A 56,600-nucleotide genomic window follows, 5' to 3' on the forward strand; every position below is an offset into this window, starting at 1 on the left:
ACGGTTCGAGACAGCTTGCTCACCGCATTGACCGTGGTGTAGTCCATCGGCTTTTTCATTTTCAGGGGCGAGGCGAGAATCTGCTCCCCCTGCTTGATTAGCCGAAGCAGCGTCCACACCAGCAAAAAGACAAAGCCAATCTGCAAGATGGTCTTATTGACCGAGAAGATTTCAGCTTCCGAGTAGTGGTGGGCGACCTCTGCGGCCCAGAACACACCCTGCAGCCAGACAAACGCCACCACCGGCTTCCTCGCGGCGTGAAGCAAGGCATCATCCCAGAGGTTGTCGGTTTTCTGGAAACGCCGTTCGACAGCGCCCACGATGAAACTCGCAATGTAGGCAACCACGGCGGTGCCGGCCACCAGGGCGAAAACCACGAGCCCTACTCGCCAGTTTTCTGACAGCAGATTCCAGTCCTGAATCCAGGTATTGAGTATGGAAGGTGCTTCTTCGATCATCGTTTCCCTCGGTTTATTGACAACCGCCGGCGCTATCGTATTGTGACCGGCATGCCCGGCCAGGCACGGTCGTACAGGTCAGCAACGTCGGTATTCCTCATGCGTATGCAGCCATGGGAGCGCGGAACGCCCATGGGTTCAGTATCCGGTGTGCCGTGAATGTATATGAACCGGCGAAAACTATCGACCCCGGAGCCACGATTTTTCCCTGACTCAAGTCCGCATAACCAGATGATTCTGGACAGTATCCAGTCACGCTCGGGAGACTGAAGCGCCAACCTTTCGGAATAAACCTCGCCAGTGGGGCGGCGCGCGATAAATACGGTATTCAAGGGAAGACCACCCCCAACCATCGCGCGCACGTAATGCCGCCCTCTGGGTGTGCATCCAGTGCTCTGACGCTCACCGGGACCATTCAGGGCTGTCGAAACGGGATAGGATAGAGGCGTTGATGAGCCGTCGGGAAATAGCGTCAGCGTTTGCGCACTGAGACTGATCTCGATTCCGGGAACAGGCGTGGATACAGGATGTCTTGGCATTCGGTGTCAGGCTCCCGGCGAACAAACCAACCGGAAGCCTAACCGAGAGCGAGCAACTCAGGCAACCGAGGTTTTATGGGCGGGCGGTACCAGCATGGCATCATCGGCCAGCATTCCCGCCGCCAGGAAGGGTACAAGTCGAGCTGCAATTTCCTGAACCGTGGTTTCCACACCAAGCTTGTTCTGCAGAATATCCCGCAGGGCATCACTACTGGACATGGTAAACGCTGTGGCACCAAGCATGAACTGTATGCGCCAGTAGCGGTCCACCGCCGACAATTGTGGTGTCGCTTCCTTGAGCAGCCGCATAAAGCGACTGAACGGCTGACTGTATTCCTGCTCAAGGAATTTCCGAAGATGGCCCTGGGACTGCGTATAGGCCAGCCCAAGCAAGCGCATGAATATGGAAATACCTTTTTCATTGCGCTGGGGCATGCGTACCGCGCTTTCAGTTAGCGCCCACAGAGTCTGGTTCAGTGTTGGCGGTTCGCCGTCGCATTTCGCCTCCAGATCATCGAACGCATCTTCCAGCGTGGCGGAGAATGGCGTCAAGAAGCGAGCGAACACCGCATGGATGAGGGCGTTTTTAGAACCAAAGTGGTAGTTGACAGCAGCGAGATTTACCTTAGCCTTACTGGTAATCATGCGAAGGGAGGTTTCGGAGAACCCCCGCTCGGCGAAGAGCTCTTCCGCTGCATCAAGAATTCGGTCAACCGTATCAGACTGAGCCATTTTATTATCAGTGCCTCTAAGCAAACGTCTGTTTGAAACATACGTTTGAGCAGCAACTATGTCAAGCTCTGTTCTCCGGCTCTGCAGCTACCGATGACCAGCCCCGGTCAATGGCCTGCTGATGACCCTCGAAGAAATCCTGTTGCGCCCGGGCGTAGGCTTTCTCAGCTTCCAGAAGGTAGATCAGATAAAGGCGGATATGCTCCCGCCGGGTCAGATTTCGAGCCAGTACCCGCCGCTCAGACAATGCCAGCAGTTCACTGAATCGGGTCGCTTTCAGAGCCGAGTTAAACTCGGCCATACGAGCGCACTGCCACACCAACCCCTCTTTCCCTTCCAGATGTTCGATGTGCTTACGCGCATCGCGAAGCAGCCTCTGACGGCGGATGACCAGATCCAGATAGGAGGGCCGCGACGTGTAAAGGCGACGAATACCTGGCACTCCCAATAGCAGAATGATGACAAAGGCACCAAAACCACCGCCAGCAATCCACGCGGGCACAAAGCCGGTCATACCGCTTAGAAAAACCACCGCTGCCAACAACGCACCAAACAGCCAGATGTCACGATTGCGCCGGGCTGCAGCAAGTGTGTAGTTATCCGGCCAATCCGGCAGAGCCAACAAGTCGAAATCCAGCAGCAACACACGGTCACACTGGCGCAGCATCAAACGGAGCTTGCGTTGACGCGATTCAGCCAGGGTTTTTTCGATATTCTGGGGATTGTCACCTGTCGACGACTCCTCGCCAGCCTTATCGCTCGCTGGAATTTCGTCAGTCTCAAGCCGATCTGCTGAGGCCGACGCTCCCCGCTCGGGTCGATTGGCAGGAAATTCAGCACCAGTAGCAGCGGCGTCCGACCGCCCCCCATCACCCGGTTCCGGGCGCGGGTCCGCAGGCCGACCTCTACGCAGCAGGGGCTCTCCCCCGCGCGCGGTATCGCTGGTGCTCTGGCGTACGCTTTCGTTCTCTGCCATGGTTGATTGTCCGTCATAAGTCACTGGGCCAATAGCTGCCGTCTGCATCTGCCCATACAGTGTATCGGCAAACCGCTCGAATCCTTGAGTCACAGCGATATACCCGAGACGGTCATGATGGCTTGGCACCGGCCCGCAGGATCGCTATCCTTGCCCCCATCAAGTGTGGCCCTAGACGGCTACAGCCACTAGTAGTCGAGGTTGAGACATGTTTACAGGCATTGTTCAGGGTATTGCTATCGTTGACGAGATTTCCGCCGTGCCCGGTCTGAGCAGCTTCAGCATCCGCTTTCCGGAGGATCAGGCTCACAACGTGACCATTGGTGCCTCAGTGTCCATCGACGGCACGTGCCTGACGGTGACCCGACAGGAAGGCCAGAACCTCTATTTCGATGCCATGCAGGAAACGCTACGCTTGACCACTCTGGGAAAACTGAAGCCGGGGGATCATGTCAATTTCGAACGTGCGGCCCGGATAGGCGACGAAATCGGCGGGCACCTTCTCTCCGGCCATGTGCACACCACGGCTGATATCGTGGCGATCGACCGGCCCGAGAACAACTGCACCATCGAATTCGAGGTTCCGCAGGCATGGGCCCGCTATATTTTTCCCAAGGGCTACATCGCCATCAACGGGGCCAGCCTGACCATTGGCGACGTCACGGAAAATCGCTTCAACGCTCACCTGATCCCCGAGACCCTGCGTGCAACCACCTTTGCCGACATGACAGTCGGTGGCCGCGTTAACATTGAGATTGATAGTCAGACTCAGACCATCGTCGACACCCTGGCACGAATGGGTTATGACCGAGCGCCCTCCTGAACAGAGGCTTCGAACACCACAAATTTCGGATTTGCTTCAAGTTGTCGTACCTGCCCGAAGTATCGCCGAAGACTGCGGTGATAGCCCAGGTGTCGATTCCCCACCAACAACATGCAGCCGCCAGGGGACAGCTGCCGGGCCACCTGGCTGAAGAGTCGAAGGGCGATATGGTCACCAACCACACCGCCTTCGTGAAACGGCGGATTTAACAGCACCAGATCAAAACAGCCAATCGCCTCCGGAATACCATCACTGTGGTAAAAACTCGCGACAGCCTCCGGAAAAGCCGCCAGGACGTTGCGACGCGCGCTGGCAACCGCCTGACTGGAAACGTCCGCAAACACAACCTCAAGTGCAGGACTACGGGCCAGAGCCGTCAGCCCAAGTACACCGTTCCCGCAAGCCAGATCCATTACCCGTGCTCCAGGAGGGAGGTCCGCAATCTTCCGTTCAATGGCTGGCAGCAGCAGCCGCGAACCGATATCCAGTTTTCCTCTGGCGAACACCGTGGGCATACCCAACAGCTCATGTTGAGACGACAACCGGTATCCTCGCCAGAAATCCGGCCACCCCTGCAACGTATGCACACCCCGAGCGGCAACAACCACCCTCGCCTTTTTGCGAGCCGGACAGACTTCCCGGGTGTTGACCAGCTCTCCGAATACGTCAGAGCTGTGCGACGGCAGATGCTTGATCATGCCACCGGCAATCAGCACGCCTTCGGGGGCCAGAACGCCGTTGACCCATCGCAACAAGCACGCCAGGTAGTCCAGTTGCCGGGAAATCCTCATAACCACTAGGTCGAAGGGCCCCTCCGGCGGCTCCAGCCAGTTCTTTGGAACAGGAATAGGCAGATCGGACGGGGCATTAATAACCAGGGACTCGGAAAGGAGACAACTATCCGAAAAGGAAACAGGGGAAAAAGGCGCCAGGCCGAGGGTCAGGGCGCCGAATTGGTCATCAATGATCAACACCCGTGGATGGCTCTGCGGAGTGCAACGCTCAAGAACCTGCTCCAGCAGCTGCTCATCAGCGGCATCCCAGGCCCGAAGGGTATGGCCTCCGCCGGGGCGTCTCAGCAGCAAGCGCCCGCCACTGAATGTTAGAACCTCACTTGTCATTTTAGGCATCCGCATCGTCTTTCAGAAAACTGCGGACATTCTAGGCTGATTACTCTAGAAATTAACCCTACTCTGACAGAACGATTTCAGGTTGCACCGTTTGTTGTGGTAGCAAACCTTCTTGCCCCTCACCCCAGGGGCTTTTTTTTGCCCTGATAAAACAGCTATTTTGGCGTCGCATTGATGCTTTCGATAAACGCTGGCGACAGCACGTCAATGACAGGGCGCTGGCCGCCGCTAAATTCAGGGGCGGGTTGCGCTGGCTCCGAAGCAAGGATGACCGGCTGTTCGGACCAGTGCAGAATATCCAGCTTACCGTCGTGTCGCTCCACCAGTGCCGTGCAGTGCTCTACCCAGTCGCCGTCGTTGCAGTACAGGCCTTCCTGACTGCGAAGGAAGCCAGCGGAATGGATGTGACCACAGATAAAACCGTCATAGTGCCCGCGCTCCGCCGCCGTCAGAGCAGCCAGCTCGAAGCGTCGAATGAATGACCGCGCCTTGCCGATACGGCTTTTAACCCAAGCCGCCAGGGACCAGTATGGCTTTCTGCGTATGCGCCGCCAGGCATTGAACCAGCGGTTCAGCCGCAGCAGAAGGCCGTGAGCCCTATCCCCTACCAGCAGCATCAGCGGGCTGCATCGCACCACCTGATCAAACTGGTCGCCATGGCAGACCACGAATCGGCGACCGTCCGCCGTGGTGTGGATGGCTTTTTGCCTCAGCTCAATGCCTGCCAGCGTCTGGCCACAGAAGTGCCGCAGAAACTCATCGTGATTGCCGGGCACATAAACCACCCGCGTTCCGGAAGCGGCAATGGCTATAAACCGCCTCACGACCGCCTGATGGCTTTCCGGGAAGTGCACCCGCCGCTGCATGGCAATCAGATCGACGATATCCCCGACCAGATACAGGGTCTCGCAGCTGATGTTGTCGAGAAAATCCAGAAGATAGTCCGCCTGGCAATCGGCGGATCCCAGGTGAACATCGGAAATGAAAACGCTCCGGTATTGATGCATCGGTTTCCCCCACCGGCCTGCTCAAGGATTATTCGTACCTTGTCCGATGGCAATGACGGCCGTATGACAATCAGGCGACAATTCAGTGACGGCGGGCGCACCAGACCGTGAAACGCCGATCGCTGGTGATCGCCCTGACCGGCCCGACATGACGACGGATCAGTGTTTCATAGGGAAGAAACGTATTCGCCACCAGGCGTAACTCACCACCAGGCTCCAGATGCTTTGCCACGCCCTGCAGGAACTGCTCAGTCATGGATGTATCGGTGCGAATACCGGTATGGAATGGTGGATTGGTAACAACACTGGCATAGCGGCCTTCAACTCCAGACAAACCGTTGGAAGCATGGATCAAGCCATCCACGCCGGCCTCCCGATAAGTCGCGCGGGCACAGGCAACGGCCTGAGACTGCACGTCCACGCCTTCAACCGGAAAAGTGCCCTGCCCTCTGGCTCGTTGATGCAACTGCAACCAGGTGCCAATAACACCTGCTCCGCAGGCAAAATCCAGCACTGGTCCTTTCTCCAACGGTGAATCGGCGAGGGTTTGCAACAGCATGGCGGTACCGTCATCAAGCTCACCGTCACTGAATATACCGGGCAGACCGGCCACCCTGAATCCAATTCCCGCGCATTCAACCTGATGCCACTGAAGCCAATGTGAAAGATCGAACGCTGGTCGCCTGGGCAGACTATCGGCTTGCCAGACCTGACAGTGACGGGCACTGTCTGCCTTTGACGCTTGAGGTGCAAGCCCCTTCAACTGTTTCACAGCGCCCGAAATACCTTCTTTTTTTTCGCCCACCAGGACCAGTCGAGCGCCCTCGGCCGCCAGCCAAAGCGCCAACTCCAGTCTTACTGACAACTCAGATCGGGCCTTGGGGAGGAACACCACCATGGTGTCGGCGGTTCCCGGTGACAACTCCGAAGCGTCGTAGCCAAAGGCGGCCGTCCAGCCACTGGCAGCCCGCAGTTGTTGGTAATTGCCAAAATGTTCGGAAATCGTCAGTCCCTGGCCCGACAACAGGGGAAGCAACGCTGGGTCAACCACGCCAATAATGGCCAGGCGACCACGCAACAGATTCTGATTCTTGAGCAGGGCTTCGTGGGAGTTAGGCAGTGCAGGCATTGATCAGCGTATCCCGGCGTTCATAACAGGCGGGATACTCTAACCGGAATTGAACTCAGAGTCTTGGCCCTGACGGTCAGAAACCGGCGAATTCCAGCTCCGGCCACTTACTTGTAGCGGGCAACAGTGTTAGCTCGCAAAGCGTCTTCTGGCGACATACTCCAATCTTCCGCCGATTCGGGCTGCGGCGTAGTCTCACCTGTGCGGCGGCGAGCCTGGGTGGATTGCGTCGTTTTACGCTGACTCATGGCACTGAGCGCTTTCTGAACGATCTCTCGCATAGTTAACCTCCTGAGATGTTACGAATTAAGTGTAACAACCCATCAGGAGGTTAACTGTGATGACGCGCCGGGTCAGAAAGTGACGCCTGTCACGAAAAATTGACACAATTTTACATTTTTTGTGTCAGTTTTTATGGCGCCCCGCACGGACCGGGCGTAACACCAGTTCATCAATACTATTTTGCTTGACTGCCTCGTGGTCGGCCTCCGAGCTGATGGACAGCCCCATATCCCGAAGGATGCCGTCGGCCACGTCGTAGACAAATCCGTGCACCGTTAACGCCTGTCCACGACGCCAAGCCTCCTGCACAATGTTGTTTTGACAGACATGACCAACCTGCTCCACCACATTCAACTCACACAGGCGGTCCACGCGGTCTTCATCGGACGGCAAACCATCGAGGATGTCCTGATGTTTATCGCGAACGTCCTGAACGTGCCGAAGCCAATTCGAAATCACGCCAAAGCCCTCGTTGTGCAGGGCCGCTTTAACCCCCCCGCAGCCATAATGACCGACGACGAGGATGTGCTTGACCTTGAGCACGTCGATGGCGAACTGGAGCACCGACAGACAGTTAAAGTCCGTATGCACCACCACGTTGGCCACGTTTCGGTGCACAAACAGCTCACCCGGCATCAAATCAACAATCTGGTTGGCCGGAACCCGACTATCCGCGCAGCCAATCCAGAGGTATTCCGGCGCCTGCTGGTTGGACAGGCGGTTAAAAAACTGAGGATCCTGGTTCTTGATGCCATCGGCCCAGGCCTTGTTTTTGTCCAGCAAATGATCGAGCTGCCCCATCAAACCTCCTCCCACTGATCAACGTTGCCCGAATTGAACGGCAATCGGCGACATAAATCAATCATCAACTGGTCTGAGTCAGGGAGTTATCGTGATGTTCATGCATGGTGGTCTGGGCCAGGTCCAGCAGCTCTCGCAACGCAACGGAGAACATGGCGTACTCCGGTTCACGTACCCCTTTGAGTTCCGTCAGCATGGATTTCCAGCGGCTGATCATGGTGCTGTGCCGCGCCATCCAGCGGTCTACAGCGCTGCTGACATCTCCAGGCTTGTCAGCCAGTTTGAGCACACCGGTGGTCAAGGCCCTCTGTTGCCAGTCCAGGTCCTCACGGAAACTCTCCCTCGCCAGGGCCTGCCAGTGAGACGCTGGCACCAGGGCGGCAATGGCGTTAGCAAACCAGTTCAGATCCAGCTTATCTCCGAGATCATAGTAGAGGTTGGCAACCGTCTTCAGCGGCATACCCGTTGCCTCGCGGGCCTCAATGATACCGAGTGAGGAATACAGGTAGTTGGTGCCTGCCGCCACAGAGGCCAGATCTTCCGGCAAACCTGATCCAACCAGTTCGTCATGGCGTTTTTTCCAATCAGCACAGGCCTGCTCCCCGAGGTAATCCGGCAGGTCGGCCGTGATCTTCCAGACGCTGTCGGCGAAACGCTCCATATGGCTCTGAATACCGAGTTCTGCCCGGCGGTTGCGTAGCAGCCAGCGGACGGCGCGGCGGATCAACCGCATCAGGTCACCCATCAGATCCATCTGAACCTTGGCCGGGATAAAGTAATCCAGGTATTCCACCTTGTCCCACCAGGTGTCCAGCCGAAAGACATCACGAGCGATGATCCAGGCCAGCGCAATCGAAGCCGCATCCGAGCCGGTTGACTGCTTTAGCCTCTCCACAAAGGTGATCCCCATGTGATTGACCATGTCATTGGCGATCTGGGTAGCAATGATTTCACGGCGCAATTGGTGCTCACCCAGCTCTTTGGAGAACTTGCGGGTAAGATCCATGGGGAACACCTTATACATTTCGCCGGCCAGCAAAGGCTCATCCGGCAGACTGCTGTCAATCAGGGTCTGCTTGAGGTCGCCCTTGACGTAGGAAATCAACACGGACAGTTCCGGACGCGTCAATCCCTTCTTGTCCAATTTGCGCTCGGACAGGGTCTCGTCATCGGGAAGGAATTCCAGGCTACGGTTCAGTTTGTCCTCGCCTTCCATGGTGTTCATCAGCCGGCGATATTCTTCGAGCCGGGTAATGGCCCCCACACTGGCAATACTGATGGCCTGGGTCTGCCGATAGTTGTTCTTGAGGACCAGAGCGGCGACATCGTCCGTCATCTCCTCCAGCATGATGTTGCGCTGCTTGTCCGTCAGGTCACCCATGGCAACCGCCTGGTTCAGCAGGATTTTCATGTTGACCTCGTGGTCAGAGCAATCCACACCGCCAGAGTTGTCGATGAAATCGGTATTAAGCCGGCCGCCGCGCAAGGCAAACTCGATACGGCCGAACTGCGTCAGGCCCAGGTTCCCACCTTCGCCCACAATCTTGCAACGAAGCTCGGAGCCATTGATACGAACCGCATCGTTGGCCTTGTCCCCCACGTCACCGTGAGACTCGCCCTGACCCTTGACGTAGGTGCCAATACCACCCACCCAGAGCAGATCCGCCTGGGCTTTCAGGATATGGGTAATCAGCATGTTGGGCGGCACACGGTCGGATTTGATGCCCAGTAGTTTCTTCATCTCCGGGCTGAGTGGAATGGACTTGGCGCTGCGATTGAAGACGCCGCCGCCCTTGGAAATCAGGCTGGTGTCGTAATCGGTCCAGGATGAGCGAGGCAATTCGAACAAGCGCTTACGCTCTATGTAGCTTTTGGCCGCGTCCGGCGCCGGGTCGATAAAAATATGCACATGGTTAAAAGCGGCAACCAACTTAGTCTTTTCCGAGGAAAGCAGGCCGTTACCAAATACGTCTCCCGCCATATCACCGATACCGATGGCGGTGAACTCATCCAGCGCCGGGTTGATGCCCAGCTCACGGAAATGGCGCTCCACGGACACCCAGGCTCCGCGGGCGGTTATGCCCATTTTCTTGTGGTCATAGCCGTTGCTGCCGCCGGAGGCAAAGGCATCCCCCATCCAGAAGCCGTACTCCGCCGCCAGACCATTGGCGATGTCTGAGAAGGTTGCAGTCCCCTTATCCGCAGCCACGACAAGGTAATGGTCATCCTCATCGTGACGGATCACCGAGGCTGGTGGCTGAATACCTGCATCCCCCAGATTGTCGGTAATGTCCAGAAGGCCACGGATGAAGGTCTTATAGGCTTCGATACCCTCGGCCTGGAAGGCCTCGCGATCCGACATGTCCGGAAGGCGTTTGGCCACGAAACCGCCCTTGGCACCGACCGGCACGATGACCGCGTTCTTGACCTGCTGGGCTTTGACCAGCCCGAGGATTTCAGTGCGATAGTCCTCGAACCGGTCGGACCAGCGCAAGCCGCCGCGGGCCACCTTGCCGCCGCGTAGATGCACACCCTCAACCCGTGGTGAGTAGACGAAAATCTCGAACATGGGCATGGGCAGCGGCATATCCGGAATGCATGAAGGGTCGAATTTCACGCTGATATACGGTTTTGTATTGCCATCACCATCAGGCTGGTAATAGTTGGTACGCAGGGTAGCCTGCATCAACTCCAGGAACAGGCGTAGCACCCGGTCTTCACTCAGATTCTCCACTTCGTCAAGGCCAGCATTGAACTCGATCTCAAGCTTCTGCTGCGCAGCTGCGCTTTTGCCCTCGCTCTGATAACGCTCCGGATTGAAGCGCACCTCAAAGAATTCCAGCAATGACCGCGTCAAGTCCACATGATTGACCAAGGTGTTGGAGATAAAGGTCTGACTGTTGGAAAAGCGGATCTGACGCATATAACGGGCATAGGTCCGCAGCAAGGCGATCTCCCGCCAGCTCATGTAGGAGGACAGTAGCAACCGGTTAAAGGCGTCATTCTCGGCATCGCCGTACCACACGCGGCGGAACAGATCCTCGAAAATGGGCCGGATACGGTGAATATCCACGACTTTCCCACTATGTGCCTGCAGAGTGAAGTCATGTATCCATACCGTCTTGCCTTTCCGGTCGCTGACTTCAAAGGGGTGCTCTCCGATCACCCGGAACCCCAGATTGTCGAAAATGGGCATGACATCTGACAGCGGCAACGGCTCATCCGGGTAGAAAAGCTTAAAGTGGAGCGTACTTTCATCCTCTTCCAGAGCCCGATAGAAGCTCATGGTGAGATGCGCTTCCTCTGCCGCGCCGGATATATGCTCAAGATCGATGGCGGCACGCCTGGGCGAAAACATGTCTTTATAACTAGCAGGGAAACCGCCGGAGTATACGCGGAACATCTCGTTACCCTGCTCTTCGCCATAGGCTTCTGTCAGCGCTTCCAACAGGCCATCACGCCAGGATTGCGCCAGCCCGATGACCTTGTCGCGAATCTCGGAAATCGGCAGCTGCCGGTTTTCCACCTGGGGCACCCGTATCGTGAACTGCACCCGCGCCAGAACCGACTCGGAAAAATGCGTCACGAATTCGATATCCTCGGCACCCAGGGTCTCCAACAACACCTGCTCTACCTTCAGGCGCAACTCCGTGTTGTAGATATCCCTGGGGAAGAACGCCAGGCAGGTCACGAACTGGCCATACACGTCTTCCCGCATGAACAGTTCGATACGGCGACGTTCCTGGATGTAGAGAATGCTCTTGGCGATGGACAGCAGTTCTCCGGGCTCTATCTGGAACAGTTCGTCCCGGGGGTACACCGTGAGAATCTGATCCAGCTCCTTACCCGCGTAGTCATCACGCAGGAAGCCCGAACGCCGCATGACCGTCTGGAATTTGCGGCGCAACAGAGGAATCTCATCCGGGCGCTCGTTGTAGACCCGTGAGGTATACAACCCCAGGAAACGGCGCTCGCCGACCACTTCGCCCTTGCTGTTGAACTTCTTGACGGCGATGTAGTCCGGATACGCCGGACGGTGAACCCGCGAACGTTGGGCCGATTTCGCGAAAATGAAGATATCGTCGGTGCGGGTCATTTCATGCCGGGTGCGCTGTGGCAGTTCATTGAGCCGAACGCGATCCGGGCGCTCGTTGTTCACCCGCAGGATACCAAGTTCGGAATTCTCCACACGGCGGACCACCAGTCCGCTCTTGTCCTTGGCGAAATCGTATTCGTCGTAGCCGAGGAAGGTGAAATGGTCCTTGACCAGCCACTCTAGGAACGCCTTCGCCTCTTCCTTTCCCTCCTCGTCAATACCAGCCGTGGTATTATCCAACTCCCGGCTGATTTCATTGACTTTTTCAGTCACAATCGGAAAATCGCTGACCGCTATGCGGACTTCGTGAAGAATGGTCTGCAGCACCTCTTCAAGCGATCTCAGGTCTTCCGGGCTGCTGTGTCGGTCAATCTCCAGCACAATGAACGCCTCGTAGCTGGCATTGGCGGACTTCTTTTTCGGAGGATGCAGTTTTTTCAGTTTGCCGTGAGTGTCCCGCTCCACCTGAAGGATAGAGTGCTGAATGGAGTGGGTACCGATTTCCCGCTGGTTAATGGCAATTCGCAGGGAATCGATCAAGAACGGCATGTTCGGATGGAGAATGAAAATGACAGTGTGGGTTGACTGCCAGCCGTCACTTTCCAGGTCCGGGTTGAACACGGACACAGGGGTTTCCTCGGCGGACCGTTTCTGGAGAAACTGCCAGGCTGCGAGGATAGCCCCATAGGTATCGGAAAATCGTCGACTTATAAGTTCTTCAAGAGGAATGTGAGCATAATGCTGCTTCGCGAATTCACTGATCTTTTTCGCTTCGGTTTTCGCTATTTTTTCAGCGAAAGCTTCGTCCAGCTGTTGGAAAAACTGTTCCTTGCTGGCGATCGTCAGCGCATTCATAGTCGACCTCTGTGAGTGTGAAATAAACGTAATCGGTGTACCGTCACATAAGCATAGTCAAAGCCTTGATTTTTGCCCCACAGATGCGAAAACTGCGGCATCTACTTACGCGAACCGTCTCTGCAGTAGGAGTGGACACCCCCCATGGCATTACAGCATACGTTTGGAGAGCTCAGGTCTCAGTTAGCAAAAAGGATCATTGGCCAGGAAAAACTGGTGGACCGTTTGCTGATTGCCCTGTTGGCCGATGGCCACCTTCTGGTAGAGGGCGCTCCCGGCCTGGCAAAAACCACTGCCATCAAGGCCCTCGCCGACCACCTCGAAGGCGACTTCCACCGCATCCAGTTCACTCCGGACCTGCTGCCATCCGACGTGACCGGCAGTGAGATCTACCGAGCCGAAACCGGACAATTCGAGTTCCAGCACGGCCCGATCTTCCATAACCTGGTGCTGGCAGACGAAATCAACCGCGCACCGGCCAAGGTACAGTCAGCGTTGCTCGAGGCCATGGGCGAACGCCAGGTCAGTGTCGGCATGCGTACGTTCCCTCTGGATCGCCTGTTCATGGTAATGGCCACACAGAACCCCATCGAACAGGAAGGCACTTACCCCTTGCCTGAAGCCCAGCTCGACCGATTCCTGATGCATGTGGTGATTGACTACCCCTCAGCCGTGGCCGAGAAAGAGATCCTCCATCTGGCGCGTAACGACTACCGCCGCGGACAGATTGCCGCCGAAGTCCGCCTGACGGCCGAACAGGTTTTCGAGGCCCGGCATGCGATTTCCGACATCTACATGTCAGAGCCCGTCGAGCAATACCTGCTTGCCCTGGTACTCGCCACCCGTGACCCAGCGTCACTCGATCCGGAACTGGCTCGCTGGACGGCCTTTGGTGCCAGCCCACGAGGCACCATTGCGCTGGATCGCTGCGCCAGGGCTATGGCTTGGCTGGAAGGACGGGACTACGTCAGCCCGGACGATGTTCGGAACATTGCCTTCGATGTCCTTCGCCATCGTATTCTGCTGACGTTCGAAGCCGAAGCCGAAGGCCTGACTGCAGATGCCATTATCCAGCGCCTGATAGACCGTGTTCCGGTAACAGCCTGACACCGTGACCATGACACCCGAAGAGCCAGCAACCCATATTCCCCTTTCCGGCCTCATTCGCCTGCAAGCAGACGCGCGCGCATTGAAGCTGCCTGCTGCCCGTCCGGTCAGGTCGCGGCAAGCCGGCTTGCAACGCTCTCCCCGTCGCGGGAGAGGCATGGCCTTTGCTGAAGTACGCCAGTATCAGCCTGGGGATGATATCCGCAGCATCGATTGGCGGGTGACCGCCCGACGGCAGTCGCCACACACAAAGCTCTATGAGGAGGAGCGCGAGCGCCCCGTGCTCCTGCTTTGCGACCTCGGGCCTTCACTGTTTTTCGCCAGCACCGGCGCTTACAAACAGGTCCGCGGCGCCCAGATTGCTGGCATCCTGGCCTGGCTTGCCCTCTGGTCTGGCGACCAGGTGGGGGGCATCGTTTTCAATGGCAACGAGCTCACTGTACAGCGCCCGGCGCGGCGCAAGAAATCGGTACTGCGGTTCCTCGACACCGTGGCAAGACAGCAAAGAAGCACGCGCAACTCGAATGCCGACGCAGCCGCCAGCGCGGAAAACGCCACCCTGGATACTGCACTGCGAGAAGCACGCCGGGTGGCTCATACCGGTAGCCGCATATTCGTCATCAGCGACTTCCTGTCCATTACCACTGAAACGTCGCGGCTACTCGGTTCACTGGCACGTCACAACACGGTCAGTGCACTGAGAATTGTTGACCCATTGGAACTGAAGCTGCCTGAAAGCGGTCGCTTCGCCATTGCCGGCGAGGACGGACCGGTATGGTTCGACAGCAGCAACCCTCGCTTTCAGAAGGCCTATGCGGACAAGGTTCGCCAGCATACTGAGGCCCTTGATGAGTGCTTTCGAACGGCGGGAGTACAACCCGCCAGCGTCATGACCGGCGACCAGCCCGCGTTGGCGTTGCAAGCACTGCTTGGCCCCCGAGGTCACATCGGATGACAGGAACCGAAAAGAACCCATGATGGAACAGGACCCACTGAGCCGGCTCAGAGACATTCATCTGCCACAACCCGGAGGTTTCTGGCCACCTGCGCCTGGCTGGTGGCTGCTAATGGCTGTCGCCATTGCCCTGGGCATTCTGGCTTTCGTGCTGATCCGAAGGAAATGGCGCAAAAACCGCTGGCTGAAAACCGCCAACACAGAATTGAACAGACTGGAGCAGGCAGCAACACCCAACAGCCAATGGTTCGGTACTCTGAACGCTTTACTGAAACAAGCCGCGCGTATCCGCTACCCCGAACGGCTCCCGGAATCCCTGTCCGGCGAACCCTGGGTTCGCTTTCTTCTGGAAACCAGCCCGAAGGATCGCATAGCCTCACGCCCGGTGGTGGAAGCCATGGTGAACAGCAGCTGGCAACCGACCCCCGAGTGCCATACCAGTGATGCTGTCGCGTTCGCCCGTGTTTGGCTGGGAGGCCAGAAATGCTGAGCCTTGCATTTCCATGGGCCCTGTTGCTGGTTCTGGTACCCCTGATTATCCGTTTACGCAAACGCAGTGCTCAGGCTGTGGAGGCACCTGTATTCCCGGTCGGCCACTGGCTGTCAGACCTGCCGGGCGTCAGCCGTAGCGGCAGTCACGCCCCCCTTTGGCAGCAACTGGCGCTGTTGTTGATCTGGCTGTTGCTGGTCGTGGCCCTGGCGCGCCCGCAACACGTCGGCGAACAGGTACAGTTGCCGGTCAGCGGCCGTGACCTGCTTCTGGCAGTGGATATTTCCCCGTCAATGGACGAACAGGACATGGTCATCCAGGGCCGCAGCATAAACCGGCTACAAGCGGTGAAGCGCGTACTGGATGACTTTATCCAGCGCCGTGAGGGTGACCGCCTGGGGCTGCTGTTGTTCGGTACGGAACCCTATATCCAGGCGCCACTGACCTTTGATCTGGCCACCGTTCGCACGCTGCTGCATGAGGCAGGTATCGGCATGGCCGGACGGGCCACGGCCATCGGCGACGCCCTTGGTCTGGCGGTCAAGCGCCTTCGTGATCGTCCTCAGGAGCAACGTGTGGTGATCCTGCTGACCGATGGCGCCAACACCGCTGGTGAGATAGCGCCAGACAAGGCGGCGGAGATTGCAAAAGCCGCTGGCGTACGCATCTACACCATTGGGATTGGTGCTGAAACCATGGTCCAACGTGGGCTGCTCGGCTCCCGCCGCGTCAACCCATCCCGTGACCTTGATGAAGGTCTGCTGACGCGAATTGCCCAGCAGACTGGCGGTGAGTACTTCCGGGCCCGCAGCCTACCCGAACTGGAGCTGATCTATGAAAGCATCAACCAGCTTGAACCCATCGAACTGGAAGGCAAGCACTATCGACCGGTGACGGAACTGTACGCCTGGCCTGCCGGGATTGCGGTCCTGATCTGGCTGCTACTCCAGGGCGCCAGAATTGCCAGCAACCGGCTTGCGACCGGAAATGACGCACCGGGAGGAAGTCATGGCTGATTTTCACTTCTTGCGCCCACTATGGTTGCTGTTACTCCTTGTCGCCCTTGTTCTGCCGATGGTGTTTAAACGTGTCCGCCAGAGCGACAGCGGCTGGAGCCGCGTGATACCGCCGCAACTGCTGCGTCCACTGATTAGCCAGTCTGGTGCTGCCGGCAGTCAAAAACGCTCGCCCGTATTGCCGGTCGTAGCGGCCATCGTAGTGCTTGCCGTTGCCCTTGCCGGCCCGGCGTGGCGTAAGGCGCCCACGCCACTTCAACAACAAAACGACAGTCTCGTCATCGTGCTGGATCTTTCGTTATCGATGCTTGCCACCGATGTAACACCCGACCGCCTGACCGTGGCCAAGCGCAAGATTCGCGATGTCCTGAAGGCACGGGAGGGCAGCCTAACGGCTCTGGTGGTCTATGCGGCTGACGCTCACGCAGTCACCCCACTGACGGACGACAGCAATACCATCGAGGGCATGTTGGAGGTACTCGAACCGGTGATCATGCCGGCTGCAGGAAACCGGACCGATCTCGGCATACAACGTGGTCTTGACCTTCTGGAACAGGGCGCCCCCGGAACCGGGCGACTGTTACTGATTGCGGACAATGTGGACAAGCGTTACCTCGCACGCATTAACGATACCCTGACGGGCAGCCGGTTCGCGCTCAGCACACTGACCGTTGGCACCTCAGAGGGGGGACCCATACCGCTGGCACGCCAGGGATTCATACGTGACGGTGGCGATATCGTGATTACTCGTGCGGACCCCGCAGGCATGGAGGAACTGGCAGAAAGCAATGGTGGAGACAGTCACAGCCTGACCATTACGGACGAGGACATCCGCACCCTGGAGCTACGCCCCATCGACTCGGACAACTGGGAAGACAGCGAGCGCGATCTGACGGTCAACCGTTGGCAGGACGATGGCTACTGGCTACTGTGGCTGGCAGCGCCACTGGCCCTGCTCGGCTGGCGTCGCGGTGCCATGGTGGTGGTACTGGTAACACTTTTGCCCCTCACCCCACGTCCCGCAATGGCCATGGACTGGGACGCCCTTTGGTCCCGGGAGGACCAGCGTGCGCCGGCGTTGATCGAAGAGGACCCGGAACAGGCCGCCAGAATTCTCGACGATCCGCAATGGCGCGGTAGCGCACTCTATCGCTCGGGCGACTATGAATCCGCAGCGGGCGCGTTCGCCAGCGAAGACACGCCAATGGCAAGCTATAACCGCGGCAATGCCCTGGCCCGTGCTGGCAAGTTGGAAGAAGCCCTCAAAGCTTACGAGAATGCACTGGCGAAACAACCTGAGCATGAAGACGCCTTGTTCAACCGAGACCTGGTCAAACAAATGCTGGAGCAGCAACAGAACCAATCCAGCGGAGACGGCAGTGAATCTTCAGACCAGGAAGGCGATCAAAAGCAACAGGGCAACCAGCAGAACTCACAAAATGGGTCAGATACCCAGAACCAGGACGGCGACCCGTCAGATCAGGCGGGGCAGAACCAGCCTGACAATCAACAGAATGAACAGCAGAACAACGAGCCACAGGATAGCCAGCAAAACGGGCAAGACGAGACTCAGGAAAAGCAGGCGGAGCGTGATCAACAGCGCCAGCGTGATGCCGATTCTTCGGAAGGCGACGGCCAGGCATCCAGGGCGCCGGCGGAACTGGACACCTCTCCACTAACCCAGGGCCAGGAACAATGGCTCCGGCGCGTGCCCGATAATCCGGGCGGCCTGCTAAGACGCAAATTCCTGCAACAATACCAGGAACGAGAAACACCATCTGACGAGGGCGACACACCATGGTAAGCCGGCTGACCGGTCCATTTGTTCTGATACTGCTGCTTGTCTCCATGGCGGGGCCGGCCATGGCAGCGAACGATCTCACCGCTGAACCCGACAGAACCCGCCTTTACGAGGGAGAGGTGCTTACCCTGAGCGTCAAAGGCAGCACCAAAATCGATATCAATCTGGGAAACCTGTTCGATTTTGACTTGTCGAGTCTGCCAAAGCCGGACATCGAAAAGGTAGAAGGCGATTTCGAAATTCTCGCCCGCAATCAGCAATACTCCATCCGCACTGTCAACAATGAGATGGTGGGCGAGATCACATGGACTTATCAGCTCGCGCCCAAAAAGACCGGCAAGTTGACCATTCCGTCCCTGAGCTTCCGCGAGTCCCGTTCAACCCCCGTCACCATTGAGGTTATCAGCGGCACCCCACCCGATCAGGAGACCGAGGCCCAAAGAGACAGCTTTATCGAGCTGGCCGCGGACAAGGACGAAGTGTACGTTCAGGAACAGCTGGTGCTCACCATCAAGCTGTTTTTCACCGGCAACCTCATTCGCGGCGAGCTCTCCGAACCGGAGCACCCAGATGCCATTGTCGAATCACTGGGCAAGCAGAACGAGTACACCCGCTACCGGGACGGTGTTCGGTATCGCGTGGTTGAACGCCGCTACGCACTGTTTCCCCAACGTGAGGGACAACTCAGCCTGCAACCTATCCGTTTTGAAGGTCAGGCCCGGAATGAGCAGGGCCAATTGAAGTTTCTGCGCGACAGCGCCAACCTGTTTGATATCACCGTCAAGGGTGTACCGGCAGGATTCAGCGGCGACACCTGGTTGCCCACCCGCAAGCTGGAGCTGGATGAGTCCGGACTGCCACCAAACCAGAACCTGACAGCAGGCCAGAACCTCACCAGAAGCCTAACCATGAGGGCGGAGGGCCTGCCGGCCGAATCCCTACCGCCGTTTCCTGAACGGATGCCCGATAGCATAAGGGCCTACCCTGAAAAGCCCGAGCGCACGACCACACCTGACACCGAAGGGCTGACCTCGACACTGGCCCAAACCACGGCACTGGTACCGGTTCAACCGGGAAAATTGACATTGCCCGAAATCCGGGTCCCCTGGTGGGATACTGAAAGCGATAGCGAAAAAGTGGCGGTTATTCCGCCACGTACGCTGACGGTGGAGGGCATACCCGGCCAGATTAACACCACGCCCGACACCTCTGCCGGCTTCGAAGAAGATGCCACCGAGGGCGACACTGAACCGACTTCCAGCCAGCCTGACGGGGAATCAGGTGCCGGATTCTGGCCCTTGGCCACCCTGGCCGTTCTGGTGGGCTGGCTGATCACACTGGCGGCCTGGTGGTACAGCAGGCGCCGCACCAATTCTGACAAAGTCATGGCAAGCCAGGGAGATAACAGGGAAAAGGTGCTATTCCGGGATCTGTGTGAGGCAGCACAGGCGGGATCGCCCAAGACGACCGACCTGCTTGTGCGCTGGATGTCTCAAAGACATCCGGAGCGCACTTTCCAAAGCGTAACAGACGTGAACCGGTTTCTGAACGACACCGAGCTGGCCGCCGAGATCGAACAGCTTCAACAGCGATTATTCGGGACACCCGGTGAATCGGCCACGTCGGAGCCCTGGCAGGGAGAACGGCTCGTGGCAGCGTTGATCCGCGTGCGTGGAACCGCCGGTGAATCAGCTCCCGGGGATCAGTTGCCGCCGCTCTACCCGCAGGGCCTGAGCACCAGCCAGTGACAGATTACTGCACCAGTTGGGTGTCAATCACCAGGGTGACAGGCTCGTTTTCGCCTTCACCCACTGGCACCGGCTGATCCACCGCGCCCTGCCAGTCACCCGCCTGGGGCCTGGCGTTGCCAGAGCGCGACAGGCGCGCTTGCAGGCGCACTTCACCCGCCTCCGACAGCTTTGCATTCGCGGACATGTTGAAGCGGTCGTCCAACCGGATCTCCATCGGTAACTGGCCCGCACTAAGCCGTGCCACAGCCAGAGGTGGCCCGCCCTCAACGTTCGCCCGACGCGCCAGAACAAACAGGGTGGTGTCGTCAGGAATCTCGCCCTGGAATACGTCGTCTATTTCCACCCGGACGGTCACGCCGGCCCCGGATACCTCTGACGGCTGCTCCTGTGGCATCTCCCGACCCAGGCGCTGGTAGGCTTGCTCAATGCCCTGGCGGATGGACGCAATCTGGGGATGATTGGGCGCCACCGACACGATGCGCTCCCAATACCGGATCGCCTCCTCAAAGTTCTGCTGGCTGAAGGCATGGATACCGAGCAGGCCGAGGGAATTGACCTCGTCCGGATTCAGCGATCTGGCCTTTTCAATGGCGTTCGACACCTCTGGGTTGAGATCACCCTGACTCAGGAAGAATGCTGCCTGGGCTGACAACCCCCAAGCGACGGCTTTGCCGCTCTCATCATTCTCAATACTCTCTGCCAGCCGTTCGAAAGCCCACGCCGCATCCTCATACTGCTCAATGCGCATATAGCTACGCCCCAGCATGGCCCAGCCATCGGTGTTCTCCGGATTGTCCTCCAACCGCTCGCGGAGCTTGGCAGTCAGTTCCTGCATCTGGCCCAGACGATCACTGTCGGCTGCCATCATTTCCTGCATGGTGCGGAACTGCTCGACGTCGTCCATGGCCCCCCACTGTCCGTAAAGGTATACCGCAGCGGCGGGAATAACCGCGAGGCTGGCAATCGCAATGACGATGGCGCTTTTCCCGCCCCTGGCCCGATCCGGTGAATCAATAACGCCACGCTCAGCATCCGGGACATCATCAAGCATGCTGCCGGCCAGCTCTTCCCGGAGCTGTTGATAGCTTTCCTCGTCCAGCGCGCCGGCTTCAAACTCGCGATCCAGTTCCGCCATTCGGCTGCGATATGCCAGCAGGTTCTGGTTGCGCAGGTCCATCTCGGCGCGCCGGCCGGACCGGTGCAGGAACAACGGCGCTACCACAAACGCCAGGGCAAGTACGATTAATACAGCGGCCGTCAGCCAAAAGGTCTGTGTCATAGAACGGTCATTAATCCGGTTGAAAAGGAGTGTAGTTTGAAGTCAGGTACGACTGGAATCATCGCCATCGAGCATCCTGGACGCCCTCGCACGCTCTTCATCGGTCAGGGCCGGTTTGTCCTGACCAGGTCTGCGGGAACGAATCACAATCCCGGCTATCACCATCAGGCCACCCAGGACCACAATGGCTGGCGTTGCCCACAGCAGGATGGTGCGGCTGTCCACTTCGGGTTTGTATCGCACGAATTCACCAAAGCGGTCGACCAGCGCTCCAACAATTTCCTCATTGCTGGCGCCGTCGGACATCATCCGATACACCTCGTCGCGCATGTCCTTGGAAATCGGCGCATTGGAATCGGCGATGTTCTGGTTCTGGCATTTCGGGCAACGCAATTCCGAAATCAGGGTCTGGAACCTCTGCTCCTGCGCCTGCGTATCAAAACCGTATACGTCGCGAGTGACCGCCGCGGACATCGGTACAATTGCAATCAGCACCAGTAGTGAAATTACCGGGCGCCACATCAGATTTTCTCCCTGAACCGGTCGACGATGGGCTTGATGTCCCGCTCCCACACCTTCTCGTTGACCACGCCAACGTGGCGGTAACGCACGATACCTTCGGCATCAATTACATAGGTTTCCGGCGCGCCATAGACCCCCAGATCGAACCCGAGGCTGCCACGGGGATCATAGATCGACACTTGATACGGGTCGCCCAACCGATCCAGCCAGACCAGGGCGTCGTCACGGTTGTCCTTATAGTTAAGGCCAACGATGCGCACACCTTTCTCTTCCGCCAGCCACACCAGGTCGCCATGCTCATCCCGGCAGGCCGGGCACCAGGTACCCCAAACGTTCAGCAAAGACACCTGACCCTCAAAAACCTCACGGGTCAGCTCGCGGTTCTTATCGTGGAGATCCGTCAACAGAAATTCGGGCACCGGCTTGCCGATCAGAGCCGACTCCAGTTTGTTGGGGTCCTTACCAATACCGGCGAACAGGACCACTCCGAGTACCACGGCGAGGATCAGCGGTGTGAACAGCAGCAGCCGCTTCATGATATCGCTCCTGCCGGGTCTGCGCCGCGCTCACCGCCTGCATTCGACGCTTTGGCCTTGCCGTTTGCCGCAACCTTGTCGCGAATGCGATAGCGGCGATCCGAAATCGCCAGGAAACCGCCAGCGGCCATAAACAGCGCTCCCAGCCACAACCAGCGGACCAGCGGCTTGTATTGAAGCCGGATCGCCCAGGCATCATCAGACACCCGCTCACCAATGGCGACAAAAATATCCCGGAACAGACCGCCGTCAATACCGGCTTCGGTCATGGTGTTGCGCTGAACCATGTATCGGCGCTTCTCGGGGTAAAGCGTTGATATCAGACCGCCATCCGAATCGTAAACCTCAAAACGACCGTATTCCGCGGTGAAGTTCTGTCCTCTTCGATTACCAATCTCAGCAAACGCAACGCGATAATCCCCCACCATCGCGGTGTCGCCAGGCGACATGCGCACATCCCGCTCAATGCCATAGTTGGAGGCGACCGTCGCGCCCGCCATGGTGATGGCCAACCCCAGATGCCCGAACACCATGCCGTAGTAACTGCGGGATTGGCGCTTCAGGCCGTGTAGACGGCCCTTCCGTGACCCGGACTTTTCCCAGAGATCCCAAAAGGTCGCCACCGTAATCCACATTGCTGAGAACAGGCCCCCAAACGCCCAGGGCTCGAATGTGCCATACCCGACCAGCACAGCCGTAGTGCCAACGATACTGACTGCCAACGGCCACAACAGTTTGCGGCCCAGCCAGCCGCCGTCGGTTTTCTTCCAGCGGGAGAATATACCTGCACCCAAAATCAAGCCGGCGGCAATCCCCAGTGGACTGAAGGTCAGGTTGAAGAAGGGTTCACCGATCGACAGCCGCCCCATATCCAGATAGTCCAGAACCAATGGATAAAGGGTACCCACCAGCACCAACAGGGTTGCCGCAACCAGCAACACATTGTTCATCAGCAGGAAGATTTCACGAGACAGGCTGCCGTAACGGGAGCGCACATGCACCACCGGCGCCCTGAACGCATACAGAGTCAGGCTTGAAACAATGGTGATCGCCAGTAACACCAGCAGGAAAGTACCCCGGTCCGGGTCGGAGGCAAACGCGTGCACCGACGTCAGCACCCCGGAACGCACCAGGAAGGTGCCCAGCAAACTCAGGGCGAACGTCACAATGGCCAACAGTACGGTCCAGCTCTTGAAGACGCCGCGTTTCTCAGTCACCGCCAGGCTGTGCATCAGCGCGGTTCCCGACAACCAGGGAAGCAGCGAGGCGTTCTCAACCGGGTCCCAGAACCACCAGCCGCCCCAACCCAACTCGTAATAGGCCCACCAGCTACCCAGGGCAATGCCCAGGGAAAGGAAAGCCCACGCCACCGTCGTCCAGGGGCGGGACCAACGTGCCCAGGCCGCGTCCAGTTTGCCATTGATCAGCGCGGCGATGGCAAAGGCAAAGGCCACTGAGAAACCCACATACCCCATGTACAGCATGGGTGGATGCACGATCAGCCCGAAATCCTGCAACAGCGGGTTCAGGTCGGCGCCATCGGCCGGCACATTGGGGAGCGTACGATCGAAGGGGTTGGAGGTCATGATGGTGAACAGCAGGAAACCCACTACGACCATTCCAAGCACCGACAACACCTGGGACACCATTACCGACGGCAGGCGCCGACTGAACACGGCTACCGCCAGTGTCCAGCCAACGAGCATCAGTACCCAGAGCAACAGGGAGCCTTCATGGCCGCCCCAGACCGCGCTGAACTTGTAGTACCAGGGCAGCATGCTATTGCTGTTGTTGGCGACATAGGCAACGGAAAAGTCATCCGTCACAAACGCATGGGTCAGAAGACCAAAGGCCAAGGCCACAAACACGAACAGGCCCGCAGAAAGCGGCCGGGCAAAAGCCAGCAACTGGTCACGCCCCGTCACCGAGCCCGCCAGGGGGACCACGGAAAGGAGCACTGCCAGCAACAGTGCGAGTATCAGTGTGATCTGTCCGAGTTCCGGATACATCAGGGTTCTCCAACTCTCTTAAACGTGGGCCAGCAACGCTAGTAACCGGCGCTGGATTCACTGGCTGCCCCGGGCATGGCAGCCCGCTTGCCGGCCGCCTTTTCGAGGGCGTCGTTCACTTCCGGTGGCATATAGTTCTCATCGTGCTTTGCCAGCACCTGATCCGCGACAAAACGACCATTACCGTCCATGCGCCCCATGGCGACAACGCCCTGCCCTTCGGCAAACAGGTCCGGCAGGATGCCGGTGTACTCCACCAGTACCGACGACGTAAAGTCCGTTACCTTGAACTCTACTTTCAGGCTCTCCGGATCACGTTGCACCGACCCCTCTTGCACCATGCCACCGGCACGGATGCGAACGTCCACCGGCGCTTCGCCGGCGGCAATCTGGCTCGGGTCGTAAAACAGGTTGATGTTCTGTCGCAGCGCGTAGGTAGTCAGGGCCACGGCCACCGACACCCCGACAAGGAGAAAAAGGACAATGATAAGCCGTTTTTTTCGGATCGGGTGCATGTTTGATATACCAGTCAGTCTTGTGAAGATTCAATTCGGGTAAAGCTGGCCGCCGCTGGGCGCTCGTCTGCCGACGTGACAGGTGCCATGCGGCGTCGATGTTGCGCAATAACGACCCGCCGCTGACGCAGCGACCACCACGTGGTGGCACCCATCAGCAGGAAAAACACCCCATAGCAGGCCCAGACGTACGGGCCATGGCCTCCCATCGCCAGGAAAGCGCCTAAAGAGTCGAATGCCATCGGGTCAGTTCTCCTGTGCCTGAACCAGTTCTTTTACCCAGCGCGTGCGGCCTTCACGCGCCAATATGTCGGTCTGCATTCTCAGGCAGGCGAGCCAGCCAAATATCAGATAAAGCCCCAATACCGAGAGCAACAGAGGCACCCACATTTCTGCGGGCATACTCGGTTTTTCCGTGAGCTTGAACGTCGCTGGCTGGTGCAGGGTATTCCACCACTCCACGGAATATTTGATGATCGGTATATTGACCACCCCTACCAGAACCAGCACAGCCACGGCGCGGGCGGAGGATTTCTCATCGGAGATGGCCGCTCCCAGCGCCATCACCCCGAAATAAAGAAATAGCAGGATCAGCATCGAGGTAAGCCGGGCATCCCATATCCACCATGTGCCCCAGGTAGGCTTACCCCAAACCGCGCCGGTAAACAGGGCCAGGAAGGTCAACACCGCACCAACCGGCGCCACAGCTTTGACGAAGACATCGGCCAGTTTCATACGCCAAACCAATGTCACCAGCGCAGCGACTGCCATCATGATGTACACGGACTGAGCCAGAAACGCGGACGGTACATGAATAAAAATGATGCGGTAACTGTTGCCCTGCAGGTAATCCTGTGGCGCAAACACCACCCCCCAGACTAGGCCGGTCAACAACAGGGCAGCCCCTGTCACAAGCAACCAGGGCATCAGTGTTGAGGCAATGCCGAAGAACCATTTTGGTGACCCCAGCTTGTGAAAAATTTGCCACATCAGGTTATTACCTTTTTACCTTTAACTGTTGGACAGACTGATTCTCAGCGCCGCAGCCGACGCAAATGGTGCCAGTGTCAACGCCAGCACCAGACACGCCCCCATTAGCGCAAGCTGTCCGCCCACCGGTCCGTTTTCAGAAGCTGCCATCACAGTACCGGTGCCAAAAATCAGCACCGGAATGTACAGCGGAATGATCAGCAGGGACAAGAGCACACCTGCCGACCGCAACCCGAGGGTCAATGCCGCACCGATAGAGCCGATAAGACTGAGGACCGGAGTTCCAATGAGCAGCGTTAGACACAGAACGGCAACAGAGTTCCCCTCAAGATGCACCATCACACCCAAAACAGGCGCCAGCATCACCAGCGGCAGGCCAGTCAGCACCCAATGGGCCAGTGATTTCGCCAGTACCAGTAAAAACAGCGGCTGGGGCTGCAGTACCAGTTGTTCAAGTGTGCCATCGTCGAAATCATGACGATAAAGATGATCCAGCGACAATAACACGGACAGCAACGCCGCAACCCACAGGATACCGCTACCCGCCTCTCTCAGGAATGATACTTCGGGGCTAACGCCAAGGGGAAAAAGCGTTACAACCATGACGAAAAACAGCAACGGATTGAGCAGATCCTGAGGCTGGCGAAAGGCCGTTTTCAGATCTCTCAGGAATACGGCTTTCATGGCCGATAACGCACCCACCGACTCCTCGGGTGTACGAACAGGCAACCCAGTTTCAGAGACCATGGTCAGGGCTTCCCCCCAGGGTAATTCGGTGCATCGAGGGTGCATCAAGATCGTGGTGCGTGGTCACCACGATAGCGCCGCCACTTGCTACCCGGTCCACCAGAAGTCGCTCCAGGGCAGCCACACCGTGAACATCAATGGCGGTAAATATCTCATCCAGAATCCACAGCGGCTCATCTGCAACCAGCAGCCTGGCAAGCGCCACCCGCCGTTGCTGTCCGGCGGACAGATTACGGCTGGGTACGTTCTGGAAACCACCCAGGCCAGTGCCTTCCAATGCCTGCCAAAGCACCTTATCAGTGACATGCCGGCGCCCGGCCATTAAGGCGCGGAGATTTTCCATGGGGGTGAGCAACGGTTTGATACCCGGACGATGGCCAAGGTAGAGCATATTGCGGAGGAATTCCTCCCGGTAGGTATGACGGGGGCTACCCCGCCAGAGCAGGTCACCACTGTAACTGTCGTTCAATCCCGCGAGAATTCTCAGCAACGTGGTCTTGCCAGAGCCGTTAGGCCCCTCGACACGGGTCAGAGTACCGGGCAGTATGGAGACAGAAAGATCCCGGAACAGCATCCGGTCATCACGCTCACACTGCAGATTGACAGCCTGTAGTAACGGCTCAGACATCGGGGCCCCAGAGCTGGTGTACACATTACTGACCCGGCGGGTTCAGACGTTCGGAAAGGCAATACTTACCGGCGGGGCGTATTATAGCGAAAGCGCCTCAGGAATACTCTTGTCTGACATCAAATCAGTGGCAATGAAATTACCAAACGGTAACCCCACACCACCACCCAAAACCGAGTCACCGGCGCCGATCGTTCAGCGGCCTGCCGGGGGGCAACCTTCAGCGGCGCTGGACGCGGCCTCCGCCCGTGTTCAGCTTGACCAGCTCAAGCTTGCCAATCAAGAGGCAACACTCGCACGGGTGGCAGAAGTGATCAACCGCCAGTCATCCGCCGGTGCGAAATTGTTGCTGGAGATTCGTGGGCAGTCGCTGACCGTTCAGGCGGCCATTGGAGACACATCCCTGGAAACCGGTGACTGGGTCAAGGTCATGCGTGCGGGCAATGAACTGCAACTGATGGGCAAGTTGGCCCAGACGCCGGAAACCACGATCTCCCGGGCGCTGGCGCAGCGCCTGCCCTGGCAACAGTCCATTGATGCCGGCCTTGCCAGAATTCTGACAACGCTGACTGGCGGTGCGAGACCCGACAGCGTTGCGCCCACTGGAACACCCATCAACAATCCACCACAGCCACTTCCGCAACCGGTAAGACAGGCCATTGAACAACTGGTATCACGGCTGCCCTCCAGCCAGTCACTGACCCCGGGCGCCGGAACTCAACCCAGCGCGGCCAGCCAGCTACGGCAGTGGGTCGAGGAAAGCGGGCTGTTCGCCGAGTCGCGGCTGGCGAGGACGCCCGAGGGCGCCCTGCCCGATCTTAAGCTTGCCATCGGCCGGGTCATCACCACCTTGCTTGCACAACAGGGGAACGGCCCCGACGCCTTCAACCGCTTTACACCACTGGCAAGTCCGGAACTGGTACAGGCACCGCTTCAGTTTCCCAATACGTTTCCACCTCCGCCGCCACAGGCGTCTGCAGAGCCAACGGTTGGACAGATGCTGAGGCTGCTGGCTGGCATGCTCAATCGCATTACCGTGAATCAGTTGCACAGCCAGATACTCTCGACCCGGACCACCGCCGAGGCGCCAACGCCGGTATCAACCATGCTGCTGGAGCTCCCCTGGCTGAACCCCAACAACGAACCCCGGATTGCCCAGTTACGAATCGAGCAGGACCCGGCAGACGGTGGCCAAACAACCTCTGGCACCCCCCGGGCAACGGAGTGGCGCCTTTCACTGGCCATGGATCTGGACGAAGCCGGGCCTTTGCATTTTGATTTATCACTGCGGCAGGATCAGGTGTCTGCACAAGTGTGGGCGGAGAAGCAGTCCACGCTGCGCCAGGTTCGGGAAGACCTGCCACAATTACGCAAGGGCCTTTCGGATATCGGTCTGGATGTGGTGGACCTGGAGTGCCGGCGGGGGACACCAAGGGGTGCAAGCACCCGTCTCGAACACCGGCTGGTGGACACGCGAGTATGAGTACAGATCAACGGAAAACAGATTCACCGGCGGCAGTGGCACTGAAATACGACGGCGAAAGAGCCCCGGTCATTGCGGCAAGCGGTACCCACGAGCTGGCGGAGGAAATCATCCGCATTGCCCGTGAACACAATGTGCCGCTGTACGAAAACCCGGAGCTGGCCAGCATACTGGCGCGACTGGAATTGAACGACGAAATCCCGGAGACACTCTACCGGGTGGTGGCTGAGATTCTCGCCTTTGCCTTCAACCTTCAGGGCCGTACGCCAGAGGACGCCGGACGACCCCGTGAAGATTAGGCAGATAAGCTCATAGGTCAGGCTGCCTGGCGTTTACGAAGCGCTGATACCAGTTCGGCTTCCGGCCGCGAAATGCCGCAGGTGTTCATCAGGTCGTCGATATCCGCCCCCAGGTCCACTAACCTTGAGGCCTCATCGTAGGAAATTCTCAACGGATCATTCTGACGCATTTCGTCAAGCATACCGCGCAATTCATGAAGCTGGCGCTCGCACGTGACCACTCGCTGCCCAACCCCCATACTGCCACTGGCCGTCGCGTGGAGCTCGCGGCCAAGGGTTTCGCAGCGCTCTTTCATTTGCTCTCGAAGTTTTCGGTTTTCACGGCGTAGCATCAGGCCCTGGGCAAACAGTAAGCACAGGGCAGCGGCTGTAGGGAGCCACGGAGCCAGGGAAGAGATTTCTGCAAACATAATGGACGTCCTCGGTTCGTTGAAACCACCGGGCGTCCATCCAGCCTGCTGTCCGGCCAAAGCCGGCGTTACAGCGAGGAGATTTCAGCCCATTCGTGGTCTGACAACATTTTGTCGAACTCGACCAATATGATCAGTTCGCCGTTCTTGTTACACACACCCTGGATGAACTTGGCACTTTCCTCGTTCCCCACGTTGGGCGCGGTCTCGATTTCACTGGCTTTCAGGTACACCACCTCGGCAACCGAATCCACCAGGATGCCCATCACCTGGTTGGAGGACTCCATTACCACAATGCGTGTCGCGTCTGTTACTTCCGCATCCGCCAGGCCAAAGCGACGGCGGGTGTCAATAACGGTGACCACATTGCCCCGCAGGTTGATGATGCCCAAAACGTAATCCGGGGCACCTGGAACCGGCGCAATCTCGGTGTATCGCAACACTTCCTGGATCTGCATGACGTCGATGCCATAGGTTTCATCATCCAGCCTGAAGGTCACGTACTGCAGTACCTGATCATCCTGGGCCTGATTTTGCTGTCCGCTCGGGGATGCCATAGCCTTGTATCTCCTGTTCGGCTGCCCGGCGGGCAGCCTGATCGTCAAAAATTCATCATCAGTGCCCAATACTATAGTTCAGGGCACAAACCGTGCCAGCAGAGCACGGTTTCATTCGGTAACCGGAGATTGCTAGCTCAGGTCGAGGTGGTGTTCCCGCTCAGCCCGGACCAGCAAGTCCGCCATGGTTTTAACATCAATCAGTGCGCACATGTGGTCAATGACCGTGCCAGCCAGCCAAGGCCGCTTGCTGCGGGCCGTCCGCCAGCGTACTTCATCCGGTTTCAGGGTAAACGACTGCGCAACATCGTCACAGGCCAACCCCCATTCACTACTGTCCAGCCGGATCACGAAGCGATAGTTGTCCCGTGCGCCCGCCGGTGCCCGACCCGCCATGATCCATTCCGCTGTATCCACCACTCTGAGATTGCGGTCCCGGTCCGGGCGCATGCCCATGTACCAGCGGGGGCTGCCGGGAATCGGCTTCACCGGATCTTCTATTCGGTGAATGGCGCCGAGCAGTATCAACGGCACCGCCAGTTGCAGCCCTGCAACCGTAAAGATCAGGCATTCAAAAGGTTTGTCTGACCATTCCGGCCGACCCGGGGGCTCCACCTCAGGAGGCGACGGAATATCGGCAGCCTGTTTGTGCTCAACCGGGGGTGGCTCCACCTCCGGCGCCTTCTCGACCACCGGGGCCGGTGCTGCCGGCTTTCGCAACTCAGCCTTCGCCTTCTCGGCCGGCCGGGCCACAATGGGCGCGGGCTTTGGCGCGATGCGAGTGCGTTCTCGGGAGACCGGTTCTGGCGGTTCCGGCTCTTCACGCAGGGCGGTATCCGTCGCCGTATGCAGCAGTTCGTCCAGATAGCTGGCAATGGCGGAGCTGGGGTCCGCCACCTGTGTCATTTTTTTGTCAGCCATGCCGACGCTCCGCCACCGAGCGTGTTGTTTCCTGTAGATCACTCAGCAGACGGGCATATCCCCGAACGCCATGAGTTTCAGCATCCATGGATGACGGGGTAACTCCGGCCTGACTGGCGTCGCGGAATTTGGTGTCCACTGGAATGGCGAAACGCCAGAGCGTATCGCTGTGAGTCTTTCGCAACTGGTTAAGACTTTTCACCGATGCTTGGGTACGGCGATCAAACAGCGTCGGTACAATGGTGTAGGAAAGCTGGTTTTTCTGGGAACGCATGATCATGGTGAGCGTGTGCAGCATCCGCTCGAGTCCCTTGATGGCGAGAAACTCGGTCTGAACCGGAATGATCAGGTGTTGTGCGGCGGCAAGCGCGTTTACCATCAGCACGCCCAGCGACGGCGTGTTGTCCAGCAGGACGTAGTCGAAGTCATCCCACAACTGGGCCAGGGCTCTGGATACAATCAACCCCATGCCCTCAACACCGACCATCCTCCGCTCAAGGGTTGCCAGCGCTGTGCTGGCCGGCAACAGGGACAGCCCCGGACAGCTGGTTTCGGTAATCAACTGGGCCGGCAGACCATCCGGCACTTTGCCCTGATGCTGGAACAGATCGAACACACTGTGGGCGATGGTGTCCGGGTCATACCCAAACCAGCTGGTCAATGAGCCATGGGGGTCCAGATCGACCACCAACACACGCTTACCACTCTCCGCCAGTAGGCCACCCAAGGCTACAACCGACGTGGTTTTGCCCACACCGCCCTTTTGATTGGCTACTGCCCAGATGCGCACGCTGTGCACTCCATATCTGTCACCAAATCCATCGCCAAGCTCGTCACCACACTGATTCCCCAGAAATACCCGTTCCGGAAGCGCCGCACGCATACCGTGTTATCGGCCACGATCCGTTCAACTTGAAAACAATCCGGCAAGAGGTTGCCGGGACCTAAAGATGTACAGACGTTAATACAGATATTGTGCCAACTCGCCTATAGGCACCTTCCGCCATGACTCTGCAACGTGATGATCGAAAAGGTGTTATCGCATCGCGCCACGAATACTGGCATCGCGGGAGATCAGCAGAACCACGCGTCGGTTGCGACGGCGACCTTCCTCGGTGTCGTTGCGGGCCACCGGTTGGTGCTCACCGTAACCAACAGCGGCCAGCCGTTCGGCCTCAACGCCCTCCATTGACAACATGCGTACAACCGCCGCTGACCGAGCAGCGGAAAGCTCCCAGTTGGAGGGAAAGGCACTGGTGTTTATCGGGCGGTTATCTGTGAAGCCCTCAACCCGAATGGCATTATCCCGGTTGCGGAGTACAGCGGCGATTTTCGCCACCACTTCGAAGGCATCGTAATGGGGCTCGGCATCGCCACTGCCGAAAAGCAGGCTGTTGCGCAGACTCAGCTCTAACCACTCGTCGCTGGTTTCCAGGGTAACCACGCCCTGGTTGATCAGTTCGTCAAACTCCAAAGCCAACCGGTCCGCCATAGCGCGCAGCGCCTCGGTGCGCCCTTCAGCGCTCATGGCAGGATTCTGAGGTGCTTCGGTTACGGCAGGCTCAATCACGTCTTCAGCGGCCTGAGGAGTCGAACGCCGGGGCTGGTCGCCTACTTCTATAGGTTGGAAGGAGCGCTGAGGGGCATTGAAGACGCCTGTCAATGTTTCAGACAGCACCTTGTACTTGCCCTCGTTCACCGACGACACGGAATACATCACAACAAAGAACGCAAACAACAAGGTGATGAAGTCGGCGTAGGAAATCAGCCAGCGTTCCTTGTTGTGAAGATCGTCATCCTGCCGCCTGCGTCGTCTCATCAGCTTACCCTTGGCCCGATGCCGGCACTACAGGAAGCCCCGTAAGCGCAGCTCGATGGATTTAGGGTTCTCGCCTTCTGCAATGGCGATGATGCCGTCGATCATCATGTCTTCATAACGGGTGCGTTCCCGCAGAATGCCACGCAGCTTGTTGGCAACCGGGAAGAACAGCAGGTTGGCCAGCGCCACACCGTAGATGGTGGCCACAAACGCGGTGGCGATACCGCTGCCCAGTGACTGGGGGTCTTCGAGGTTGGTCATCACCTGAATCAGCCCCATCACCGCGCCGATGATGCCAATGGTGGGCGAATAGCCACCCATGGCCTCAAACACCCGAGCGGACTCCAGATCCCTCTGTTCACGGGACTCCAGGTCCACCTCCATGATGCTGCGAATGGTTTCTGTCTCAGCACCGTCCACCAGCAGTTGCAGCCCCTTACGGGCAAAGCGTTCAGATTCTTTCTCAGCCAACCCTTCCAGCCCCAGCAGACCCTGCTTACGGGCCTTGACGCTCCAGTCAATAACCTTGCCAATACCATCTTCCAGGCTGATATAAGGCGGAAAGAACACCCAGCGCACCTGGGAAAAGGCCCGCTTTAACAGCGGCCAGGAGGTCTGGAGGATAGTGGCTGCGAGCGTACCACCAATGACGATCAGCGCGGCCGGGCCATTGAACAGCGAGCTGACGGCACCGCCTTCCAACAGGTTTCCACCGAGAATCGCCACAAAGGCCAGAATGACGCCCAGCAGGCTGAGAATATCCATCAGCTAACCCCATCTGTCAGGCGGGGACCAATGTCATCAAGCGCGAGGATTTCGTCAGACAACCCGGCCTTGGCCACGGCCATGGGCATACCGTAAATCACCGACGTTTTTTCGTCCTGGGACCAGATATCGGAGCCGGACTGTTTCATAAGGCGACAGCCTTCCTTTCCATCCGACCCCATACCCGTGAGGATCAGCCCCAGGGTCTTTCCGGGAAAACTCCTGGCCAGGGAGCCGAAAGTCACATCCACGCAGGGCTTGTAGTTAAGCCGGTCATCTCCGGGAAGAATCCTGACTCTGCCCTGGCCACCCCGGTTTTCAATCATCATCTGCTTGCCCCCGGGGGCAAGCAGCGCGACGCCCGGCTTCAGCATTTCTCCGTCTTCCGCCTGGCGCACCTCAATCTGGCATAGTTTGTTCAGCCGTTCGGCAAACGCCGGGGTAAAACTGGCTGGCATATGCTGAACGAGAACCACAGGCGCGGGAAACCCGGCCGGTAATGCCATCAGTACACGTTGCAAGGCCACCGGGCCGCCGGTTGACGTGCCGATGGCAACCACACTGTAGTGTTTCGCAGGCCCACGGCGAATCGAACGACGAACCGGTGCTTCAGGCTCAGGGGAGCTGCTGCGAGAAGGTCTATCTGGTGTCGCCGGCCGTTCCGGCACGCTGCGTCTTGCCGGTGCCGGGCTACGGGACGAAGGCGCCGGGGGTGTCGCAGGAGGCGGCGCAGACGGTTTTGCACCTGGGCGACTGCCAGCAACATCCAGCACACGCTCAATGAGTATTTTCTGAAGCTGGCTGGAATCCCGGGCGATTTCCTCAAAATTCTTGGGCAGGAAATCAACGGCACCTGCCTCAAGGGCATCCAGGGTCACCCGGGCACCCTCGTAAGTCAGGGATGAGAACATCAATACCGGCGCTGGGTGTCGCTTCATGATCTCACGGACGGCGCTGATACCGTCCATGACGGGCATCTCGTAGTCCATGGTAATGACATCAGGCCTCAGCTTTTCAGCCAGCTCGACACCTTCACGCCCGTTGGTAGCCACCCCAATCACCTTGATCTGACCGGAAGCGGTCAGGATTTCCGTCAGTCGCTTGCGGAAAAAACCTGAATCATCAACGACCAGGACAGAAACCGTCATCCATTTCTCCTAAACCTGGGCCTGCCGCAACGTTATTTTCCGTAGTTCTGAAGCAGGCTCGGAACATCAATTATGAGTGCAATACGACCATCGCCAGTGATGGTTGCACCCGCCATACCCGGCGTTCCCTGCAGGGCCCGGCCCAGGGGCTTGATCACCACCTCTTCCTGCCCGATCAACTGGTCCACCACAAAACCGACGCGCCGCGTGCCCATGGCCACGATAACCACGTGGGCATTTTCCGGTTCCGGCTGCCCGGCTGCGCCTTTGATCAGCCATCGCTTGATGTGAAACAACGGGAAGACCTTGTCTCGAACCACGATGCATTCGCGTCCATCCACAATGTTCTTCTTGCTGAGGTCCAGATGGAAGATCTCAACCACGTTCACCAACGGCAGCGCAAAGGACTGGTCGCCAAGCATGATCATCAGGGTAGGCATGATGGCCAGGGTCAGCGGTACTTTGATGACGATGCGTGAGCCCTTACCCAGCTCCGACTCCACGCTCAGCTGCCCGTTAAGCTGGCTGATCTTGGTTTTCACCACGTCCATGCCGACACCGCGACCGGACACGTCGGATATCTGGTCCTTGGTGGAGAACCCGGCGGCGAAAATCAGGTTGTAGCACTCGGTGTTGGTCAGCCGATCGGCGGCGTCCTGTTCATAGATGCCCTTTTCAACTGCTTTTCGGCGCAGCACATCCGGATCCATGCCGGCACCGTCGTCTTCGATGGACAACAGGATGTGATCCCCTTCCTGCTCGGCAGACAGAGTGACACGGCCCTGACGAGGCTTGCCCGCCTTTTCACGAACATCGGGTGCTTCTATACCGTGATCAACCGAGTTGCGAACAAGGTGGACCAGAGGATCGGACAGCGCCTCCACCAGGTTTTTGTCCAGGTCGGTCTCTTCGCCGTGCATCTCAAGGTTGATTTCTTTTTTCAGGCTGCGGGCCAGATCGCGAACCACCCGCGGGAAGCGGCCAAACACTTTCTTGATGGGCTGCATCCGCGTTGCCATCACTGCGGCCTGGAGGTCGGTGGTGACCACGTCCAGATTGGAGACAGCCTTGTGCATATGCTCGTCTTCACTCTGGGCACCCAGACGCTGTAACCGGTTACGCACCAGCACCAGCTCACCCACCATGTTCATGATGTCGTCCAGGCGTTTGGTGTCCACCCGTACCGAGGTTTCGGCAACCGGCGCATTGGCGTCCCGTGCCGGCATCGCAGGTGTTACGCCTGCCTTGCCATTCTCCGCAGGGGCTTTTTCGGGTTTACCAGCCGATTGGGCGGGCTTGTCAGTCTTGGCACTGGCAGGTTTGGCGGCAGGCTGCTTCGCAGCAGGCGCAGGGGCCGATTCGGCAGTTTCTGCCGTGGGGCTACCGCCCTTACCATGCAGGTCATCCAGCAACTTTTCGAACTCGTCGTCCGAAATCAGGTCGCCGCCACCCTTGCTGTCACCGGCCTCATCGCTGGCAACGTTGCCAGCCGATGTATCCTGACTGTCAGGGACTTCCTTGCTGGATTCAGGTGGGCCTGAAAACTGACCCTTTCCGTGCAACTGGTCGAGCAGGGCCTCGAATTCATCATCGGAGATGTCGTCTCCGCTCCCGCCCTCATCACCGGAAGGCTCATTGCTGTCGCCGCTGGAAACCGGAGCGCCGGTCTTTTCCTCTTCCAGGGCATCCAGCAACCGCTCGAATTCATCGTCGGTAATATCACCGCCATCGTCACCGGAACTGGCTTCATCGCTCTCGTATTGTTCTTCGCGAGCGACCGCTGCGTTTGCTGGCGCCGACTCCCCTGCCGGCTGCGCCAGTGCGTCCAGAGCTGCGATCAGTTCCTCGGGAGCTGGAGTCGGTTCTTCGTGATGGCGAACCTGTTCAAACATGGCATTGACGTGATCCAAGGCTTCCAGCACCACGTCCATCAACTCGGAATCCACTTTGCGCTTGTGGTTGCGCAGGATATCGAAGACGTTTTCCGCGGAATGGCAGCAGTTCACCAAGGCATCGAGCTGCAGAAACCCGGCACCGCCCTTTACGGTGTGAAAGCCCCGGAAGATGGCGTTGAGCAGATCACTGTCGTCCGGGTTTTGTTCCAGGTCGACCAGTTGCTCCGACAGCTTTTCGAGTATCTCGCCTGCTTCAACAAGGAAGTCCTGCAGGATCTCTTCATCGGCATCAAGCGCCATGCGTTACCCTCTTTTACTCAGAAACCGAGACTGGACAGAAGATCATCAACATCGTCCTGCCCCGATACTACGTCTTCGCGTTCTTCGGCCTTGATCTGTGGACCGACACCCTGTTCCGCCGATATCTTTTCCCGTTCTTCCAGTTCATGCACGGTGCCGGTCATCTGGTCCACATGGCTCGCCATCACTACCAGGCTCAACAGATGTTCTTCCACCTCTTTAACCAGAGTGGTGACCTTTTGGATCACCTGTCCTGTGAGGTCCTGAAAATCCTGGGCCAGGAGAATTTCCGACAGGTTGTCGTACATCGCCCCGGCATCGGTATTCAGGGTTACGAAAAATGTGTCGATACGGGCATAGAGCTCACGGAATTCCGCCGGGGCCATCTCACGGCGGCGAAGTTTCTGCCACTGGTCTCTCAGCTCGGCGGCCTCATCACGGAGGGCGCTGGCCTTGGGCATAGCCTCCTCAACCAGATCCATGGTCCGATTGGCTGCTTTGCCGGTCATCTGAACCACGTATTCCAGACGATCCGAGGCATCGGTCATCTTCGACAGAGCTTCTGACTGTTCGTCGTTCCGGGGATCGACCTGGAAATTTCGGATTGCCTCATGGAGGCTGCGGGTCAATCGGCCGACTTCCCGATACAGGCTCTGGTCCCTGACCTCGCTCAGCTCATTGATCAGGCTCATCGCACGGCCATAGTCGCCGGCATTGACCTGCTCAAGCAGTTCGGCCGCCTGGCTGCGGAGTTTCTCCGTAACCTCCGGGTCGAGCCCCTGTTGGTCTTTTTTGCTATTGCTCATGGGAGCCGTCCGACCTCTGATTACTGGATGCGTTCGAAGATTTTCTCAATCTTCTCCTTGAGTACGGCAGCCGTGAAGGGCTTGACCACATAGCCGTTCACGCCGGCTTGCGCAGCGGCGACGATCTGGTCGCGCTTCGCTTCGGCGGTCACCATGAGCACAGGCAGGGTTTTCAGGCTGTCATCGGCACGGACCTCCTTGAGCAGATCGAGCCCGGACATCCCTGGCATATTCCAATCGGTTACCAGAAAATCGTATTTGCCGCTCCTGAGCATCGGCAGTGCCGTATTGCCATCGTCTGCTTCGTCAGTATTGGTAAAACCGAGATCGCGAAGCAGGTTCTTAATGATCCGTCGCATTGTGGAGAAGTCATCCACAATCAGGATTTTCATATTCTTGTCCAATGGGACCTCCAGTTAAAAACGCCCGGAATTCGTTTTTGGCTTCCGGCTCACAGTCTAGCAGGCCGGTAGTTTAACCGCTTATTGTGTGACCTTTGGGCCGGTTGTAAAGCACCGGTTACCAAAAGGCTACAGTAAAGAATGCCTGGCAACGCCGTTCAACGTGACTGGCGGCCTGTTCAGCTCTGCCAACCAGTAAGACGCCCCCGCAGACGGAGCGCGGCCTGGCTGTGAATCTGGCTGACCCGACTTTCACTAACACCCAACACAGCGCCTATTTCCTTCAGGTTCAGCTCTTCCTGGTAATAAAGGCTGAGCACCAGCTTTTCTCGCTCGGGCAGGTCACCAATCGCAGTGGCCAGGCTCTTCCGGAAATTGTCAGACGCCAGACCATCCAATGGGTTATCACTGTCCTCTGTTTCTTCTATCGGCAGCTCGCCGGATTCATTGAGCTCATCCAGACTAAAAAGTCGGCCACTGTTGGCATCGCTCAGAGAGGAATAGTATTCGTCGAGGTCCAACCCAAGCTCCTCGGCCACTTCCGAGTCTTGAGCTTCCCGGCCCAGGCGGTCCTCGACAGCCTTGATGGCTTTGGCAATGCGGCGGGAGTTCCTGTGGACGGATCGGGGGACCCAATCACCCTTGCGAATTTCATCCACCATGGCTCCGCGGATCCGGATACCGGCGTAGGTCTCAAAGGTAGCCCCCTTGTCGGAACTGTATCGCTGTGCAGCTTCCAACAAGCCAATCATGCCTGCCTGCATAAGATCATCCAGCTGGACAGATGCCGGCAGCCGCGCCATGAGGTGAAGCGCTATTTTTTTGACCAGCGGGGCCTGCTCCTCAACGAGTTGGGAAGGTCCTCGTGTACCCGTCCGGTTGTAGATTCCAAGTTCTTTCGCCAATGTCATGTATCCGGCTATTCAGTGACAGGATCAAAATCAGACTTCGACGAGCCGCTCCACAAAGAATTCCAGATGTCCCCGGGGCGACGATGGCAGCGGCCAGCTATCCACTTTCTCCGCAAGGCTCTTGATCGCCAACGACGCTTTTGCTCGCGGATAGGCATCCAACACGGCACGCTGGCGCTGTACCGCCTTTTTTACGGCCTCGTCATACGGCACCATACCCACATATTGTAGTGCCACATCAAGAAAGCGCTCGGTAACCCGGGTCAGTTTTTCAAACAAATGGCGACCTTCCTGCTCATTCCTGACCTGATTAGCCAGTATACGGAAGCGGTTGGTACCGTAATCCCGGTTCATAAGCTTTATAAGAGCGTAGGCGTCGGTAATAGAGGTAGGTTCATCACAGACGACCAGCAATAGTTCCTGTGAGGCTCGGAGGAAGCTGACCACCGACTCGGAAATACCCGCAGCGGTATCAACAATCAGCACATCGATCTGGTCGCCGAGCTCACTGAAAGCATTGATCAGGCCAGCATGCTCCAGGGTGGAAAGCTGGGTCATACGCTGAGTTCCCGAGGAGGCAGGGACGATTTTGATACCACCGGGGCCATTGACCAGCACGTCCCGCAGGTCACATTCACCGGCAATCACGTCCTGGATATTGCGATTGGAGGTAATACCCAGAAGCACGTCAATGTTGGCAAGGCCCAGGTCGGCGTCTAGCAGCACCACCCGACGTCCCATTTGCGCGAGTGCGATGCCAAGGTTCACTGAAACGTTACTCTTGCCAACGCCCCCTTTCCCGCCGGAAACGGCAATCACCTGTACCGGATGTGGTTTGCTCATACTGACTCTGATCTCTTGCCGCGTTTAACCGCAGGCTGTGTTGTTTTTAAACAGCGACTGCCTGTTGCTGCTGGAGTTTCTTCAGCCTCTCCACGGCCAACCGCACCAGCGGAATGGACTCAGCGTGGTGCAGGTCTTCCGGGATTTTCTGCCCGTCGGTGTAATACGCCACCGGCAATCCCGTTTCCATGACGAATCCCAGCGATTCACCCAGGGTCAGTGCTTCATCGATTTTGGTCATCACACAACCCGTAAGATTTGCCATCTTATAGCAATGCCAGACGGATTTCATGATGCGCGGCTGACTGGTGGCCGAAACCACCAGATGGGTTCGAATCCGGTGGTGACTGCGAGCCAGCTCCATGAGCTGCTCTTCGTAGCCCTTGTCGGTACTGGTCAGGCCTGCGGTGTCAATCAACACCAGGTGGCGGTCCGACAGCTCGTCCAGTATGTCATCCAGGGAATGTGTTTCGTCCACGACCCGCACCGGAACGTTCAGTATGCGCCCGAACACGAATAGTTGCTCATGAGCCGCGACCCGATAGCGATCGGTGGTGACCAGTGCCAGGGAGTCGGGGCCGTGGCGCAGCACGTAATGCGCGGCCAGCTTGCCGATGGTCGTCGTCTTGCCGGACCCGGTTGGTCCCACCAGGGCATAGACACCGCCCTCTTCCGCCCACTCCGTGCGCGCGGTCTTGACTCCGGCGGCCAACATTTTCAGAGACTGCTTCCAGCCATCCTCGAGCCGCCCTGCACGGTGACGCCGGGACAGAGAATTGGCAAGCTCCAGTCCGAGACCGAATTCCTGCAACTTTTCAGACAGCCTCTTCTGTACTGCGTTCACCGCTGTTTGTTCAGGTTCACCGCCGTTCCGGGCACTGACCAGATCGCGAAGGGAACTGATTTCCGCGCGCATTTGCGCCAGCTCACCGGAATAGGCGGCGCTGGCAGCTGTTGGCTCTTCAACCATTATGTCGCCATCGGCAAGCGATTCTTTCGACAGGCCTGCGTGGCCGAATTCCCCACCCGAGACCGCGTTGCCATAGGTCGCGCGCTTTTCCCGCACTTCCCGAATACGATCCCGGGAGCGGCCGAGCTCGTCCTCCAGGCGGCGATGCTGTTCCGCCTGCAACTCGGCGAGCCGTGAGCCATTGGTGGCTTCCCGTGCCGCATCACCGAGGCGCTGACGCGCCATGTTTTCGTCATAATCGAGCGCTGTCACAATTTCGACACCACCATCCACACGACGATTGGAAAGGATTACGGCATCGGGCCCCATCTGATCCCGCACCTGACGCAGTGCCTCTGCCATGCTTTGGGCAAAAAACCGCTTTACTTTCATAATGATGACTCCTCCCCGGTCAGCACTTTCCAGCGCCTTCCGCCTTTCCAGCCGCGGCCTTTACTGACCGACGGATGCGACAATAGTGATCTGTTTGTTATCCGGAATTTCCTGGTACGACAGCACGTGCAGGCGCTCTACTCCGTAGCTGGCAAACTTCGCCAGCACCGGGCGCAAGGGCCCGGAAACCAGTAGAATCGCCGGCTTGCCCAGCATCTCCTGGCGCTGGACGCTGTCCTGGAGCGACCGTTGGAGCTTCTCAACCATATTCGGCTCCAATACCAGCCCGATGTCTTCCTGACCGCCGGATTGTTGACTCTGTTGCATAGACTTTAGCAATAACTGTTCCAAGTCCGGGTCCAGAGTAATCACCGGAATCTCTGCGTCGTTGCCACAGATACTCTGAACAATCATCCGGCGCAGCGACTGGCGGGCAACCGTGGTCAGCAGTTTCGGGTCCTGGCTCTTCGGATGGACGTTGACAATGGCCTCCGCGATAGACCGCATGTCGCGGATCGGTACTTCCTCTTTCAACAGGTTCTGCAACACCTTCAACAACAGGCTGATGGAAACGGTGGTAGGCACCAATTCTTCCGCCAGCTTTGGCGACACTTTCTCGAGCTGGTCCAGCCATTTCTGGACTTCCTCATGGCCAAGCAGTTCGTGGGCGTGTTTCTGGAGGATCTGATTAAGGTGTGTCGCCACGACAGTACTGGCGTCCACGACGGTATACCCAAGGGTCTGTGCCTGATCTTTCTTGTCCGGCTCGATCCAGCTGGCATCCAGGCCGAAGGCCGGGTCTTTGCCCTCTATTCCCTCGATCTTGCCGAATACCTGACCGGGGTCAATCGCCAGTTCACGGTCCGGGTGAATTTCTGCCTCGGCAATGGTGACGCCCATCAGGGTGATTCGGTAAACGTTGGGCATAAGGTCGAGGTTGTCGCGGATATGGACCGAGGGCATAAGGAAGCCCAGATCCTGTGAGAGCTTTTTACGAACCCCCTTGATGCGACTGAGAAGCTGACCGCCCTGGGATTTATCCACCAGCGGAATCAGGCGGTAGCCCACCTCCAGGCCCACAATATCCACGGTGGCCACATCGTCCCAACCGAGCTCCCGGGTCTCCCCCGGCGGCGGCAGCTGGGCACTGTGTTCACCGCCCTCACCACCGGGCGGCAGGTCGCGCCCCGGGCCTGCCGGGCGGGCACCGCCGCCCCGGACCGGGAACACACCATCCTCCTCGACGGTCTGGCGTTCCTGTTGCCATATGTACCAGGCAATACCACCTGCAATCGCACCCAGACCAAGGAATGCCACGTGCGGCATGCCAGGAATCAGGCCAAGAATGATGAGGATAACGGCCGCGATACCCAGCGCCTTGGGGGCATTGAACATTTGTTGCAGTATCTGCCCGCCCATGTCCTGGCTGGACGTTACCCGGGTAACCATGATCGCTGCAGACGTCGACAGCAGCAGTGACGGAATCTGTGCCACCAGGCCGTCACCAATGGTCAGTAGTGCATAGTTCTGTGTAGCGGTACCAAAATCGAGACCGTGCTGAAGCATACCGATGGCAATGCCACCGATCAGGTTAATGGCCAGGATCAACAGGCCGGCGATGGCGTCGCCCTTGACGAATTTACTGGCGCCGTCCATGGAGCCGTAGAAATCGGCCTCCTGGGCGATTTCAGCCCGGCGATGCTTGGCTTCTTCCTGGTTGATAAGACCGGCATTGAGGTCGGCATCGATGGCCATCTGCTTACCCGGCATGGCATCCAGGGTGAAACGCGCGCTGACTTCCGACACTCGGCCGGCACCTTTGGTCACCACCAGGAAGTTGATGATCATGAGGATGGCGAAGACGACAAGGCCAACCGCGTAGTTACCGCCGATGAGGACCGCGCCGAACGATTCGATCACCTTACCGGCCGCATCACCGCCCTCATGGCCGTTGAGCAGAACAATCCGCGTGGAGGCAACGTTGAGCGCCAGCCTCAACAATGTTGCCACCAACAAAACTGTCGGAAAGGAGGCAAACTCCATCGGCCGCAAGGCGTAGACACACACCAGCAGGATCACGATCGACAAGGTGATGTTGAAGGTGAAGAACACGTCCAACATGAACGCCGGCATGGGCAGAATCATCATGCCGAGCAATCCCATCAACATCACGGGAATGCCGATATTACCCCGCGTCAGGGATTTGACATTATTGAGGACTAGCGCTCGGTCCATGCCGGGAAACTCTCCGATTGGCGGTTAACCGCAGGGTTATGCGGGTCGTTTTTTTGACGCAGACGCATCGTTTGAAGGGGTATTCGCAAGATCCGTACCACCCCTAACGGCTTTTCTTCTCACCGCGCCTGACGGATTCGGCCAGATACGGTATCCTTGCGCCATTTGCTGGCGTCTTTACTGCGCCCAATCAAATCATCGACCCAGACGCAAAGGTGAGCCCATGCCAATTCACGAGGTCAAGCACCCCCTTATCCGCCATAAACTCGGCCTGATGCGCCGCTCAGACATCAGCACCAAAAATTTCCGGGAACTGGCTCAGGAAGTAGGTGCTCTGTTGACGTACGAGGCCACCAAGGATTTTTCACTGCAGAAGAAAACCATTGAAGGCTGGGCCGGCCCGGTGGAGATTGAACAGATCCAGGGCAAGAAGATCACCATCGTACCGATTCTGCGGGCCGGCTTGGGTATGCTGGACGGCGTACTCACCCTGATTCCCGGTGCCCGGGTCAGCGTTGTCGGCCAGGTGCGCAACGAGGAAACCCTGGAAGCCAGCACCTATCTTGAGAAGCTGGTAGGTGAACTCGATGAGCGCATGGCGATGATCATCGACCCCATGCTGGCCACCGGCGGTTCCATGATCTCCACCATCGACCTGCTGAAGAAAGCCGGTAGCAACGAGATCCGCGCCCTGGTTTTGGTCGCAGCGCCGGAAGGCGTGGAAAAGGTGCTGGAGAAACATCCTGATGTGTCGATCTATACCGCATCAATCGATGAAAGGCTGAACGAGAAAGGCTATATCCTTCCCGGGCTCGGCGACGCCGGCGACAAAATCTTCGGCACCAAGCAGAAGGACGTCTAACCATGCAGGACCATAGCACCGACCCGGTCTGGAAACAGGCCATTGCCGGCTCACAAATGCTGCTGGTGGCTTTTGGCGCATTGGTACTGATGCCTCTGATTACCGGCCTCGATCCCAACGTTGCACTGTTCACCGCAGGCATTGGCACCCTTATTTTCCATATTGTCACCGGCGGCCAGATTCCCATTTTCCTGGCCTCATCCTTCGCCTTTATCGCTCCGATCATTGCCGCCAAGGGCCGCTTCGGCCTTGAAGAAACACTCGGTGGCCTGATGGCCGCGGGCATCCTTTATATAATACTGAGCGGCGCGGTGCGCCTGCGCGGTACCGGTTTCATCACCCGCCTGTTGCCCCCTGTGGTCATCGGCCCGGTTATTATGGTGATCGGCCTTGGCTTGGCGCCGGTTGCCGTCCACATGGCTTCTGGCCGCACCGGTGACGGTGCGCAACAACTGGTGCCCTACGACACTGCCATCTGGATTGCGATGATCTCCCTGGCCGTGACGGTCGTTATGGCTGTCTGGTCCAGCGGTATCTTCCGCCTGATTCCGATCATGTTCGGTATTATTGTCGGGTACATACTGTCGGCCTTTGCCGGCATCGTGGACCTGTCACCCATCACCAACGCGCCCTGGTTCGCCATTCCCAATTTTGTGGCGCCGGAGTTCAGTTGGGCAGCCATCCTGTTCATGATTCCGGTAGCCATCGCACCGGCCATTGAACACATTGGCGATATCCTTGCCATCGGTACCGTCACCCGCAAAAACTATCTGGAGAAACCCGGCCTGCACCGCACCCTCCTGGGCGACGGCCTGGCCACCAGCGCCGCCTCAGCCCTTGGTGGCCCGCCCAACACCACCTACTCCGAAGTCACGGGCGCCGTAGTGCTGACCAAAAACTTTAACCCGAAAGTCATGATCTGGGCGGCGTGCATTGCCATCGTGCTGGCTTTCATCGGCAAATTCGGTGCCGCGCTCCAAACTATACCAGCGCCTGTCATGGGCGGTATCCTTTGCCTGCTGTTCGGCTCCATCGCCGTCGTGGGCCTGAATACCCTGATCCGCCACCAGGTCGACCTGTCGCAGGCACGCAACCTGGTGATCGTTGCTGTCACCCTGGTCTTCGGTATCGGCGGCATGGCGATTGGTAATCTGGAAGGCATCGCCCTTTGCGCAGTGGTCGCCATAGCCCTCAACCTGGTCCTGCCAGGCAAAGGCGAAGCATGGGGCGCAAGAATCCATGAGAAAGACACCCACTGACGGCATGCCAATGAAAACGGCTGACAGCTCCGGCATCAGCTTTACCGCCCTATATACCGGTGCCGTATGGCACCGGTACGGCCTCTCCGACAAAGTGCTTTTGACTGACCAGGGGCGCTGGTTGTATCACCTGATGACGCCCTTCGAGGTCGGCAGCAAAACACTCATCGGCGGCAACATCCGCACCTTCCTGCTGCAGCGACACCTGATCATCGATCACCTGATCGAACAGGCCCTAGACCGCGGCGCCACCCAGGTACTGGAAATCGCCTGCGGAATGTCGCCACGGGGTATCCGCTTGCGGGACAGGCACCCTCACCTGCACATGGTGGAAGCCGACCTCCCTGACATGGCCACCCAAAAAACCGCAAGACTCCTGACATCCGGCCACCTGGGCAACCTCCATCAGGTGATGCCCATCGACATCCTGGCGGAATCCGGTGAACAGACGCTGGAGGCGGTTTTCGCGAGAGCATTCGACAGCAAAGAACCGGTGGTTGTCGTCACCGAGGGACTGACCAGCTACTTCTCGTTGCCAGTCATTTCAGAATTCTGGAAACGCCTGGCTACACTCCTGCAACAGCGCCCGGGTTCGGTCTATCTGTCCGAAAGCTACCTGATGCCGAGCCAGCCGCTGTTACGCGGTGCCCTGAAATCCCTCGGCGGCCTGCTCAGCACGGTTACCCGAAGTGATGTCAGCTTCCATTTCCTGGGCGACCAGCAGGCCGCTGAACATTTTACTGACTGCGGCTTTCCTTCCGTTGCCGTCCATAACCCTGCCGACTTTTACGGCCACCTTCCAATTCCGGAAAGCCGCCGTGATCCTATGGTTCGGGTTATTGAGGCGCAGCCTTAGCCCTTTTGTAGCCTGACATTTCGGTGGTGGCAGGCTAACAGTAGACGACTCTCAAACTAAACATCGCGCCGCAAATCTGAAGGAATCGGAAACTTCGGCATCTGGGGCTTCTCGCCCCGTCCCTTGCGGAATTGACGAAGCTGAAACACATAGGCAAGCACCTGGGCGATCGCCATATACAGGCCATCCGGGATCTCACCACCGATCTCGGTATTGTGATAAGCCGCCCGCGTCAAAGGCGGCGTGCGGAGAATCTCAACCTTGTGCTCGCGGGCAATTTCCATGATCTTAAAGGCCGTCTCATCCGACCCCTTCGCAACCACAATCGGTGCCGCCATGTTCTTCTGGTCATACTTCAACGCTACGGCATAATGCGTTGGGTTGGTGATCACCACATCCGCCCCAGGCACATCCTGCATCATCCGCCTCTGAGCCATCTCACGCTGCAACTGGCGGATCTTACCTTTCACTTCCGGCTTGCCCTCAGTGTCCTTAAACTCATCCTTGACCTCCTGCAACGTCATTCGCAGCTTCTTGTGGTGGTCGTACATCTGGAACGGTACATCGATCAACGCGATGATAATCGTGGCACAGGCGAGGATGAAAAAGCTCCAGCCCAACGTCCACAGAACGTGTTCCATGGCAGACCTGGCGGGCTCCTCGGAAATGCTGAGCAAATCATCAGTGCGCAGATTGAGAATCAGGATGGCAATCGCCAGAACCAACCCCACTTTTAAAATAGCTTTGGCCAGTTCGATCAGCGAACGCATGGAGAACATGCGTTTCAAACCTTTGAAAGGGTCCATTCGGTTGAACTTCGGGGCAATGGCCTTGCCACTGATCAGCAGGCCACCGATACCGATGGAACCTGCAATGGCAGCGACCAGCAACAGTACCAGAAGCGGGGCGAGCGCAAAGGCGGCTTCCTTCGCGGACTGGATCAGTTGTACGCTCATGTGCCGGGTATCGAAGATGGCCGAACGCTCCAGTACAAAGCTGTCCCGCATGATGCTTTCCATGGACGCACCAAGGGATGCTCCGAACATCAGCAGGCCACCAGCCCCGGCCAACAGGACGGCCATCGTGGCCAGTTCCTTGGAACGCGCCGTCTGGCCATCCTCCTTGGCTTTCTCAAGCCGTCGGGGGGTGGGCTCTTCGGTTTTTTCCTGGCTGTTGTCGTTCTCTTCGGCCATGGGCAGTCTTCTTTAGTGCAAGGCCGCGATTACGGTTGCCCCTGCAGGTTTCGCATGAATTCGAAGGTTTCTCGGGTGTACTGATCAAAGTGCGGCAGAAAATTGGCGTGCAACACCCAAATGGAAAACAATCCAAAAATCAGGCCAATCGGGAAACCCAGGGCGAAGATGTTCATCTGGGGCGCGGCGCGGGTCATGACGCCGAAGGAAATATTGACGATGAAGACGGCTGTTACCGCAGGCAGCGCCAGCAGCAAGGCGGAGGCAAATATCCAACTGATGCGATGGGCCAGCTCCCAGACGCCTGTCTGCCCAAGACCTTCGAGGCCAATAGGCATGGTGCGGAAGCTTTCAATGAAGACTTCAAATGCCACCAGGTGCCCGTTCATCGCCAGATACAACAAGGTGATGGTGATGGTGTAGATTTGCGCCAACACCGGCACGTTGACGCCATTGGCAGGGTCCACCATCGAGGCGAAGCCAAGACCCATTTGCATGGCGATCATCTGCCCGGCCACCACGAACAGCTGGAACAGGGCCGTGAGGGCGAAGCCCATGCCGACGCCGATCAGGATCTGCTGCAAGGTGATTACCACGCCATCGGCACTGAACGCATCCACTTGCGGTACCGGAGGGATCATGGGAACCACCAATATGGTGATGATCAGAGCCAGCCCCAATCGAACACGGCCGGGCACCAGCTGGGTACCGATGAAGGGAATGACCATCATGAAGCTGGCCAGTCGGAAGAGAGGCCACAGGTGCTGGCCAACCCACTGGTTGATCAGGTCGGCTGTTATTTCCGTAGGCATACCCGGTCAGCCGATCAGGTAGGGAATGCTGGTGATCAACCGGTTCGCGTGATCAAGAAGCTGGGTCAGCATCCAGGGGCCGGCAACGATAATGGTGATGAGTGTCACCAGCAGCCGTGGCAGGAAGCTAAGGGTCTGCTCGTTAATCTGAGTAGCCGCTTGGAAAGTACTGACCACAAGCCCGATTACCAGACCTGGGCCGATGATCAAGGTGGCAAGCGTTACGATCAGCCACAAAGCTTCGCGAAGGATATCGATAACGGTTTCGGGTGTCATGATCGTGCTCCCCTATATCCCGTAACTGGCGGCTAGCGTGCCCATGATCAGGGCCCAGCCGTCCACCAGCACAAACAGCATGATTTTAAACGGCAGAGAAATGATGATCGGAGACAACATCATCATACCCATCGCCATCAGTACACTGGCGACCACCATGTCGATAATCAGAAACGGAATAAACAGGATGAACCCTATCTGAAATGCCGTTTTCAGTTCGCTAGTCACAAAAGCAGGCAGCAACACCCAGAAAGAAACGTCTTCGGCGGTGTCGTATTCTTCGTCGGCTATGCGCATGAACAGGCCAAGGTCGCTCTCGCGAGTCTGCGCCAGCATAAACTTCCGAAACGGCTGGCTGGCCTGCTCCACCGCTTCCAAAGAACTGAGTTCTTCCTGCATATAGGGCTGCAGCGCTACTTCGTTCACCTCTTCCAGTACCGGCTTCATAATGAAGATCGTCAGGAACAGTGTCAGGCCGAGAAGGATCTGGTTGGACGGCGTGGACTGCAACCCCAGGGCCTGCCTGAGAATCGCAAAGACGACGATGATACGGGTGAAAGACGTCATCATCATCAGCATGGCGGGCAGGAAAGTCAGCGCCGTCATCAGCGCCAGGATTTGCAGGGATACGGAGTATTCCTGAACGCCCTCTTCCTCGCCAGGGGTTACCGTGAAGGCCGGGATACCGGGTATATCAGCCAGTGCCGCCGGGGCCCAGGCAGAGAGAATGAACAGGATCAGTAAAGCCAGGGTACGCCCGGACACACGCACCATCATGTCAGGAACCTTCCTTCGATGAAGAACCGGAGCCCCAGGATTTTCCGATCATGCCCTGGAGTTTACGGGCAAAGTCACTGGACACGGGCTCACCAGCACTGACCACCGGTTCTTCAAACACGTGCAGTGTGCGAATCGCCGATGGCGTAACGCCGATAAGGATCTGTTTTCCGCCTACTTCGACCAGCGCAATCCGCTCACGTGTGCCCATGGGCATCACCGAAACCACCTTAATAGCTCGGGTATTGCCACCGCTCATACCGCTCATGCGCCGTACGATCCAGGCACAACCGAAGATGATAGCGATCACTGCCAGAAGGCCAACCCCCAGCGTCAGCATGGTGGCCAAGGTATCTGGCGCTGTGGCGGCTTCCCGTGCTGGTTCCTGCTCCTGGGCGAGCAGCAGTGCAGGCATGGAAAGCGTCAGCACAGCGACGGGAAGGCCGTAACGGACAGTTGAACGACGCATCCACTCCATATTACTTCTGCAACCGTTTGATGCGTTCGCCGGGGCTGATCACATCCGTCAGGCGGATGCCGAACTTCTCGTTCACCATGACCACTTCACCATGGGCAATCAGGGTGCCGTTTACCAGCACATCCAGCGGCTCGCCCGCCAGCCGGTCCAGCTCGATAACCGAGCCCTGGTTCAATTGCAACAAGTTGCGAATCGGTATCTGGGTGTTACCCACTTCCATGGAAATGGTCACGGGAATATCGAGGATGACATCCAGGTCCGGTGCGGGGCCAGTGCCCTGGCTGAAGTTCGATCCTTCCGGAAACTCCTCCATGGGGGCGGCCCGGACATTGTCCTTGCTGTCACCGGATTCATCCTCGCTTTCACCGGCCTCAGCCATGGCAGCCGCCCATTCGTCCTCACGGCCCTCACCATCGTCATCCCCCGATTCTTCCATGGCGGATTCCCACTCGGCGGCGAGCTTCTCGTCTTCGCTGAGTTCCTGCTCGTCTTTCTTATCGTCGTCAGCCATTGCGTCCCACCTTCAGTTGTTTTTTCACTTTGGGCACCGTCGCCCGGTCATGAATCCTTAGCGCCAGCTTGCCATCACGGGTTCCCATCGTGGCTTTGTAGACCGGAATGTCATTGGCAGTCAGGGTCAGTAACTCGGGGATTTCCACGGGAATGATGTCGCCTTCCTTCAGTTTGGCAATATCGCGAAGAGAAATACGCCGTCGGCAAACCGTAGTATTAATGGGAACATTCACATCCTTGATGTCTTCCTGCAAGGCGCTGACCCAGCGCTCATCCACGTCGTCAATATCGCTCTGGACGCCAGCGTCAAGCACATCCCTTATGGGCTCAATCATGGAGTACGGCAGCGCCATATGCAGCTCGCCACCACCGCCATCAAGCTCAATGTGGAAGGTGCTCACAACCACCACCTCACTGGGGCTTACGATGTTGGCCATGGCCGGGTTAACTTCGGAACTGAGGTACTCGAAATCCACTTTCAACACCGCATGCCAGGCTTCCCGCATGTCATGAAAAACCTGGTCAAGCACCATCTGTACGATACGGGTTTCCGTCGGGGTAAATTCACGGCCTTCAATTTTGGCGTGTCGGCCTTCCCCACCGAAGAAGTTGTCCACCAGCTTGAAGACCAGTTTGGCATCCAACACAAACAGCGAGGTTCCACGGAGCGGACGAACCTTGCAGAGGTTGAGGCTGGTGGGCACGTACAGGGTATGGATGTACTCGCCAAACTTCATGATCTGAACACCGCCGGTGGAGACATCGGCGTTACGGCGCAACAGGTTGAACAGGCTGATTCGGGTATAGCGGGCAAAGCGCTCGTTGATCATTTCCAGCGTGGGCATCCGGCCACGGACAATGCGGTCCTGGCTGGCGAGGTCGTAGGACTTGATACCAGCTTCGTCGGATTCCTCATAGGTATCAATGTCGCCGTCGTCCACACCGTGGAGGAGCGCGTCAATTTCGTCCTGTGACAGTAAGTCCTGCATACGTTTCTCTGCCTGTGATATCTGCCCTAGCCGGGCACTGTTGCACTCTCTAGTATGTCGCTAGTAAGTCTCTGTTACACCTCTATGCATTTCTAACGCATTCTCTACTGAACGACAAAGTTCCTGAACAGCACAGCCAGCAAGGGCGGCGCCCCTTCCTGTTCAAGCGCGCTGTTAACGGTTGCCAGCATATCATCAGCCAACGCTTTGCGGCCTTCCGGTGTCTGTAACTCATTAAAGTCCCGGCCGCCGAGCACACCAATCAGTTGACTGCGAAGCAGTGGCATGTGCTGGTTGGCCGCAGCCAGCGCTGCCGGATCCTGAGCTTCGAAAGCCAGGTACACCTGAGCGTAGCGCTGCCGCCCTTCGGCCTGTACCGTAGTGACCAGGGCCTTCTCCAACACCGTGTAGGTGCTGGGCACAAACACTTCAACCTGCTCCGCGCTGTCTTCCTGTTCTGCATCGCTCATGCCCGGGATGCCGCCGCCCAGGAACCACATCGTACCAACGACCGACAATCCGACCGCCAGAACAATCACCACGATCAGCATCAGTATCAGCTTGAGCTTGCCTTTCTTTGCCGGCGCCTCAGGAGGCGCATTGTTTTCAGCCATAACGTAGATCTGCCAGAAATCCGTCAACCGGACCGGTTATAAAGAGGTTTAAGCAAAGGACGGGCCAGATAACCCCATCCTCCCTATCAGAACAGCAGTTTAGCGTTGCTGGGGAGGATGGGCAAAGGGAGAGTGATGGAGATTCATCAGGTGATGGGTTGCCGTGGTCAGGCAAAGATATCAACTTCGCCTTTCCAGGTCAGATCAAGGGATTCAGACGGAAGATCCTGATCGTCGGAACCGGCATCTGCAAGTGCTGCCCCCTCATCCCTGCCGCCCTCCCCGGCGTTATCCTCACCGGCTTGCTGCTGCGATGAATCACTGACGTCAAACTGGTCCAGTGACAGCCCCTGCTCACTCAGCATGTCCCTGAGACGGTGGCTGTGCTGTTCAAGCTGGTCCCGCACGGCCGGGTTAGCGGAATGAACGGTAATATGTGCCTGTTCCTGCTGAACCTGAACCCTGACTTCCATGGGCCCCATATCAGGCGGGGTGAGATGTATTTCTGCGACCGACATATTCCTGGCCGTCAGCCAGGTAAGTTTACCAACGAGCTTGTCGCCCCATTCTGCATGATTGACCGGCACATCAATCGAAGTCGTGTATCCCCGCAAGGCAGCGGCCTCAGCAGGCAGCTTTGCGGCGTTGGGGTTGGTCATCTGCTGATTAGCCAGTTCCACTGCAGACTGAAAGCGTATGGCCCCCTGCAGCGACGGCGTTTCCTGTGGCCGGGATCCCTCGGAGCCCACCCCCGACAGCAAAGCCTCAGTCAACGCCAGCCCCTGAGAGGCGCTAGCCCCCGCGCCCTGACCTGCCGGTAGGCTGTGTTTGCCAGCCGTATTCCCGGGCAAACCGGCAATCATTCCGGCAAAAGCCTGCACACCCGGCATCGCGCCATTGCCCACACCTGGCGGGTTAGCGATTGCCGCCGACGAAGCATTGCCTCCCGCTGGCATCAGCAGGGCCTGCAAGTCAGTGAATGTCAGGGGAACGACCTCCTCCGGAGTCTCCTGATCTGCTAGCAGCGGAGAGCGCGCTTCTTCCGTAGCCTGGCCAGATTCCTCTCCATCGGCGGACGGGTTTGATGGCGCGCTTTTACGCTGGGTATCCGCATTACGAGCCTGAGCATCAGCTGACGGTTTCTCGAGGTTATCAGAACCTGCGTTTTCACGTTTATTCAGACCGGCTTTTTCGCTGCGGGCATTGTCTTCAGCGCGCGCCTGGTCACGCTTTTCAGCCTGTTTTCGGTCAATCCTCTGCTGCTCCGCCCGGGAAACAGAGTCAAACGGACTGTCGCCGTTTTTTTCCCGGTTGCCTGAGACGCTTTTCGAACCGTTATCGGCCTGTGGGCCCTGTGGGGAAGCCTGGGGAAGAACCATTTGGGACATGGCAACCTCTTGCCGCTTTTACTGAATGACGATGGTATCTGAACGCTGCAGACCCCTTTTCAGTACGCTTATTCTGCTTTTTAGCGTACCTGTACGGTATCAAAGCAAAAGCAATGCCATTCGTTCACGTCACGCAATAAAACGCTTGAGTGTGCCCTCAACCTGTCGGAATTCATTCTCGATGTCATCGAGCATCGCTCCGGCCTGTGACAACTGATTGCCAAGGCCCGCCTTTTCCGCCTCGAAACAAAGTTCGCCCAGTCGAGGGGCGCCAATATTGATGCAACTGCCTTTGAAGCTGTGAGCGGACTTTGCGAACGCGTCTGCGTCCGATTTTTCGAGTGCCGCCCGCAGATGTGCGATACGGTCAGAGGAATCATGGAGGTAAGTATTGATCAGAATGTCGAACTCATTCTCCATAACTTCCTGCAACTCGGCCAACGCTTCTTCATCAAGGTGTGGTTTGTCCGTCATGACCAACCCCCTGGTTGTTGGGTGGTACTGCCCTCGCGGCCAGTAACCTCAGAAAAATACCAATCATATATAATTTCAGCCTTGGTGCCATGTTCCCGGTAATTCAGGGAACGCCCAATTTTCTGTAACAACAGCAAACCTCTGCCAGAATAACGATGTTCATCTTCGGCTTCCGGACGTGCCCTGCGGAAATCAAACCCACTGCCACTGTCTTCGCAGACAATAGCCAACTGCCCGCCCCTGCCTGTCATGGTATGAGTCAACGTGAAGCGTATAAAGTGGCCCGCGACATCCGCCAGCCTCCGCTCACGCTCGGCGTAGTATCGTCCGAATCCGTCAGGTGTTGCCTTCCAGTCGGAGCACAGGCCGAGCACACCGTGCTCCAGCGCATTGCTGTACAGCTCAGACAAAAGCGTATATATCTCGCCGCTTTTCCTGCGCAACCCCGGAACCTCCATGCAGATATGCAACAACAAAGGCAGGGGACTGAACTGCCCCAGGGTTCTATCCTGAACCTCGTAGACACAACGCCACTCCGCCGGCCCTTCCAGCGCCGACTGGGGCAGTCGTTCGGAGATACCGGCCAGTTCCGCGTCTTCCACCATTCGCAGGCTGATCAACGTCAGGTCGTCCTGCTCGGGCTGATTTCCCGTAAAGGTACGGATGCCGGCCATAATGGTTTCAAATGGTGAATCCTGCCGGCCCATCTCATCGAGCGAGCGGACAAGACGCTGCTCTCCATACATCTCACCCTTACGGTTCTCAGCCTCCATCACACCGTCTGTCATCATCAGCAAGGTATCACCCGGCTCTGTATGGAACACCTCCATACCTGCGTCAAAGCGGGCATTGCCGAGTACCCCCAAGGGTAGGTGCCGTGAAACAATGGTTTCACGCATTCCATCCTTTCTCAGCAGCACTCCATCAGGGAGCCCTCCATTCCAGATCTGCAGCTGGTTCAGGTGAAAATCCGCCTGGATCATCGCTGCACAACAGAACATACCGGTGGGCAATATCCGGCCCAGTTTCTGGTTGATCTCCCTGAGCACATCGCTGCCGCTGAACCCCTTGCTGGTCATGCCATAGAATATTTCCGCCACGGGCATGGCCCCAATGGCGGCTGGCAGCCCGTGACCTGTAAAGTCCCCAATCAGTATTTGCATGCCGCCGGCCGGGCGCGGGCAGGCGAACAGCACGTCGCCGTTGAAAATTGACATCGGCGACGCGTGGAAGCGGATATTGGGCGCGTCCAGGCAACCGGTATGGGCCACGTTGTCAAAAACCCGCTTGGCAGTCTCCTGCTCTTCCAGTAATTGGCTATTGCGTTCGCGGATCAGATCTCGGTGGTGGCTGAGGGTGCGGTGCATTAGCCGCATGCGATTGAAGGCATTGATCTTGGCTTCAATGATGATGCGATTGTAGGGTTTGGTCAGAAAATCGTCACCGCCGGCCTCCAGGCAACGAGCCAACGCGCCGGCGTCCGACAGTGATGTAAGGAAAATCAGGGGAACCAATTGCTCTCCCGCCAGCACCTTGATCTGACGAGCTGCCTCCATTCCGTCCATAACCGGCATCAGTGCATCGAGCAGAACGATGTCAGGCGCGGACTTCCGGAAAATACTGACTGCTTCCAGTCCGTTTTCGGCGTCTTCAACCTCGTGACCAAGGCGGCGCAACAGGGTTTTGAGTATCAGACGATCACTGTCGCTGTCATCGGCAATGAGAATCCGGAGTGGCCGGTTTTCTGGGAGTGGATCATCCACATCGGGCCTCCGTGACGTCTTCCTCGGGTGATTCAGCGAATCGCGAACAGTTGTTCAAAGTTGGAAATTGACAGAATGCGGCGCACATCGCTGTTGCAGTTTTCAATGCATATCTGCGCACGGTCTCCCCCCGCGTAGTCACGCAGCAACAGCAGCATGCCAAGGGCGGAACTGTCGAGGTAGGTGGTGTCCGAAAGATCGACGATAAAACTGGCCACGTTTTCGTCGCCATGTTCGTACGCATCACGAAACGCCTGATGGGTGCTGAAATCGAAACGCCCTTCAATCTTTATGGTCAGGGTCTGACCATCGTCACTGCGATGCGTATGAATCGGCATTCCGAAGCCTCCATGGTATGCGTGCCGGGTAACGGGAAATGACAGGCGTGCCCAAGGCACCCTGAAATAAAGGATAGCTTACAACACCGAATTTGCATCCGCCCTTTGCTATTTACCAACCCACTCAGCGCCGTCTCGACAGTATCCGCCCGGCGGCTTCGTCCATCTGTTTCTGATCCCTGACATCCTGCTCACGCTGTTCATGCTGGCGGCAGGATTCTATGTACTTTTCCATCCCCCGGCGACGCTCCCAGGCTTTCTGCCATTCTTCGCGGCAAACCTGGAGCCGTTCTTCCGCCTGTGTCAGCAGTTTCTGTTGCTGTACGATAACCTGATCCAACTGGGCGATAAACGCCTGCCAGCCCTGGAGGCGAGCAACAGACACCACACCTTTCTGGCTGCTGCGGATCTGTTCCCGGTATTCCCGCTGATAACGTTCAAGGTTGTCTATCTGCTGACGCTGGGCTTCATGATGCTGCTGCGCTTCCGCCATTTTTTCCAGGGCGGCCTTTTCTTTGCGTTCTTCCAGAGTAAGTACGACCGAAAGGCGCTGGGATCTGAGCATCACCTACCGCCTCCATCGGCCTGCGGCGGAGTTTTGGAGCGATCGGGGGAGCGCCTTTCCGGTACCACCGCCAGCAACTGCTGGACACTGTCCTCCAACGGTGCGCTTTCGTTCAACCCTTGCTGAAGGAACTG

General features: G+C 57.7%; 59 protein-coding genes (2 of these 59 running past the window's edge). 12 read left to right on the forward strand and 47 right to left on the reverse strand.

Annotation, left to right across the window (positions count from 1 at the left end):
* The 4 genes from AC0B60_RS06265 to AC0B60_RS06280 form a co-directional block, all read right to left on the reverse strand.
* A protein-coding gene (locus AC0B60_RS06265; RefSeq protein WP_465084907.1) for a mechanosensitive ion channel family protein crosses the window boundary here: on the reverse strand, positions 1-458 show its start. The gene continues 796 nt to the left of window position 1, outside the view; the window shows 458 of its 1,254 coding nt (coding positions 1-458); it begins with the start codon at positions 456-458; its stop codon lies beyond the left edge, outside the window.
* A 32-nt stretch (positions 459-490) separates the two neighbouring features.
* Complete coding sequence (locus AC0B60_RS06270) at positions 491-997, reverse strand: L,D-transpeptidase family protein (RefSeq protein WP_465084908.1); 507 nt, start codon at positions 995-997, stop codon at positions 491-493.
* Positions 998-1,054: 57 nt separating this feature from the next.
* Positions 1,055-1,729, reverse strand: coding sequence for a TetR/AcrR family transcriptional regulator (locus tag AC0B60_RS06275; RefSeq protein WP_465084909.1), 675 nt, complete (start codon positions 1,727-1,729; stop codon positions 1,055-1,057).
* A 61-nt stretch (positions 1,730-1,790) separates the two neighbouring features.
* Positions 1,791-2,705, reverse strand: coding sequence for a hypothetical protein (locus AC0B60_RS06280; protein ID WP_465084910.1), 915 nt, complete (start codon positions 2,703-2,705; stop codon positions 1,791-1,793).
* 208 nt (positions 2,706-2,913) lie between these two features.
* On the opposite strand from AC0B60_RS06280, the gene AC0B60_RS06285 reads away from it, so the two are divergent.
* The gene (locus AC0B60_RS06285; protein WP_465084911.1) at positions 2,914-3,528 is read left to right on the forward strand and encodes a riboflavin synthase subunit alpha; all 615 of its coding nucleotides are present in this window, start codon (positions 2,914-2,916) and stop codon (positions 3,526-3,528) included.
* Here AC0B60_RS06285 and AC0B60_RS06290 read toward each other — a convergent pair.
* The 6 genes from AC0B60_RS06290 to AC0B60_RS06315 form a co-directional block, all read right to left on the reverse strand.
* Positions 3,507-4,649: a class I SAM-dependent methyltransferase gene (locus AC0B60_RS06290; protein ID WP_465084912.1), complete on the reverse strand. Its 1,143-nt coding sequence runs from the start codon at positions 4,647-4,649 to the stop codon at positions 3,507-3,509. The genes AC0B60_RS06285 and AC0B60_RS06290 overlap by 22 nt on opposite strands.
* Before the next feature lie 164 nt (positions 4,650-4,813).
* Positions 4,814-5,665 carry a UDP-2,3-diacylglucosamine diphosphatase gene (locus AC0B60_RS06295; protein WP_465084913.1) on the reverse strand — a complete coding sequence of 284 codons (852 nt, stop codon included), beginning with the start codon at positions 5,663-5,665 and terminating at the stop codon, positions 4,814-4,816.
* 82 nt (positions 5,666-5,747) lie between these two features.
* Entirely contained in the window at positions 5,748-6,794 is a 1,047-nt protein-coding gene (locus tag AC0B60_RS06300) for a methyltransferase (RefSeq protein ID WP_465084914.1), read from the reverse strand.
* Positions 6,795-6,901: 107 nt separating this feature from the next.
* Positions 6,902-7,075 carry a hypothetical protein gene (locus AC0B60_RS06305; RefSeq protein ID WP_465084915.1) on the reverse strand — a complete coding sequence of 58 codons (174 nt, stop codon included), beginning with the start codon at positions 7,073-7,075 and terminating at the stop codon, positions 6,902-6,904.
* Between the two features lie 124 nt (positions 7,076-7,199).
* Entirely contained in the window at positions 7,200-7,877 is a 678-nt protein-coding gene (gene can / locus AC0B60_RS06310; RefSeq protein ID WP_465084916.1) for a carbonate dehydratase, read from the reverse strand.
* Between the two features lie 64 nt (positions 7,878-7,941).
* On the reverse strand, positions 7,942-12,828 hold the full coding sequence (locus AC0B60_RS06315; RefSeq protein WP_465084917.1) for an NAD-glutamate dehydrogenase: 4,887 nt from the start codon (positions 12,826-12,828) through the stop codon (positions 7,942-7,944).
* A gap of 144 nt (positions 12,829-12,972) precedes the next feature.
* Here AC0B60_RS06315 and AC0B60_RS06320 point away from each other — a divergent pair, with 144 nt between their 5' ends.
* The 6 genes from AC0B60_RS06320 to AC0B60_RS06345 are packed head-to-tail and all read left to right on the forward strand — an operon-like array spanning position 12,973 to position 19,945.
* Positions 12,973-13,935, forward strand: a complete 963-nt coding sequence (locus AC0B60_RS06320; RefSeq protein ID WP_465084918.1) for an AAA family ATPase — start codon at positions 12,973-12,975, stop codon at positions 13,933-13,935.
* A 10-nt stretch (positions 13,936-13,945) separates the two neighbouring features.
* Positions 13,946-14,890, forward strand: a complete 945-nt coding sequence (locus AC0B60_RS06325) for a DUF58 domain-containing protein (RefSeq protein WP_465085172.1) — start codon at positions 13,946-13,948, stop codon at positions 14,888-14,890.
* 19 nt (positions 14,891-14,909) lie between these two features.
* Entirely contained in the window at positions 14,910-15,380 is a 471-nt protein-coding gene (locus tag AC0B60_RS06330) for a DUF4381 domain-containing protein (protein WP_465084919.1), read from the forward strand.
* Entirely contained in the window at positions 15,374-16,396 is a 1,023-nt protein-coding gene (locus AC0B60_RS06335) for a vWA domain-containing protein (RefSeq protein ID WP_465084920.1), read from the forward strand. The genes AC0B60_RS06330 and AC0B60_RS06335 overlap by 7 nt, the downstream gene beginning before the upstream one ends.
* On the forward strand, positions 16,389-18,200 hold the full coding sequence (locus AC0B60_RS06340; protein WP_465084921.1) for a vWA domain-containing protein: 1,812 nt from the start codon (positions 16,389-16,391) through the stop codon (positions 18,198-18,200). The genes AC0B60_RS06335 and AC0B60_RS06340 overlap by 8 nt, the downstream gene beginning before the upstream one ends.
* Entirely contained in the window at positions 18,194-19,945 is a 1,752-nt protein-coding gene (locus AC0B60_RS06345) for a BatD family protein (protein ID WP_465084922.1), read from the forward strand. The genes AC0B60_RS06340 and AC0B60_RS06345 overlap by 7 nt, the downstream gene beginning before the upstream one ends.
* A 4-nt stretch (positions 19,946-19,949) precedes the next feature.
* Here AC0B60_RS06345 and ccmI read toward each other — a convergent pair whose 3' ends face one another.
* From ccmI to ccmA, 9 genes are read right to left on the reverse strand one after another with little or no spacing between them, the layout of a single operon-like run.
* Positions 19,950-21,227 (reverse strand): c-type cytochrome biogenesis protein CcmI, encoded by a 1,278-nt coding sequence (gene ccmI, locus AC0B60_RS06350; protein WP_465084923.1) that lies wholly within the window; start codon positions 21,225-21,227, stop codon positions 19,950-19,952.
* A 42-nt stretch (positions 21,228-21,269) separates the two neighbouring features.
* On the reverse strand, positions 21,270-21,749 hold the full coding sequence (locus AC0B60_RS06355) for a cytochrome c-type biogenesis protein (RefSeq protein ID WP_465084924.1): 480 nt from the start codon (positions 21,747-21,749) through the stop codon (positions 21,270-21,272).
* Entirely contained in the window at positions 21,749-22,285 is a 537-nt protein-coding gene (locus AC0B60_RS06360) for a DsbE family thiol:disulfide interchange protein (protein ID WP_465084925.1), read from the reverse strand. Before AC0B60_RS06360 ends, AC0B60_RS06355 begins: the two co-directional genes overlap by 1 nt.
* Positions 22,282-24,294 (reverse strand): heme lyase CcmF/NrfE family subunit, encoded by a 2,013-nt coding sequence (locus AC0B60_RS06365; protein WP_465084926.1) that lies wholly within the window; start codon positions 24,292-24,294, stop codon positions 22,282-22,284. Before AC0B60_RS06365 ends, AC0B60_RS06360 begins: the two co-directional genes overlap by 4 nt.
* Before the next feature lie 38 nt (positions 24,295-24,332).
* Positions 24,333-24,809: a cytochrome c maturation protein CcmE gene (gene ccmE, locus AC0B60_RS06370; protein WP_465084927.1), complete on the reverse strand. Its 477-nt coding sequence runs from the start codon at positions 24,807-24,809 to the stop codon at positions 24,333-24,335.
* Between the two features lie 14 nt (positions 24,810-24,823).
* Positions 24,824-25,051: a heme exporter protein CcmD gene (gene ccmD, locus AC0B60_RS06375; RefSeq protein ID WP_465084928.1), complete on the reverse strand. Its 228-nt coding sequence runs from the start codon at positions 25,049-25,051 to the stop codon at positions 24,824-24,826.
* A gap of 4 nt (positions 25,052-25,055) precedes the next feature.
* Complete coding sequence (locus AC0B60_RS06380) at positions 25,056-25,799, reverse strand: heme ABC transporter permease (RefSeq protein WP_465084929.1); 744 nt, start codon at positions 25,797-25,799, stop codon at positions 25,056-25,058.
* A gap of 21 nt (positions 25,800-25,820) precedes the next feature.
* Positions 25,821-26,546: a heme exporter protein CcmB gene (ccmB, locus tag AC0B60_RS06385; RefSeq protein ID WP_465084930.1), complete on the reverse strand. Its 726-nt coding sequence runs from the start codon at positions 26,544-26,546 to the stop codon at positions 25,821-25,823.
* Positions 26,536-27,174: a cytochrome c biogenesis heme-transporting ATPase CcmA gene (gene ccmA, locus AC0B60_RS06390; protein ID WP_465084931.1), complete on the reverse strand. Its 639-nt coding sequence runs from the start codon at positions 27,172-27,174 to the stop codon at positions 26,536-26,538. The genes ccmB and ccmA overlap by 11 nt, the downstream gene beginning before the upstream one ends.
* 109 nt (positions 27,175-27,283) lie before the next feature.
* Between ccmA and fliK the strand changes: the two genes are divergently transcribed.
* Both fliK and AC0B60_RS06400 read left to right on the forward strand, forming a co-directional pair.
* On the forward strand, positions 27,284-28,657 hold the full coding sequence (gene fliK, locus AC0B60_RS06395) for a flagellar hook-length control protein FliK (RefSeq protein ID WP_465084932.1): 1,374 nt from the start codon (positions 27,284-27,286) through the stop codon (positions 28,655-28,657).
* Positions 28,654-28,956, forward strand: coding sequence for an EscU/YscU/HrcU family type III secretion system export apparatus switch protein (locus tag AC0B60_RS06400; RefSeq protein WP_465084933.1), 303 nt, complete (start codon positions 28,654-28,656; stop codon positions 28,954-28,956). Before fliK ends, AC0B60_RS06400 begins: the two co-directional genes overlap by 4 nt.
* A 17-nt stretch (positions 28,957-28,973) precedes the next feature.
* Here AC0B60_RS06400 and AC0B60_RS06405 read toward each other — a convergent pair whose 3' ends face one another.
* The 14 genes from AC0B60_RS06405 to flhA all read right to left on the reverse strand — a co-directional run bounded on the left by AC0B60_RS06405 (position 28,974) and on the right by flhA (position 43,309).
* Positions 28,974-29,366: a DUF2802 domain-containing protein gene (locus AC0B60_RS06405; protein ID WP_465084934.1), complete on the reverse strand. Its 393-nt coding sequence runs from the start codon at positions 29,364-29,366 to the stop codon at positions 28,974-28,976.
* Positions 29,367-29,434: 68 nt separating this feature from the next.
* A complete protein-coding gene (locus AC0B60_RS06410) occupies positions 29,435-29,923 on the reverse strand; it encodes a chemotaxis protein CheW (RefSeq protein ID WP_007153948.1) in 489 nt (162 codons plus the stop codon).
* Between the two features lie 132 nt (positions 29,924-30,055).
* On the reverse strand, positions 30,056-30,844 hold the full coding sequence (locus tag AC0B60_RS06415) for a chemotaxis protein CheW (RefSeq protein ID WP_465084935.1): 789 nt from the start codon (positions 30,842-30,844) through the stop codon (positions 30,056-30,058).
* Complete coding sequence (locus tag AC0B60_RS06420; RefSeq protein ID WP_465085173.1) at positions 30,837-31,634, reverse strand: ParA family protein; 798 nt, start codon at positions 31,632-31,634, stop codon at positions 30,837-30,839. Before AC0B60_RS06420 ends, AC0B60_RS06415 begins: the two co-directional genes overlap by 8 nt.
* Positions 31,635-31,880: 246 nt before the next feature.
* A complete protein-coding gene (gene motD, locus AC0B60_RS06425; protein ID WP_465084936.1) occupies positions 31,881-32,663 on the reverse strand; it encodes a flagellar motor protein MotD in 783 nt (260 codons plus the stop codon).
* A 27-nt stretch (positions 32,664-32,690) separates the two neighbouring features.
* Entirely contained in the window at positions 32,691-33,428 is a 738-nt protein-coding gene (locus AC0B60_RS06430) for a flagellar motor protein (protein WP_465084937.1), read from the reverse strand.
* On the reverse strand, positions 33,428-34,576 hold the full coding sequence (locus AC0B60_RS06435) for a protein-glutamate methylesterase/protein-glutamine glutaminase (RefSeq protein ID WP_465084938.1): 1,149 nt from the start codon (positions 34,574-34,576) through the stop codon (positions 33,428-33,430). The genes AC0B60_RS06430 and AC0B60_RS06435 overlap by 1 nt, the downstream gene beginning before the upstream one ends.
* Positions 34,577-34,608: 32 nt before the next feature.
* The gene (locus AC0B60_RS06440) at positions 34,609-36,771 is read right to left on the reverse strand and encodes a chemotaxis protein CheA (protein ID WP_465084939.1); all 2,163 of its coding nucleotides are present in this window, start codon (positions 36,769-36,771) and stop codon (positions 34,609-34,611) included.
* 17 nt (positions 36,772-36,788) lie between these two features.
* Complete coding sequence (locus AC0B60_RS06445; RefSeq protein WP_465084940.1) at positions 36,789-37,577, reverse strand: protein phosphatase CheZ; 789 nt, start codon at positions 37,575-37,577, stop codon at positions 36,789-36,791.
* A gap of 20 nt (positions 37,578-37,597) precedes the next feature.
* On the reverse strand, positions 37,598-37,981 hold the full coding sequence (cheY, locus tag AC0B60_RS06450) for a chemotaxis response regulator CheY (protein WP_036204864.1): 384 nt from the start codon (positions 37,979-37,981) through the stop codon (positions 37,598-37,600).
* 176 nt (positions 37,982-38,157) lie between these two features.
* The gene (locus AC0B60_RS06455; RefSeq protein WP_040474539.1) at positions 38,158-38,889 is read right to left on the reverse strand and encodes an RNA polymerase sigma factor FliA; all 732 of its coding nucleotides are present in this window, start codon (positions 38,887-38,889) and stop codon (positions 38,158-38,160) included.
* Positions 38,890-38,919: 30 nt separating this feature from the next.
* Complete coding sequence (locus AC0B60_RS06460; protein WP_465084941.1) at positions 38,920-39,732, reverse strand: MinD/ParA family protein; 813 nt, start codon at positions 39,730-39,732, stop codon at positions 38,920-38,922.
* 46 nt (positions 39,733-39,778) lie between these two features.
* Positions 39,779-41,074 (reverse strand): flagellar biosynthesis protein FlhF, encoded by a 1,296-nt coding sequence (flhF, locus tag AC0B60_RS06465; protein WP_465084942.1) that lies wholly within the window; start codon positions 41,072-41,074, stop codon positions 39,779-39,781.
* Between the two features lie 60 nt (positions 41,075-41,134).
* Positions 41,135-43,309 (reverse strand): flagellar biosynthesis protein FlhA, encoded by a 2,175-nt coding sequence (gene flhA, locus AC0B60_RS06470; protein ID WP_465084943.1) that lies wholly within the window; start codon positions 43,307-43,309, stop codon positions 41,135-41,137.
* A gap of 223 nt (positions 43,310-43,532) precedes the next feature.
* Between flhA and upp the strand changes: the two genes are divergently transcribed.
* Genes upp through AC0B60_RS06485 form a run of 3 tightly spaced genes read left to right on the forward strand, consistent with a single transcriptional unit; the run spans position 43,533 to position 46,286 of the window.
* The gene (gene upp / locus AC0B60_RS06475; protein WP_465084944.1) at positions 43,533-44,171 is read left to right on the forward strand and encodes a uracil phosphoribosyltransferase; all 639 of its coding nucleotides are present in this window, start codon (positions 43,533-43,535) and stop codon (positions 44,169-44,171) included.
* 2 nt (positions 44,172-44,173) lie between these two features.
* Positions 44,174-45,430 (forward strand): uracil-xanthine permease family protein, encoded by a 1,257-nt coding sequence (locus tag AC0B60_RS06480; protein ID WP_465084945.1) that lies wholly within the window; start codon positions 44,174-44,176, stop codon positions 45,428-45,430.
* Positions 45,411-46,286 carry a class I SAM-dependent methyltransferase gene (locus AC0B60_RS06485; protein ID WP_465084946.1) on the forward strand — a complete coding sequence of 292 codons (876 nt, stop codon included), beginning with the start codon at positions 45,411-45,413 and terminating at the stop codon, positions 46,284-46,286. The genes AC0B60_RS06480 and AC0B60_RS06485 overlap by 20 nt, the downstream gene beginning before the upstream one ends.
* 56 nt (positions 46,287-46,342) lie before the next feature.
* On the opposite strand, the gene flhB is transcribed toward AC0B60_RS06485, so the two are convergent.
* The 14 genes from flhB to fliI form a co-directional block, all read right to left on the reverse strand.
* Positions 46,343-47,479 (reverse strand): flagellar biosynthesis protein FlhB, encoded by a 1,137-nt coding sequence (gene flhB, locus AC0B60_RS06490; RefSeq protein WP_465084947.1) that lies wholly within the window; start codon positions 47,477-47,479, stop codon positions 46,343-46,345.
* Positions 47,480-47,508: 29 nt separating this feature from the next.
* On the reverse strand, positions 47,509-48,291 hold the full coding sequence (gene fliR / locus AC0B60_RS06495) for a flagellar biosynthetic protein FliR (protein ID WP_465084948.1): 783 nt from the start codon (positions 48,289-48,291) through the stop codon (positions 47,509-47,511).
* A 6-nt stretch (positions 48,292-48,297) separates the two neighbouring features.
* Positions 48,298-48,567, reverse strand: coding sequence for a flagellar biosynthesis protein FliQ (fliQ, locus tag AC0B60_RS06500; protein ID WP_465084949.1), 270 nt, complete (start codon positions 48,565-48,567; stop codon positions 48,298-48,300).
* A 12-nt stretch (positions 48,568-48,579) separates the two neighbouring features.
* Positions 48,580-49,344: a flagellar type III secretion system pore protein FliP gene (fliP, locus tag AC0B60_RS06505; protein ID WP_465084950.1), complete on the reverse strand. Its 765-nt coding sequence runs from the start codon at positions 49,342-49,344 to the stop codon at positions 48,580-48,582.
* A gap of 1 nt (position 49,345) precedes the next feature.
* Positions 49,346-49,813, reverse strand: coding sequence for a flagellar biosynthetic protein FliO (fliO, locus tag AC0B60_RS06510; RefSeq protein WP_465084951.1), 468 nt, complete (start codon positions 49,811-49,813; stop codon positions 49,346-49,348).
* A gap of 10 nt (positions 49,814-49,823) precedes the next feature.
* On the reverse strand, positions 49,824-50,333 hold the full coding sequence (gene fliN / locus AC0B60_RS06515; protein ID WP_465084952.1) for a flagellar motor switch protein FliN: 510 nt from the start codon (positions 50,331-50,333) through the stop codon (positions 49,824-49,826).
* Positions 50,326-51,324 carry a flagellar motor switch protein FliM gene (gene fliM / locus AC0B60_RS06520; protein WP_465084953.1) on the reverse strand — a complete coding sequence of 333 codons (999 nt, stop codon included), beginning with the start codon at positions 51,322-51,324 and terminating at the stop codon, positions 50,326-50,328. The genes fliN and fliM overlap by 8 nt, the downstream gene beginning before the upstream one ends.
* 104 nt (positions 51,325-51,428) lie before the next feature.
* Positions 51,429-51,938: a flagellar basal body-associated FliL family protein gene (locus tag AC0B60_RS06525; RefSeq protein WP_465084954.1), complete on the reverse strand. Its 510-nt coding sequence runs from the start codon at positions 51,936-51,938 to the stop codon at positions 51,429-51,431.
* Between the two features lie 167 nt (positions 51,939-52,105).
* A complete protein-coding gene (locus AC0B60_RS06530; protein WP_465084955.1) occupies positions 52,106-53,326 on the reverse strand; it encodes a flagellar hook-length control protein FliK in 1,221 nt (406 codons plus the stop codon).
* A 129-nt stretch (positions 53,327-53,455) separates the two neighbouring features.
* Complete coding sequence (locus AC0B60_RS06535; protein ID WP_465084956.1) at positions 53,456-53,800, reverse strand: Hpt domain-containing protein; 345 nt, start codon at positions 53,798-53,800, stop codon at positions 53,456-53,458.
* Entirely contained in the window at positions 53,797-55,563 is a 1,767-nt protein-coding gene (locus AC0B60_RS06540) for a SpoIIE family protein phosphatase (RefSeq protein WP_465084957.1), read from the reverse strand. Before AC0B60_RS06540 ends, AC0B60_RS06535 begins: the two co-directional genes overlap by 4 nt.
* A 32-nt stretch (positions 55,564-55,595) precedes the next feature.
* Positions 55,596-55,901 (reverse strand): STAS domain-containing protein, encoded by a 306-nt coding sequence (locus tag AC0B60_RS06545; protein ID WP_465084958.1) that lies wholly within the window; start codon positions 55,899-55,901, stop codon positions 55,596-55,598.
* A 124-nt stretch (positions 55,902-56,025) separates the two neighbouring features.
* The gene (gene fliJ, locus AC0B60_RS06550; protein WP_465084959.1) at positions 56,026-56,466 is read right to left on the reverse strand and encodes a flagellar export protein FliJ; all 441 of its coding nucleotides are present in this window, start codon (positions 56,464-56,466) and stop codon (positions 56,026-56,028) included.
* Positions 56,466-56,600, reverse strand: the final stretch of a protein-coding gene (fliI, locus tag AC0B60_RS06555) for a flagellar protein export ATPase FliI (RefSeq protein ID WP_465084960.1). It continues 1,257 nt past the right edge of the window; 135 of the gene's 1,392 nt are visible here — the last part of the coding sequence; its start codon lies off the right edge, out of view; the stop codon is at positions 56,466-56,468. Before fliI ends, fliJ begins: the two co-directional genes overlap by 1 nt.

This window comes from Marinobacter sp. V34 (genome assembly GCF_055524115.1).

Excerpts from the sequence above, each read along its gene's own strand:
- AC0B60_RS06270 (WP_465084908.1), bottom strand. The coding sequence starts at position 997 with ATGCCAAGACATCCTGTATCCACGCCTGTTCCCGGAATCGAGATCAGT.
- AC0B60_RS06275 (WP_465084909.1), bottom strand. The coding sequence starts at position 1,729 with ATGGCTCAGTCTGATACGGTTGACCGAATTCTTGATGCAGCGGAAGAG.
- AC0B60_RS06280 (WP_465084910.1), bottom strand. The coding sequence starts at position 2,705 with ATGGCAGAGAACGAAAGCGTACGCCAGAGCACCAGCGATACCGCGCGC.
- AC0B60_RS06285 (WP_465084911.1), top strand. The coding sequence starts at position 2,914 with ATGTTTACAGGCATTGTTCAGGGTATTGCTATCGTTGACGAGATTTCC.
- AC0B60_RS06290 (WP_465084912.1), bottom strand. The coding sequence starts at position 4,649 with ATGACAAGTGAGGTTCTAACATTCAGTGGCGGGCGCTTGCTGCTGAGA.
- AC0B60_RS06295 (WP_465084913.1), bottom strand. The coding sequence starts at position 5,665 with ATGCATCAATACCGGAGCGTTTTCATTTCCGATGTTCACCTGGGATCC.
- AC0B60_RS06300 (WP_465084914.1), bottom strand. The coding sequence starts at position 6,794 with ATGCCTGCACTGCCTAACTCCCACGAAGCCCTGCTCAAGAATCAGAAT.
- AC0B60_RS06305 (WP_465084915.1), bottom strand. The coding sequence starts at position 7,075 with ATGCGAGAGATCGTTCAGAAAGCGCTCAGTGCCATGAGTCAGCGTAAA.
- can (WP_465084916.1), bottom strand. The coding sequence starts at position 7,877 with ATGGGGCAGCTCGATCATTTGCTGGACAAAAACAAGGCCTGGGCCGAT.
- AC0B60_RS06315 (WP_465084917.1), bottom strand. The coding sequence starts at position 12,828 with ATGAATGCGCTGACGATCGCCAGCAAGGAACAGTTTTTCCAACAGCTG.
- AC0B60_RS06320 (WP_465084918.1), top strand. The coding sequence starts at position 12,973 with ATGGCATTACAGCATACGTTTGGAGAGCTCAGGTCTCAGTTAGCAAAA.
- AC0B60_RS06325 (WP_465085172.1), top strand. The coding sequence starts at position 13,946 with ATGACACCCGAAGAGCCAGCAACCCATATTCCCCTTTCCGGCCTCATT.
- AC0B60_RS06330 (WP_465084919.1), top strand. The coding sequence starts at position 14,910 with ATGATGGAACAGGACCCACTGAGCCGGCTCAGAGACATTCATCTGCCA.
- AC0B60_RS06335 (WP_465084920.1), top strand. The coding sequence starts at position 15,374 with ATGCTGAGCCTTGCATTTCCATGGGCCCTGTTGCTGGTTCTGGTACCC.
- AC0B60_RS06340 (WP_465084921.1), top strand. The coding sequence starts at position 16,389 with ATGGCTGATTTTCACTTCTTGCGCCCACTATGGTTGCTGTTACTCCTT.
- AC0B60_RS06345 (WP_465084922.1), top strand. The coding sequence starts at position 18,194 with ATGGTAAGCCGGCTGACCGGTCCATTTGTTCTGATACTGCTGCTTGTC.
- ccmI (WP_465084923.1), bottom strand. The coding sequence starts at position 21,227 with ATGACACAGACCTTTTGGCTGACGGCCGCTGTATTAATCGTACTTGCC.
- AC0B60_RS06355 (WP_465084924.1), bottom strand. The coding sequence starts at position 21,749 with ATGTGGCGCCCGGTAATTTCACTACTGGTGCTGATTGCAATTGTACCG.
- AC0B60_RS06360 (WP_465084925.1), bottom strand. The coding sequence starts at position 22,285 with ATGAAGCGGCTGCTGCTGTTCACACCGCTGATCCTCGCCGTGGTACTC.
- AC0B60_RS06365 (WP_465084926.1), bottom strand. The coding sequence starts at position 24,294 with ATGTATCCGGAACTCGGACAGATCACACTGATACTCGCACTGTTGCTG.
- ccmE (WP_465084927.1), bottom strand. The coding sequence starts at position 24,809 with ATGCACCCGATCCGAAAAAAACGGCTTATCATTGTCCTTTTTCTCCTT.
- ccmD (WP_465084928.1), bottom strand. The coding sequence starts at position 25,051 with ATGGCATTCGACTCTTTAGGCGCTTTCCTGGCGATGGGAGGCCATGGC.
- AC0B60_RS06380 (WP_465084929.1), bottom strand. The coding sequence starts at position 25,799 with ATGTGGCAAATTTTTCACAAGCTGGGGTCACCAAAATGGTTCTTCGGC.
- ccmB (WP_465084930.1), bottom strand. The coding sequence starts at position 26,546 with ATGGTCTCTGAAACTGGGTTGCCTGTTCGTACACCCGAGGAGTCGGTG.
- ccmA (WP_465084931.1), bottom strand. The coding sequence starts at position 27,174 with ATGTCTGAGCCGTTACTACAGGCTGTCAATCTGCAGTGTGAGCGTGAT.
- AC0B60_RS06400 (WP_465084933.1), top strand. The coding sequence starts at position 28,654 with ATGAGTACAGATCAACGGAAAACAGATTCACCGGCGGCAGTGGCACTG.
- AC0B60_RS06405 (WP_465084934.1), bottom strand. The coding sequence starts at position 29,366 with ATGTTTGCAGAAATCTCTTCCCTGGCTCCGTGGCTCCCTACAGCCGCT.
- AC0B60_RS06410 (WP_007153948.1), bottom strand. The coding sequence starts at position 29,923 with ATGGCATCCCCGAGCGGACAGCAAAATCAGGCCCAGGATGATCAGGTA.
- AC0B60_RS06415 (WP_465084935.1), bottom strand. The coding sequence starts at position 30,844 with ATGGCTGACAAAAAAATGACACAGGTGGCGGACCCCAGCTCCGCCATT.
- motD (WP_465084936.1), bottom strand. The coding sequence starts at position 32,663 with ATGAGACGACGCAGGCGGCAGGATGACGATCTTCACAACAAGGAACGC.
- AC0B60_RS06430 (WP_465084937.1), bottom strand. The coding sequence starts at position 33,428 with ATGGATATTCTCAGCCTGCTGGGCGTCATTCTGGCCTTTGTGGCGATT.
- AC0B60_RS06435 (WP_465084938.1), bottom strand. The coding sequence starts at position 34,576 with ATGACGGTTTCTGTCCTGGTCGTTGATGATTCAGGTTTTTTCCGCAAG.
- AC0B60_RS06440 (WP_465084939.1), bottom strand. The coding sequence starts at position 36,771 with ATGGCGCTTGATGCCGATGAAGAGATCCTGCAGGACTTCCTTGTTGAA.
- AC0B60_RS06445 (WP_465084940.1), bottom strand. The coding sequence starts at position 37,577 with ATGAGCAATAGCAAAAAAGACCAACAGGGGCTCGACCCGGAGGTTACG.
- AC0B60_RS06455 (WP_040474539.1), bottom strand. The coding sequence starts at position 38,889 with ATGACATTGGCGAAAGAACTTGGAATCTACAACCGGACGGGTACACGA.
- AC0B60_RS06460 (WP_465084941.1), bottom strand. The coding sequence starts at position 39,732 with ATGAGCAAACCACATCCGGTACAGGTGATTGCCGTTTCCGGCGGGAAA.
- flhF (WP_465084942.1), bottom strand. The coding sequence starts at position 41,074 with ATGAAAGTAAAGCGGTTTTTTGCCCAAAGCATGGCAGAGGCACTGCGT.
- flhA (WP_465084943.1), bottom strand. The coding sequence starts at position 43,309 with ATGGACCGAGCGCTAGTCCTCAATAATGTCAAATCCCTGACGCGGGGT.
- upp (WP_465084944.1), top strand. The coding sequence starts at position 43,533 with ATGCCAATTCACGAGGTCAAGCACCCCCTTATCCGCCATAAACTCGGC.
- AC0B60_RS06480 (WP_465084945.1), top strand. The coding sequence starts at position 44,174 with ATGCAGGACCATAGCACCGACCCGGTCTGGAAACAGGCCATTGCCGGC.
- AC0B60_RS06485 (WP_465084946.1), top strand. The coding sequence starts at position 45,411 with ATGAGAAAGACACCCACTGACGGCATGCCAATGAAAACGGCTGACAGC.
- flhB (WP_465084947.1), bottom strand. The coding sequence starts at position 47,479 with ATGGCCGAAGAGAACGACAACAGCCAGGAAAAAACCGAAGAGCCCACC.
- fliR (WP_465084948.1), bottom strand. The coding sequence starts at position 48,291 with ATGCCTACGGAAATAACAGCCGACCTGATCAACCAGTGGGTTGGCCAG.
- fliQ (WP_465084949.1), bottom strand. The coding sequence starts at position 48,567 with ATGACACCCGAAACCGTTATCGATATCCTTCGCGAAGCTTTGTGGCTG.
- fliP (WP_465084950.1), bottom strand. The coding sequence starts at position 49,344 with ATGATGGTGCGTGTGTCCGGGCGTACCCTGGCTTTACTGATCCTGTTC.
- fliO (WP_465084951.1), bottom strand. The coding sequence starts at position 49,813 with ATGCGTCGTTCAACTGTCCGTTACGGCCTTCCCGTCGCTGTGCTGACG.
- fliN (WP_465084952.1), bottom strand. The coding sequence starts at position 50,333 with ATGGCTGACGACGATAAGAAAGACGAGCAGGAACTCAGCGAAGACGAG.
- fliM (WP_465084953.1), bottom strand. The coding sequence starts at position 51,324 with ATGCAGGACTTACTGTCACAGGACGAAATTGACGCGCTCCTCCACGGT.
- AC0B60_RS06525 (WP_465084954.1), bottom strand. The coding sequence starts at position 51,938 with ATGGCTGAAAACAATGCGCCTCCTGAGGCGCCGGCAAAGAAAGGCAAG.
- AC0B60_RS06530 (WP_465084955.1), bottom strand. The coding sequence starts at position 53,326 with ATGTCCCAAATGGTTCTTCCCCAGGCTTCCCCACAGGGCCCACAGGCC.
- AC0B60_RS06535 (WP_465084956.1), bottom strand. The coding sequence starts at position 53,800 with ATGACGGACAAACCACACCTTGATGAAGAAGCGTTGGCCGAGTTGCAG.
- AC0B60_RS06545 (WP_465084958.1), bottom strand. The coding sequence starts at position 55,901 with ATGCCGATTCATACGCATCGCAGTGACGATGGTCAGACCCTGACCATA.
- fliJ (WP_465084959.1), bottom strand. The coding sequence starts at position 56,466 with ATGCTCAGATCCCAGCGCCTTTCGGTCGTACTTACTCTGGAAGAACGC.